Source organism: Variovorax fucosicus (assembly GCF_030316825.1).
Classification (GTDB): Bacteria; Pseudomonadota; Gammaproteobacteria; order Burkholderiales; family Burkholderiaceae_C; genus Variovorax; species Variovorax fucosicus.
Genome location: NZ_JASZYU010000001.1, coordinates 1,353,723 through 1,408,926, shown reverse-complemented (window position 1 = coordinate 1,408,926; position 55,204 = coordinate 1,353,723). Strand labels below are relative to the sequence as shown.

The 55,204-nt window shown below is 67.9% G+C and carries 56 protein-coding genes (2 of these 56 only partly in view); 30 read left to right on the top strand and 26 right to left on the bottom strand.

Annotated elements, in window-relative coordinates:
- From QTI05_RS06535 to QTI05_RS06500, 8 genes are all read right to left on the bottom strand, one after another.
- A protein-coding gene (locus tag QTI05_RS06535; RefSeq protein WP_286541289.1) for a tripartite tricarboxylate transporter substrate-binding protein crosses the window boundary here: on the bottom strand, positions 1–852 show its 5' portion. The gene continues 126 nt to the left of window position 1, outside the view; the window shows 852 of its 978 coding nt (coding positions 1–852); the start codon lies at positions 850–852; its stop codon lies beyond the left edge, outside the window.
- A 133-nt stretch (positions 853–985) separates the two neighbouring features.
- Positions 986–2,230 (bottom strand): phenylacetate--CoA ligase family protein, encoded by a 1,245-nt coding sequence (locus QTI05_RS06530; RefSeq protein WP_286623513.1) that lies wholly within the window; start codon positions 2,228–2,230, stop codon positions 986–988.
- A gap of 24 nt (positions 2,231–2,254) precedes the next feature.
- Positions 2,255–3,067 (bottom strand): ABC transporter ATP-binding protein, encoded by an 813-nt coding sequence (locus tag QTI05_RS06525; RefSeq protein ID WP_286541291.1) that lies wholly within the window; start codon positions 3,065–3,067, stop codon positions 2,255–2,257.
- A 139-nt stretch (positions 3,068–3,206) separates the two neighbouring features.
- Positions 3,207–4,532, bottom strand: a complete 1,326-nt coding sequence (locus QTI05_RS06520; protein ID WP_286541293.1) for an ABC transporter substrate-binding protein — start codon at positions 4,530–4,532, stop codon at positions 3,207–3,209.
- Positions 4,533–4,568: 36 nt separating this feature from the next.
- Complete coding sequence (locus tag QTI05_RS06515; protein ID WP_286541295.1) at positions 4,569–5,645, bottom strand: branched-chain amino acid ABC transporter permease; 1,077 nt, start codon at positions 5,643–5,645, stop codon at positions 4,569–4,571.
- Between the two features lie 2 nt (positions 5,646–5,647).
- Positions 5,648–6,577: a branched-chain amino acid ABC transporter permease gene (locus QTI05_RS06510; protein ID WP_286541296.1), complete on the bottom strand. Its 930-nt coding sequence runs from the start codon at positions 6,575–6,577 to the stop codon at positions 5,648–5,650.
- Positions 6,577–7,362: an ABC transporter ATP-binding protein gene (locus QTI05_RS06505; protein WP_286623512.1), complete on the bottom strand. Its 786-nt coding sequence runs from the start codon at positions 7,360–7,362 to the stop codon at positions 6,577–6,579. Before QTI05_RS06505 ends, QTI05_RS06510 begins: the two co-directional genes overlap by 1 nt.
- 61 nt (positions 7,363–7,423) lie before the next feature.
- A complete protein-coding gene (locus QTI05_RS06500; protein WP_286623510.1) occupies positions 7,424–9,481 on the bottom strand; it encodes an AMP-binding protein in 2,058 nt (685 codons plus the stop codon).
- Here QTI05_RS06500 and QTI05_RS06495 point away from each other — a divergent pair.
- From QTI05_RS06495 to QTI05_RS06420, 16 genes are all read left to right on the top strand, one after another.
- The gene (locus tag QTI05_RS06495) at positions 9,474–10,208 is read left to right on the top strand and encodes a Crp/Fnr family transcriptional regulator (RefSeq protein WP_286541300.1); all 735 of its coding nucleotides are present in this window, start codon (positions 9,474–9,476) and stop codon (positions 10,206–10,208) included. The genes QTI05_RS06500 and QTI05_RS06495 overlap by 8 nt on opposite strands.
- A gap of 26 nt (positions 10,209–10,234) precedes the next feature.
- On the top strand, positions 10,235–11,380 hold the full coding sequence (locus QTI05_RS06490; RefSeq protein WP_286541301.1) for a PDDEXK nuclease domain-containing protein: 1,146 nt from the start codon (positions 10,235–10,237) through the stop codon (positions 11,378–11,380).
- Between the two features lie 113 nt (positions 11,381–11,493).
- Positions 11,494–12,102, top strand: a complete 609-nt coding sequence (locus QTI05_RS06485) for a hypothetical protein (protein ID WP_286623509.1) — start codon at positions 11,494–11,496, stop codon at positions 12,100–12,102.
- A gap of 7 nt (positions 12,103–12,109) precedes the next feature.
- Positions 12,110–12,517, top strand: coding sequence for a hypothetical protein (locus tag QTI05_RS06480; RefSeq protein ID WP_286623508.1), 408 nt, complete (start codon positions 12,110–12,112; stop codon positions 12,515–12,517).
- A 26-nt stretch (positions 12,518–12,543) separates the two neighbouring features.
- On the top strand, positions 12,544–12,801 hold the full coding sequence (locus tag QTI05_RS06475) for a hypothetical protein (protein ID WP_286623507.1): 258 nt from the start codon (positions 12,544–12,546) through the stop codon (positions 12,799–12,801).
- Positions 12,802–12,837: 36 nt separating this feature from the next.
- Positions 12,838–13,740 (top strand): SDR family oxidoreductase, encoded by a 903-nt coding sequence (locus QTI05_RS06470; RefSeq protein WP_286623506.1) that lies wholly within the window; start codon positions 12,838–12,840, stop codon positions 13,738–13,740.
- A gap of 92 nt (positions 13,741–13,832) precedes the next feature.
- Complete coding sequence (locus QTI05_RS06465) at positions 13,833–14,000, top strand: hypothetical protein (RefSeq protein WP_286623505.1); 168 nt, start codon at positions 13,833–13,835, stop codon at positions 13,998–14,000.
- A 216-nt stretch (positions 14,001–14,216) separates the two neighbouring features.
- Complete coding sequence (gene kdpF / locus QTI05_RS06460; protein WP_286541315.1) at positions 14,217–14,315, top strand: K(+)-transporting ATPase subunit F; 99 nt, start codon at positions 14,217–14,219, stop codon at positions 14,313–14,315.
- Between the two features lie 3 nt (positions 14,316–14,318).
- Positions 14,319–16,121: a potassium-transporting ATPase subunit KdpA gene (gene kdpA / locus QTI05_RS06455; protein ID WP_286623504.1), complete on the top strand. Its 1,803-nt coding sequence runs from the start codon at positions 14,319–14,321 to the stop codon at positions 16,119–16,121.
- A gap of 5 nt (positions 16,122–16,126) precedes the next feature.
- Positions 16,127–18,199, top strand: a complete 2,073-nt coding sequence (gene kdpB, locus QTI05_RS06450) for a potassium-transporting ATPase subunit KdpB (protein WP_286623503.1) — start codon at positions 16,127–16,129, stop codon at positions 18,197–18,199.
- Between the two features lie 10 nt (positions 18,200–18,209).
- Complete coding sequence (kdpC, locus tag QTI05_RS06445; RefSeq protein WP_286623501.1) at positions 18,210–18,785, top strand: potassium-transporting ATPase subunit KdpC; 576 nt, start codon at positions 18,210–18,212, stop codon at positions 18,783–18,785.
- Between the two features lie 62 nt (positions 18,786–18,847).
- Positions 18,848–21,586: a DUF4118 domain-containing protein gene (locus QTI05_RS06440; protein ID WP_286623499.1), complete on the top strand. Its 2,739-nt coding sequence runs from the start codon at positions 18,848–18,850 to the stop codon at positions 21,584–21,586.
- Positions 21,587–21,593: 7 nt separating this feature from the next.
- Positions 21,594–22,289: a two-component system response regulator KdpE gene (gene kdpE / locus QTI05_RS06435; RefSeq protein ID WP_286541325.1), complete on the top strand. Its 696-nt coding sequence runs from the start codon at positions 21,594–21,596 to the stop codon at positions 22,287–22,289.
- A 59-nt stretch (positions 22,290–22,348) separates the two neighbouring features.
- Positions 22,349–23,488, top strand: coding sequence for an MGDG synthase family glycosyltransferase (locus QTI05_RS06430; RefSeq protein WP_286623497.1), 1,140 nt, complete (start codon positions 22,349–22,351; stop codon positions 23,486–23,488).
- Positions 23,485–23,988: a hypothetical protein gene (locus QTI05_RS06425; protein WP_286623495.1), complete on the top strand. Its 504-nt coding sequence runs from the start codon at positions 23,485–23,487 to the stop codon at positions 23,986–23,988. The genes QTI05_RS06430 and QTI05_RS06425 overlap by 4 nt, the downstream gene beginning before the upstream one ends.
- On the top strand, positions 23,985–24,554 hold the full coding sequence (locus QTI05_RS06420; RefSeq protein WP_286623493.1) for a tyrosine-protein phosphatase: 570 nt from the start codon (positions 23,985–23,987) through the stop codon (positions 24,552–24,554). Before QTI05_RS06425 ends, QTI05_RS06420 begins: the two co-directional genes overlap by 4 nt.
- On the opposite strand, the gene QTI05_RS06415 is transcribed toward QTI05_RS06420, so the two are convergent.
- Positions 24,551–25,399: a helix-turn-helix domain-containing protein gene (locus QTI05_RS06415; protein WP_286623492.1), complete on the bottom strand. Its 849-nt coding sequence runs from the start codon at positions 25,397–25,399 to the stop codon at positions 24,551–24,553. The genes QTI05_RS06420 and QTI05_RS06415 overlap by 4 nt on opposite strands.
- An 84-nt stretch (positions 25,400–25,483) precedes the next feature.
- On the opposite strand from QTI05_RS06415, the gene QTI05_RS06410 reads away from it, so the two are divergent.
- On the top strand, positions 25,484–25,867 hold the full coding sequence (locus tag QTI05_RS06410; protein WP_286541331.1) for a nuclear transport factor 2 family protein: 384 nt from the start codon (positions 25,484–25,486) through the stop codon (positions 25,865–25,867).
- A 34-nt stretch (positions 25,868–25,901) separates the two neighbouring features.
- Here QTI05_RS06410 and QTI05_RS06405 read toward each other — a convergent pair whose 3' ends face one another.
- Positions 25,902–26,435, bottom strand: a complete 534-nt coding sequence (locus QTI05_RS06405; protein WP_286541332.1) for a DUF1003 domain-containing protein — start codon at positions 26,433–26,435, stop codon at positions 25,902–25,904.
- 227 nt (positions 26,436–26,662) lie between these two features.
- Here QTI05_RS06405 and QTI05_RS06400 point away from each other — a divergent pair, with 227 nt between their 5' ends.
- Both QTI05_RS06400 and QTI05_RS06395 read left to right on the top strand, forming a co-directional pair.
- The gene (locus tag QTI05_RS06400) at positions 26,663–27,166 is read left to right on the top strand and encodes a ferritin-like domain-containing protein (RefSeq protein WP_286623490.1); all 504 of its coding nucleotides are present in this window, start codon (positions 26,663–26,665) and stop codon (positions 27,164–27,166) included.
- A 65-nt stretch (positions 27,167–27,231) separates the two neighbouring features.
- Positions 27,232–28,053 (top strand): pseudouridine synthase, encoded by an 822-nt coding sequence (locus QTI05_RS06395; protein WP_286623489.1) that lies wholly within the window; start codon positions 27,232–27,234, stop codon positions 28,051–28,053.
- A 14-nt stretch (positions 28,054–28,067) separates the two neighbouring features.
- Here the strand turns inward: QTI05_RS06395 and QTI05_RS06390 are convergent, their stop codons facing one another.
- Positions 28,068–28,538 (bottom strand): DUF3761 domain-containing protein, encoded by a 471-nt coding sequence (locus tag QTI05_RS06390; RefSeq protein ID WP_286541335.1) that lies wholly within the window; start codon positions 28,536–28,538, stop codon positions 28,068–28,070.
- A 157-nt stretch (positions 28,539–28,695) separates the two neighbouring features.
- Here QTI05_RS06390 and QTI05_RS06385 point away from each other — a divergent pair, with 157 nt between their 5' ends.
- The 4 genes from QTI05_RS06385 to QTI05_RS06370 all read left to right on the top strand — a co-directional run bounded on the left by QTI05_RS06385 (position 28,696) and on the right by QTI05_RS06370 (position 32,247).
- Complete coding sequence (locus QTI05_RS06385; RefSeq protein WP_286623488.1) at positions 28,696–29,358, top strand: response regulator; 663 nt, start codon at positions 28,696–28,698, stop codon at positions 29,356–29,358.
- The gene (locus tag QTI05_RS06380) at positions 29,355–30,734 is read left to right on the top strand and encodes a sensor histidine kinase (protein ID WP_286623486.1); all 1,380 of its coding nucleotides are present in this window, start codon (positions 29,355–29,357) and stop codon (positions 30,732–30,734) included. The genes QTI05_RS06385 and QTI05_RS06380 overlap by 4 nt, the downstream gene beginning before the upstream one ends.
- Positions 30,735–30,807: 73 nt before the next feature.
- The gene (locus QTI05_RS06375) at positions 30,808–31,149 is read left to right on the top strand and encodes a hypothetical protein (RefSeq protein WP_286623484.1); all 342 of its coding nucleotides are present in this window, start codon (positions 30,808–30,810) and stop codon (positions 31,147–31,149) included.
- Between the two features lie 54 nt (positions 31,150–31,203).
- Entirely contained in the window at positions 31,204–32,247 is a 1,044-nt protein-coding gene (locus tag QTI05_RS06370) for an ABC transporter substrate-binding protein (RefSeq protein ID WP_286623482.1), read from the top strand.
- A gap of 14 nt (positions 32,248–32,261) precedes the next feature.
- On the opposite strand, the gene QTI05_RS06365 is transcribed toward QTI05_RS06370, so the two are convergent.
- The 6 genes from QTI05_RS06365 to QTI05_RS06340 are packed head-to-tail and all read right to left on the bottom strand — an operon-like array spanning position 32,262 to position 37,610.
- Complete coding sequence (locus QTI05_RS06365) at positions 32,262–34,346, bottom strand: SdrD B-like domain-containing protein (protein WP_286623480.1); 2,085 nt, start codon at positions 34,344–34,346, stop codon at positions 32,262–32,264.
- Positions 34,343–35,158, bottom strand: a complete 816-nt coding sequence (locus QTI05_RS06360) for a hypothetical protein (RefSeq protein ID WP_286623478.1) — start codon at positions 35,156–35,158, stop codon at positions 34,343–34,345. Before QTI05_RS06360 ends, QTI05_RS06365 begins: the two co-directional genes overlap by 4 nt.
- Positions 35,155–35,613, bottom strand: a complete 459-nt coding sequence (locus tag QTI05_RS06355; protein WP_286623476.1) for a hypothetical protein — start codon at positions 35,611–35,613, stop codon at positions 35,155–35,157. The genes QTI05_RS06360 and QTI05_RS06355 overlap by 4 nt, the downstream gene beginning before the upstream one ends.
- Complete coding sequence (locus tag QTI05_RS06350) at positions 35,610–36,254, bottom strand: hypothetical protein (RefSeq protein WP_286623475.1); 645 nt, start codon at positions 36,252–36,254, stop codon at positions 35,610–35,612. The genes QTI05_RS06355 and QTI05_RS06350 overlap by 4 nt, the downstream gene beginning before the upstream one ends.
- A gap of 40 nt (positions 36,255–36,294) precedes the next feature.
- A complete protein-coding gene (locus QTI05_RS06345; protein ID WP_286623474.1) occupies positions 36,295–36,933 on the bottom strand; it encodes a hypothetical protein in 639 nt (212 codons plus the stop codon).
- 29 nt (positions 36,934–36,962) lie between these two features.
- Positions 36,963–37,610, bottom strand: a complete 648-nt coding sequence (locus QTI05_RS06340; RefSeq protein ID WP_286623473.1) for a hypothetical protein — start codon at positions 37,608–37,610, stop codon at positions 36,963–36,965.
- A 300-nt stretch (positions 37,611–37,910) separates the two neighbouring features.
- On the opposite strand from QTI05_RS06340, the gene htpG reads away from it, so the two are divergent.
- Positions 37,911–39,881: a molecular chaperone HtpG gene (gene htpG, locus QTI05_RS06335; RefSeq protein ID WP_286623471.1), complete on the top strand. Its 1,971-nt coding sequence runs from the start codon at positions 37,911–37,913 to the stop codon at positions 39,879–39,881.
- A gap of 7 nt (positions 39,882–39,888) precedes the next feature.
- Here htpG and QTI05_RS06330 read toward each other — a convergent pair whose 3' ends face one another.
- From QTI05_RS06330 to QTI05_RS06300, 7 genes are all read right to left on the bottom strand, one after another.
- A complete protein-coding gene (locus QTI05_RS06330; protein ID WP_286623470.1) occupies positions 39,889–40,947 on the bottom strand; it encodes a serine/threonine protein kinase in 1,059 nt (352 codons plus the stop codon).
- Positions 40,948–40,981: 34 nt separating this feature from the next.
- Positions 40,982–42,076: a DUF2855 family protein gene (locus QTI05_RS06325; protein ID WP_286623468.1), complete on the bottom strand. Its 1,095-nt coding sequence runs from the start codon at positions 42,074–42,076 to the stop codon at positions 40,982–40,984.
- A gap of 102 nt (positions 42,077–42,178) precedes the next feature.
- Positions 42,179–42,604, bottom strand: a complete 426-nt coding sequence (locus QTI05_RS06320; protein WP_286541355.1) for an organic hydroperoxide resistance protein — start codon at positions 42,602–42,604, stop codon at positions 42,179–42,181.
- A gap of 66 nt (positions 42,605–42,670) precedes the next feature.
- Positions 42,671–43,123 (bottom strand): MarR family winged helix-turn-helix transcriptional regulator, encoded by a 453-nt coding sequence (locus tag QTI05_RS06315; RefSeq protein WP_286623466.1) that lies wholly within the window; start codon positions 43,121–43,123, stop codon positions 42,671–42,673.
- Between the two features lie 157 nt (positions 43,124–43,280).
- The gene (locus QTI05_RS06310) at positions 43,281–44,396 is read right to left on the bottom strand and encodes an ABC transporter substrate-binding protein (protein WP_286623464.1); all 1,116 of its coding nucleotides are present in this window, start codon (positions 44,394–44,396) and stop codon (positions 43,281–43,283) included.
- A gap of 31 nt (positions 44,397–44,427) precedes the next feature.
- Complete coding sequence (locus QTI05_RS06305) at positions 44,428–45,516, bottom strand: ABC transporter permease (RefSeq protein WP_286623462.1); 1,089 nt, start codon at positions 45,514–45,516, stop codon at positions 44,428–44,430.
- The gene (locus QTI05_RS06300; protein ID WP_286623461.1) at positions 45,513–47,027 is read right to left on the bottom strand and encodes a sugar ABC transporter ATP-binding protein; all 1,515 of its coding nucleotides are present in this window, start codon (positions 47,025–47,027) and stop codon (positions 45,513–45,515) included. Before QTI05_RS06300 ends, QTI05_RS06305 begins: the two co-directional genes overlap by 4 nt.
- Positions 47,028–47,316: 289 nt before the next feature.
- On the opposite strand from QTI05_RS06300, the gene QTI05_RS06295 reads away from it, so the two are divergent.
- Together QTI05_RS06295 and QTI05_RS06290 are read left to right on the top strand one after the other, a co-directional pair.
- Complete coding sequence (locus QTI05_RS06295) at positions 47,317–48,327, top strand: LacI family DNA-binding transcriptional regulator (RefSeq protein WP_286541362.1); 1,011 nt, start codon at positions 47,317–47,319, stop codon at positions 48,325–48,327.
- 109 nt (positions 48,328–48,436) lie between these two features.
- Positions 48,437–49,330, top strand: a complete 894-nt coding sequence (locus QTI05_RS06290) for an NAD(P)-dependent oxidoreductase (RefSeq protein WP_286623460.1) — start codon at positions 48,437–48,439, stop codon at positions 49,328–49,330.
- A 27-nt stretch (positions 49,331–49,357) separates the two neighbouring features.
- Here QTI05_RS06290 and QTI05_RS06285 read toward each other — a convergent pair whose 3' ends face one another.
- Positions 49,358–50,173 (bottom strand): crotonase/enoyl-CoA hydratase family protein, encoded by an 816-nt coding sequence (locus tag QTI05_RS06285; protein WP_286541366.1) that lies wholly within the window; start codon positions 50,171–50,173, stop codon positions 49,358–49,360.
- A gap of 2 nt (positions 50,174–50,175) precedes the next feature.
- Positions 50,176–51,024: a 3-hydroxybutyryl-CoA dehydrogenase gene (locus tag QTI05_RS06280; RefSeq protein WP_286623457.1), complete on the bottom strand. Its 849-nt coding sequence runs from the start codon at positions 51,022–51,024 to the stop codon at positions 50,176–50,178.
- A gap of 60 nt (positions 51,025–51,084) precedes the next feature.
- On the opposite strand from QTI05_RS06280, the gene purT reads away from it, so the two are divergent.
- The 4 genes from purT to QTI05_RS06260 all read left to right on the top strand — a co-directional run.
- Complete coding sequence (gene purT / locus QTI05_RS06275; protein ID WP_286623456.1) at positions 51,085–52,302, top strand: formate-dependent phosphoribosylglycinamide formyltransferase; 1,218 nt, start codon at positions 51,085–51,087, stop codon at positions 52,300–52,302.
- A gap of 87 nt (positions 52,303–52,389) precedes the next feature.
- Positions 52,390–54,192 (top strand): acyclic terpene utilization AtuA family protein, encoded by a 1,803-nt coding sequence (locus QTI05_RS06270; RefSeq protein WP_286623453.1) that lies wholly within the window; start codon positions 52,390–52,392, stop codon positions 54,190–54,192.
- Positions 54,193–54,302: 110 nt separating this feature from the next.
- A complete protein-coding gene (locus tag QTI05_RS06265; protein WP_286541373.1) occupies positions 54,303–55,121 on the top strand; it encodes a helix-turn-helix domain-containing protein in 819 nt (272 codons plus the stop codon).
- A gap of 16 nt (positions 55,122–55,137) precedes the next feature.
- Positions 55,138–55,204 carry the 5' portion of a branched-chain amino acid ABC transporter permease gene (locus QTI05_RS06260; RefSeq protein ID WP_286541374.1) on the top strand. Its footprint extends 809 nt past the window's final position, so the window shows 67 of its 876 coding nt (coding positions 1–67); the start codon lies at positions 55,138–55,140; its stop codon lies off the right edge, out of view.

The following is a 55,204-nucleotide window of genomic DNA, read 5'->3' as shown; positions in this document are numbered from 1 at the left end:
TTCCTTCTTGATGAAGTCCGGATCCTTCAGCGCGACCTTCAGCGCATCGTTGATCTTCTTCAGGATCGGCGCCGGCGTGCCCTTGGGCGCGTAAAGGCCGTGCCAGATCGTGACCTGGAAGTTCTTCATGCCCGACTCGTCGAGCGTCGGGATGTCCTTCAGTGCCGGCGTGCTCAGGCGCTTGAGCGTGGTCACGGCGTAGGGCTTGACCTTCTTGGCTTCGATCTGGCTCGTGGTGTTGGTGGTCTGGTCGCACAGCAGGTCGATCTGGCCGCCCAGCAGGTCGGCCATGGCCGGCGCGGTGCCCTTGTAGGGCACGGTGGTCATTTCAACCTTGAGTTCGCTTTGGAACAGCAGGCCGCACAGGTGCGATGCAGAGCCGACGCCGGCGTTGCCGAGGTTCACCTTGCCGCCGCTCTTGCTGATCCAGTCGCGCAGTTCCTTGAAGTTCTTTGCTTCCAGCTGCGGCTTGCCGACCAGCGTCATCGGCACGTCATTGATCAGGCCGAGGTACTCGAAATCGGTTTCGTAGTTGTAGGGCAGCTTGCGGTAGAGCACCGGTGTGGTGGCCATGCCGACGTGCGTCAGCAGCAGCGTGTAGCCATCGTTCTTGGCGCGTGCCACCTTGGCATTGCCGATCGTGCTGCCCGCGCCGGCCGTGTTGTCGACCACGATGCTGACGCCGTCGAGCGGCTTGCGCAGCGCTTCGGCCAGGTCGCGCGCCACGCGGTCGGTCGGGCCGCCTGCCGCGAATGGCACCACGATCGTGATGGGCTTTCCGCCAGGAAAGTCCTGGGCGTGAACCCCGAAGGCGGCAGCGGCAATGGCGGCGAGAGCAAACAGTTTCTTCATGAAAACTCCGGAGATCAAAGGCCGCGATCTTATCGGCTGACGGTGGCCTGACTGCTCCCGAAAAGCCCTAACGCACGAAGCCAATGTCCTCACTGCCTTGTCGGCATCGGCCGACGGGCCCGAAGAAGACCCGCTACCGGTAGCTGCGCGCGTCCTCGATCACCTTGCCGTCGTTTGGCAGGCTCCCCGTGGGCACGCACTCGACCTCGCTGCGCAGCTTGGTCACTTCGCGCACGGCCTCGGCAATGCGCTCGGCGAGGCCTCCAGTGGCCGGCGCCTCGACCTTGAGCGTCATGCGGTCTTGCGCCATCTCGCCTTCGACCACGAGTCGTGCGCGCGCGATCTCGGGAAATCGCTTTGCGACTTCGGCCACCTGGCCCGGGTGCACGAACATGCCGCGCACCTTGGTGGTCTGGTCGGCGCGCCCAAGCCAGCCCTTGATGCGGGTGTTGGTGCGGCCGCTGGGGCAGGGGCCCGGCAGCACGGCCGACAGGTCGCCGGTGCCGAAGCGCACCAGCGGGTAGTCGCGGTTGAAGGTGGTGACGACCACCTCGCCGACCTCGCCGTCGGGCACCGGGTCGCCGGTACCGGGGCGCACGATTTCGAGCAGCACGCCCTCGTCGAGCACCAGGCCTTCGTGTGCGCTGGTTTCGTAGGCGATCAGCCCCAGGTCGGCGGTGGCGTAGCACTGCATGCCGCGCACGCCGCGCTCGGCCAGCCAGTCGCGCAGGCTCGGCGGAAAGGCTTCGCCCGACAGCAGCGCCTTGGTCACGCTCGGCAACGGCAGGTTCATCGCCGCGGCTTTTTCGATCAGGATCTTCAGGAAGCTAGGGGTGCCGACATAGCCGTCGGGCCGGAGCTCGGCCATGGCCTCGAGTTGCTGCTCGGTCTGCCCAGTGCCGCCGGGAAACACGCTGCAGCCCAGTGCATGTGCGCCGCTCTCCAGGATCGCACCGGCGGGGGTCATGTGGTAGCTGAAGCTGTTGTGAACCAACTCGCCGCTGCGAAAGCCGGCCGCGTACAGCGCGCGCGCCGTGCGCCAGTAGTCGGGTGCCGCGCCTTCGGGCTCGTAGATGGTGCCGGGGCTTGCGAACACGCGCCGCATGGCCGGCCCGCGCGCAATGGCGCTGAAGCCGCCGAAGGCATCAGTGGTGCGCAGTTCCTTCTGGCGTGCGAGCAGGTCGGTCTTGCGCGTGACCGGCAGCGCCGCCAGGGCTTCGCGGTTCACAACAAGTTGGGCGTCGAAGCCCTTCAGGATGGCGGCGAACGCCGGTGCTGCTGATTGGGCATGCGCGACCTGGCGCGGCAGCGCGGCGAGCAGGTCGGCCTCGCGCTGCGCCGGGTCGCGCACTTCGAGTTGATCGTAAAAATCGGTCATGGCTTCAGTTCCAGAGGTGTGCCATCACGCCAGCCACCTCTTGCGCCGCTTGTAGCTCTTCACATCGCGGAAGCTCTTGCGCTCCGCGCCGCCAACGCCGAGGTAGAACTCCTTGACGTCTTCGTTGTTGGCCAGGTCGCCGGCCTTGCCGTCCATCACGATGCGGCCGCTTTCCAGGATGTAGCCGTAGTCGGCGTAGCGCAGTGCCATGTTGGTGTTCTGCTCGGCCAGCAGGAAGGTCACCTTCTCCTTGGTGTTGAGGTCTTTCACGATCTCGAACACCTCTTCGACGATCTGCGGCGCCAGGCCCATCGAGGGCTCGTCGAGCAGCACCATGGTCGGGTTGGCCATCAGCGCGCGGCCGATCGCGCACATCTGCTGCTCGCCGCCCGAGGTGTAGGCCGCCTGCGAAGTGCGGCGGGTTTTCAGGCGCGGAAAGTAGGCATACACCTTGTCGAGCGTCTGCTGCACCGCGGCCTTGCCGTCCTTGCGCGTGTAGGCGCCCGTCATGAGGTTCTCTTCGATGGTCAGGTGGGCAAAGCAGTGGCGGCCTTCCATCACCTGGATCAGGCCGCGCTGCACCAGCGCCGAGGGCGTGAGCGCCTCGATGCGCTCGCCGCGCAGCTCGATCGTGCCCTTGGTCACCGCGCCACGCTCGCCTGCCAGCAGGTTGCTCACGGCACGCAGTGTGGTCGTCTTGCCCGCGCCGTTGCCGCCCAGCAGCGCCACGATGCCGCCCTCGGGCACCACGAGCGAGACGCCCTTGAGCACGAGGATCACGTGGTTGTAGATGACCTCGATGCCGTTGACGTTGAGAACGATGTTCGGTGAACTCATATTGCTTCCAATGACTGGCGAAGCCGCCCGGCTGCCCCTTCGCGGAACACCGCGGAACCGGCTTTGCCGGGCCGCTGGTGTTGCCCCCTCGAAGGGGGTTGGCGGAGCGACACGAAGTGCGCGAAGCCTGGGGGTGGGCCTAGCTCTGGCAATCCGCGGGGGTACGCGGTGTGAGCTTCTTCTCGGCCGCGTACTTGGCAGCGGTCGACTTCACGAGCGGCTTGATGATCTGCTCGTCGGCCTGCAGCCAGTCAGACGTGAACTTCCATGCCTTGCCGTCCCAGGTGTGGATGCGCGCCCAGGCCGCACCCATGTGGTCCGAGCACGAGGTGCTGATCGGGCGCATCACGCCCGCAAAGCCCAGGCCGTCGAGCTTGGCTTGCGTGAGGTTGAGGTTCTCCAGCCCCCAGCGCACCTGCTCGCCCGTCATGACCTTGCCCTTGCCGAAGCGATCCTGCGCGGCGCGGATGCCTTCCACGCCGAGCATCGCGCTCATGGCGCCGCGCATGTAGAGCACCTGCCCGACTTCGTCCTTCGGGCCGGTGCCCTGGTTCTTGTCGTGCAGCATCGCGACCACGTCCTTCACGAGCTTGGACTGCGGCTCTGCACCGTGCTGCATGGTCACGGCGTTGTAGCCCTTGGCGCCGTCGCCCACATCCTTCACGTCGGGTTCGGCGCCGGCCCACCACACGCCGTACATCTTCTCGCGGGCGAAGCCGGTGGCCTGCGCTTCCTTGATGGCGGTGGAGTTCATCACGCCCCAGCCCCACAGCAGCACGAAGTCGGGACGGGCCTGGCGCACCTGCAGCCAGGTGGCCTTCTGCTCGACGCCGGGCGCTGTCACCGGCAGCAGCTGCAGCTCGAAGCCGTGCAGCTTGGCGCGCTCCTGGAGCAGCGGGATCGGCTCCTTGCCGTACGGGCTGTCGTGATAGATCAGGGCGATCTTCTTGCCCTTGAGCTTGTCGAGCCCGCCTTCCTTCTTGGCGATCGCCTGGATGATCGCGTCGGCCGCGACCCAGTAGGTGCCGGCGATCGGGAAGTTCCACTTGAACACCGAGCCGTCGGCGCTCTCGCTGCGGCCGTAGCCCACGGTCACCACGGGGATCTTGTCGACCGGCGCCTTCTCGGTGATGGCGAAGGTGGCGCCGGTGGACAGCGGCTGCACCAGCGTGGCGCCGCCGTTCTTGCCCTTCAGGCGCTCGTAGCACTCCACGCTGCGCGCCGTGTCGTAGCCGGTCTCGCATTCCTCGAAGGTGAGCTTCACGCCGTTGATGCCGCCGCGCGCATTCACCAGCTTGAGATAGTCGACATAGCCGTTGGCCCAGGGCGTGCCGTTCGGCGCGTAGGCGCCGGTGCGATACGACAGCACGGGAATGAACTGCTCGGTGGGCTGCGCGAACGCGGGGGCCGCTCCCGCCAGCGCGGACGCGGTGGCCACGGCAAGTGCGAGTGATTTCAGTTTCATGGTTGTCTCCTGGGGTTGGATGGGAAAGTCACGCGATCAATGAGGGAAGGGCCAGAGGCGCAGCTTCTGCTTGCCGGTGGACCAGAGCTTGGCCAGCCCGTGCGGCTCGACGATCAGGAACCACACGATGAGGCCACCGAAGATCATCAGCTCGGCATGCGCGATGCCGACGGTCGAGATCTGTGCGCCGAACCAGCCGGCGATGACCGGCAGCGCCTGGTTCAGCACGATCGGCAGCACGGTGATGAAGGCCGCGCCGAAGAAGGCGCCCATGATCGAGCCGAGCCCGCCGATGATCACCATGAAGAGCAGCCGGAACGACTGGTCGACCGAGAACGCCGCCGGTTCCCAGGCGCCGAGGTAGACAAAGGCCCAGAGCGCACCGGCCACGCCGATGATGAACGAGCTGACCGCGAAGGCGCTGAGCTTGGCGTACATCGGGCGGATGCCGATCACTGCGGCGGCCACGTCCATGTCGCGGATCGCCATCCACTCGCGGCCGATGGCGCCGCGCACCAGGTTCTTGGTCAGCACGGCGACCACCAGGAGCACCACCAGGCAGAACAGGTACTTGCTCGCGGCACTTTCGATCGGCCAGCCGAAGACCTGCAGGTTCGACACCGACACCGAGCCCGAGGGCGTGTCGAGCGTGAACCACTTGATGCGCAGGAACATCCAGTCGCTGAAGAACTGGGCGGCCAGCGTCGCGACCGCGAGGTAGAGGCCCTTGACGCGCAGGCTGGGCAGGCCGAACAGGATGCCGAACAGCGTGGCGCACAGGCCGCCCAGGATCAGCGCGGGAATCAGCGGCAGCCCCGGGAAGCGCACGAAGAAGTTGTAGGCCCCGTAGGCGCCCACCGCCATGAAGGCGCCCGAGCCCAGCGAGATCTGCCCGCAGTAGCCCACCAGCACGTTCACGCCGAGCGCGGCCAGCGAAATGATCACGAAGGGAATCAGGATCGCGCGCATCAGGTAGTCGCTGGCCAGGAGGGGCACGACGGCGAACGCGAAGACCAGCATCAGGCCGATCGCCACGCGATCCTGCAGGATCGGGAAAACCTGCTGGTCGGCGCGGTAGCTGGTCTTGAACTGGCCGTTTTCTCTGTAGAACATGGTCAGACCCGATCAATGATTTTTTCGCCGAACAATCCTTGTGGACGGAACAACAGGAAGACAAGCGCCAGCACGTAGGCGAACCAGATCTCGATGCCGCCGCCCACGTACGGGCCCAGGTACACCTCCGACAGCTTCTCGCCGACGCCGATGATCAGCCCGCCGATGATCGCGCCCGGCACCGAGGTGAGCCCGCCGAGGATCACCACCGGCAGCGCACGCAGCGCCACCGTGGTGAGCGAGAACTGCACGCCCAGCTTGCTGCCCCAGATCATTCCGGCCACGAGCGCCACCACGCCGGCCACGCACCAGACGATGACCCAGATGCGCGCGAGCGGAATGCCGATCGACTGCGCGGCCTGGTGGTCGTCGGCCACCGCGCGCAGTGCGCGGCCGGTGCCGGTCTTCTGGAAGAACAGCGAGAGCAGCGCCACCAGCGCGGCGGCGATCGCGGCGGCGTACAGGTCTTCCTTGTTGATCAGGATGCCGCCTTCGAACATCTTGTCGAGCAGGAAGATCGGATCCTTCGGCATGCCGATGTCGATCTTGTAGATGTTGCTGCCGAACAGGGTCTGGCCCAGGCCGTCGAGGAAGTAGGCGATGCCTAGCGTGGCCATCAGCAGCGTTGCGCCTTCCTGGTTGACCAGGTGGCGCAGCACCAGCCGCTCCACCAGCCATGCCACCATGAACATCACGAGGCCCGCGACGACGAAGGCCGCGCCGTTGGCGAACCAGCGGTTGTCGATGCCCGTCCACATCGGGATCCACTCGGCGAAGCGCGCCATCGCGAGCGCGGCGAACAGCACCATCGCGCCCTGCGCGAAATTGAAGACACCCGAGGCCTTGAAGATCAGCACGAAGCCGAGCGCCACCAGCGAATACAGCATGCCCACCATGAGGCCGCCGAAAAGGGTTTCGAGAAAGAAGGCCATCAGTGTTCGACCCCCAGGTAGGCGCGGATCACGTTCTCGTTGCTGCGCACTTCGTCGGGCGTGCCGTCGCCGATCTTCTTGCCGTAGTCGAGCACCACCACGCGATCCGAGATGTCCATCACCACGCCCATGTCGTGTTCGATCAGCACGATGGTGCTGCCGAATTCGTCGTTCACATCGAGGATGAAGCGGCTCATGTCCTGCTTCTCTTCCACGTTCATGCCGGCCATCGGCTCGTCGAGCAGCAGCACCTGCGGCTCCATCGCGAGCGCGCGGCCGAGGTCGACGCGCTTCTGCAGGCCGTAGGGGAGCTGGCCGACCGGCGTCTTGCGATGCGCCTGAATCTCGAGGAAATCGATGATCTGTTCGACGAACTCGCGGTGCTTCGTTTCCTCGCGCTCGGCCGCGCCCCAGCGGATCGCCTGCTGGAATAGGTTCGACTTCATGCGCAGGTTGCGGCCCGTCATGATGTTGTCGAGCACGCTCATGCCCTTGAACAGCGCCAGGTTCTGGAAGGTGCGCGCCACGCCCATCTCGGCCACCTGGCGCGAGTTCATGTGCTTGAAGGTCTGGCCGCGGAAGGCGATGCTGCCCTGCTGCGGCTGGTACACGCCGTTGATGCAGTTGAGCATCGAGCTCTTGCCCGCGCCGTTCGGGCCGATGATGGCGCGCACCTCGTGTTCGCGCACGTCGAAGCTGATGTCGGTCAGCGCCTTGACGCCACCGAAGCCGAGGCTGATGTTCTGCACATCGAGGATGACGTCGCCGATTTTCCGGGTGCTCATCGGAAGACCTCCGTGCTGACGCACTGCGGTGCGAGCTTGCTTGGGGCGGCCCGGCGCGCGCTCATGCTGCGGCCTTCACGGGCGGGAAGCGCTTGGCTTCCACGATGGTGAGCGTGGCACTCACGGTGCCGGTGCGCCCGTCTTCGAACTTGACCTGCGTTTCGATGAACTGCTCCTTCTTGCCGCCATACAGCGCGTCGAGCAGCACCGCGTATTTCTCGGCGATGAAACCGCGCCGCACCTTGCGCGTTCGCGTGAGCTCGTCGTCGTCGGGGTCGAGCTCCTTGTGCAGCACCAGGAAGCGCGCGATCTGCGTGTCGGCCATGCCGTCTTCGGCCGCAAGGTCGGCGTTCACCTTCGCGATGCATTCGCCGACCAGTGCCAGCACCTCGGGCTTGCCGGCCAGGTCAACGTAGCCGCCATAGGCCAGCCCGCGCCGCTCGGCCCAGTTGCCGACCGCCTCGAAGTCGATGTTGATCGCGGCGCAGACCTCGTCGCGGCCGTTGCCGAAGCACACCGCCTCCTTGATCTGCGGAAAGAACTTGAGCTTGTTCTCGATGTAGTTGGGCGCGAAGATCGCGCCGCCGTTCATGCGGCCCACGTCCTTCGCACGGTCGATGATGCGCAGGTGGCCTTCGCTGTCGAGCACGCCGGCATCGCCGGTGTGGAAATAGCCTTCGGCATCGAGCACCTCGGCCGTCGCGTCGGGCCGCTTGTAGTACTCCTTGAGCACCGACACGCCGCGCACCAGCACTTCGCCGTCGTGCGCGATCTTCAGTTCGATGCCCGGTGCCGCGGTGCCGACCGTCTGCAGCTTGACCTTGCCGTCCTGCTGCAGGCAGACGTACGCGCAGGTCTCGGTCTGGCCGTAGAACTGCTTGAGATTGACGCCGATCGAGCGGTAGAAACGGAACAGGTCGGGCCCGATCGCCGCGCCTGCCGTGTAGGCCACCCGGATGCGGCTCATGCCCAGCACGTTGCGCAGCGGGCCATACACCAGCGCGTTGCCGATCGCGTACATGAAGCGATCGCCGCCGCCCACCGGCGCGCCATTGAGGATGTCGGCGCCCACGCGTTGCGCCAGCGCCATGAACTTGCCATAGAACCAGCGCTTGGGGGCGGCCGCGTCTTCCATGCGGATCGAGACGGCCGTCAGCAGGCCTTCGAAGGTGCGCGGCGGGCCGAAGTAGTAGCTTGGCCCGATCTCGCGCATGTCGTTCATCACGGTCTCGGCCGACTCGGGGCAGTTGAGCGTGAAGCCGCCCACCAGCCACTGCGCCACCGAGAACAGGTGGTCGCCGACCCAGGCCATCGGCAGGTAGCTCATGATGTTGTCGCCCGGGCCGAGCTTGTCGGTCACCACGCCACCGTGACCGGCCGCGATGAAGCTCGCATGCGTCTGGCAGACGCCCTTGGGCCGGCCGGTGGTGCCGGAGGTGTAGAGGATCACGCCCACGTCGGTCGGCGCACCGCTCGCCACCGCGGCATCGAAGTAGCCCTTGTTGGCGAGGTCGAAGGCGCGGCCGAGCACGCGCAATTGTTCGTAGCCGAGCAGGCCCGGCTGCTCGTAGTGGCGCAGGCCCTTCGGGTCGTCGTAGATGATGTGGCGCAGGTTGGGCTGCTTGCCTTGCTGCAGCTCGCGGCACTCCAGCAGCTTGTCGACCTGTTCCTGGTCTTCGGCAAACACGAACTCGATCGCCGCGTCTTCCAGCATGAACACCATCTCGCCCGCCACCGCGTCCTGGTAGAGCGGCACCGGCACGCCGCGCAGGCTTTGCGCGGCCACCACGGCCATGTAGAGATGCGGCCGGTTGGCACCGACGATCGCGAGGTTGTCGAAGGGCCTGAACCCCAGGCTCGCAAGGCCGCAGGCGATCTCGCGCACTTCGGTGGCCACGTCGGCCCACGTCCAGGCCTGCCAGATGCCGAGGTCTTTTTCGCGCACGGCGGGCGCCGCGGGCTGCCGCGCCGCGTGGGCGGCCAGCAGGCGAGGGAAGGTGTCGGCGGGCAGAGGAGGAAGGTTCACAGTGGGGCGGATCGTAGGCCGCACTTTGACGCCGAGTTGTCGTTCCAACGACAATCCTAGGGACACTACTCCCCGGAGTTTCCCGATGAACATCGGCAGTTCCAGCAGCGGCAATTCGATCCGCGACCGCGTGCGTCCGGCCGATGCCGGCGAGCTCGACAACATCCCGTGGCTGCGCGCGCTCGCGGGCCCGGAGCGGCGCCGCGCCGAGGCCGCGCTGGTGGTGGGCGAGGCCGAACCCGGCGACCTGGTCTGCCGCATCGGCCGCGCGCCGACCTACTGGTTCGGCGTGATCGAGGGCCTGCTCAAGATGAGCAACGACAACGCCGATGGCACCTCGATGACCTACAGCGGCCTGCCGCCCGGCGGCTGGTTCGGCGAAGGCACCGCGCTCAAGCGGGAGCCGTACCGCTACAACATCCAGGCGCTGCGCCGCAGCCTCGTGGCGGGGTTGCCGGTCGACGACTTCCACTGGCTGCTGGACCACTCCATCGGTTTCAACCGCTTCGTGATGAACCAGCTCAACGAGCGGCTGGCCCAGTTCATCGCCGCGCGCGAGGCCGACCGGCTCAACAACCCCGACGTGCGCGTGGCGCGCAACCTGGCCGCGTTGTTCAATCCCGTGCTGTTTCCGGGCGTGGGCGAACTGCTGCGCATCACCCAGCAGGAACTGGCCTACCTGATCGGCCTGTCGCGCCAGCGCGTGAACCAGGCGCTGCGCACGCTGGAAGCGCAGGGCGCGCTGCGGGTGGAATACGGTGGGCTGCGCGTGCTCGACATGGCGGCGCTGCGCGGCGGTGGGGGTGCGGGCCCTCGATAATCGCGCAGCCCTCAAAGAGAACCAGATTGACAACCTCGCGCGAGAAAAAACCTGTTGCCGCCGCGCCGCCGCTCTATGGCCGGGTGCGCGAGATATTGGACGCGGCGCGTGCCGGCGTGGCGCGCACGGTCAACACGACACAGGTTGCTGCCAACTGGCTGGTCGGCCGCGAGATCGTTGAAGAAGAGCAGCGTGGGCAGCGGCGGGCCGGATATGGCGCCAGGTTGCTGGCCGAGCTGTCGGCGCGGCTGAACGCCGAGTTCGGGCGCGGTTACTCCGTGGACAACCTTGAAGCCTTCCGGCAGTTCTACCTCGACTATCCACAGCTGATTTCCGAGACGGTGTCTCGGAAATCTTCGGCGGCGGCGCTGGCCTTGCCCCTGGAGGCGATTTCCGGGACGCCGTCTCGGAAATCGGTGGGCGATGAAGCGTGGCAGCCCGGTGTGCTGCATCCATCGCTGTCATGGAGCCACTATCGCCAGCTCCTGCGTGTGGGGCGTGCCGAGGCGCGGGCCTTCTATGAGATCGAGGCGATCCGCAATGCGTGGTCGGTGCGCGAACTGTCGCGCCAGGCAGCGAGCCTGCTGTACGACCGCCTGGCCAAGAGCAAAGACAAAAAGGGATTGATGCGGCTGGCAACGCATGGGCATGAAGTGATGCAACCGCTCGACGCTTTGAAAGACCCGCTGGTGATCGAGTTTCTGGGGCTGCCCGAGTCCCCGAGGCTGGTGGAGTCGAAGCTGGAGCAGGCGCTCATAGACAACCTGCAAACCTTTTTGCTGGAGCTGGGCAAGGGCTTTGCATTTGTGTCGCGCCAGGAGCGCATCACGGTCGACGGCGATCACTTCTACATCGATCTGGTTTTCTATCACACGGTGCTGAAGTGCTACGTGCTGATCGACCTCAAGGTCGGCAAGCTGACCCATGGCGACTTGGGCCAGATCCAGTTCTATGTGAACTACTACGACCGCGAGCGGCGCACCGAGGGCGACAACCCGACACTTGGCGTGATCCTGTGCCCGGACAAGAACGACGCGGTGGTGAAGTACACCCTGGGCGAGCAGCAGGAGCGCAACATCTTCACCAGCCGCTACCAACTGCATCTGCCGACGGAGCAGGAGCTGGAGCGCGAGCTTCGCCGTGAGCTGAGGCAGCTTTCCTCAGGCGCATGAGCCTGCGGCGCCAGGCCAACGGGCTGGAGTGACCGTCTGACGGGCTCCGTAAGCTATCAAAACAATAGCAGATCGCATGGGGGCCGCCGCACGGGATCACTACACTCCTGCCCATGGAAATCTTTGTTCTGGCGATCCTGATCGCCTTCGGCGCGTACGCTCTCAAATCGAGAGACCAGAAGCGGCGCATTGCGTTGCTGGCCAGCCATCTCGGCAACCACCAGATCGAGAAGCTCATGGAAAAGCTCACCGACGGCTACCTGCGCTGCCTGGGCGAAGACGATGCGGAGCGCCGGGCCCAGATCTGGAGCCTGCTCGACAGCAGCGAGCAGGACTTGTCGGCGCAGTTCAACCGTTTCGCCGCCGGTTTCTCGCGCGTCGACGAATCGCAGGCGCGCGTCAGCAAGTTGCCACTGGCCTTGCCGTTCGCCGACCAGCTGCTGCCCGCATCGATGTTCTTCGACGTGCGCCAGGCCTTTGCGATCCATGCCCAGGGCATCGCCGATGCGGCCGCCAACCGCCTGCAGCAAACGCCCAAGGCCAAGGCGTTCACGATGTCGGCCGAGCTGTTCTTGATGCAACACACCTGCCACTGGTACTGCAAGTCGAAAACCGTGGCCTCCGCGCGCATGATGGCGCGGCACCGAACCTCTTACCAGCTGGCGCTCGACTCCGTCGCGCCCGGCACGCGCGACGCCTACCGCGCACTGATCGGGAGCTGAATCCACCATGTCCACGACACCCTACGCCCAGGCCGATGCCGCAGCCGATGCCCTGCTCGCCGCCAACGCGCAGAACGAGGCCATGGCGGAGCAGCTCGATGCGCTCAACGAACTGCTCGCCAAGCCGCTCAACGAAATCCTGGCCGAGCGCGACAAGTTCAAGGAAGCCGCCGCCGCCTGGGATGCCTTCGGCGCCATGTGGATGCTGTCGCAGCGCGCCATGAAGCGCGTGGCGCTCGACCTTGCGGCCGGCCAGGGCGTGAGCGAAGAAGAGGTCGTCGCGCGCGCGCTGGCGCTTGCCAACGAGGTGCTGAACGGCGACGGCGTCGACCTTGGCGGCACCATCGCCGAAGCGCAGATGGCGCACATCGACCGGCACCGTGCGGTGCTGCGCAAGCAGTTCCGCCAACCCTAGCCCCTCACCTTTTCCGGAACCCCACCATGGCCACCGCCAAATCGATCGACACGGGTGAGTACAAGCTCTTTCCGTCGCCGCGCAACGTGCACCGCGTGGTGTTCGAGCACCAGGTCTTCGTGCCGCACCCCTACATGCTGATCGACCTCGAGAGCTACTACTTCAAGGGCCGCTACAGCCTGTTCGCCGCCTGCCGCCTCGCCGACAACAAGATGGGCCAGCTCGTCACGCTCGAGCTCGATGCCGACGAGGCGAAGTTCAAGGCGAAGTTCGTTGCTGACTGATTCGTCCACTCACCACCGAAGAAGGAGACACGCACCATGTTCCAACCCACCCTCATGACCGGCCAGCGCATCCTGGTCACCGGCGGCGGCACCGGCCTCGGCAAGTCGATGGCCGAGCGTTTTCTGGGCCTCGGCGCCGACGTCGCGATCTGCGGCCGGCGCCAGTCGGTGGTCGAAGACACGGCGGCCGAATGGCGCAAGCAGTTTCCGGGGCGCCGCGTCGATGCGTTCGGCGTCGACATCCGCAACGCGCAGGCGGTCGACGAAATGGTGGAGTCGCTGTTCGCCGGCGGCGGCCTCACCGGCCTGGTCAACAACGCGGCCGGCAACTTCGTCTCGCCGACCGAGGCGCTGTCGCCGCGCGCCTTCGACGCGGTGGCCAACATCGTGTTCCACGGCAGCTTCTACGTGACGCAGGCGGTCGGCAAGCGCTGGATCGCGCAGGCCAAGGCCGGCGAGTGGAAGCCCGGCAGCCCGTACCGCAGCGTGATGAGCATCATCGTGACCTGGGTCGACAACGGCGGCCCCTACGTGGTGCCCTCGGCCATGAGCAAGGCCGGCATCGAGGTCATGACCAAGTCGCTGGCCGTGGAGTGGGCGCGCTACGGCATCCGCCTCAACGCGGTCGGCCCCGGCGAGATTCCGACCGAAGGCATGAGCAAGCGCCTGAATCCCGGCGAGGAGCCCGGCGAGCGCAGCAAGAAGAGCAATCCGATGGCACGCACCGGCGAGATGAGCGAGTTGCAGAACCTCGCCGCATTCCTCATGGCGCCCGGCCAGTGCGACTGGCTCACCGGCCAGGCCATCATGATGGACGGCGGCCAGGCGCTCGCCACCGGCGGCAACTTCTACGAACTGCGGCAGTGGAGCGACGCCGACTGGATGGCCGCCCGCGAGCGCATCGAGGCGCAGAACGCAAAAGACAAGCTCCAGCGCTGAATTCTCAACACGGACGCTACCGAAGTGAGTACTATCGTGCTATTACAACTCTTCGGTTGTGGAGCGAAGCTTTGCGTAAACCGTCGGACACCATGGGCAGTTCATTCGCGCAATGGGCTCACCTGACAGACACTCTCGCCAAGCTGTTCCTTCAGCTCCACAGCGGGGATGAATCCGTGCGTGCCGAAGTTCTGAAGCTGTCCAGAAAGCTGCAAGAGCTCAACCGCGAGATGCAGCAGGCCAGCTTTCCGCGCGCCTGAGCCAACCCCGCTCGCCGTTTTTACGGCTTCTTTACACCCCGCCCCCGAGTCCATTCCCCGTTTTTACGCACGCCTGCCGAGACTGAGTGCCATGTCTCGCAACAGGAGTGACTGAATGGATTTGGTATGGATCGCCGCCCTCGCGGCGCTGTGGGTGGCACTGGTCGTCATGGTGGCAGGGCTGCACAGGCTGCAGGCCGCCAAAGGGGAGCGGCCGTGATCAGCCTCGAAGTGCTCTATGGCTTTGGCGCTTTCATTGCGATCGCGCTGTTCGCCTATCTGGTCTACGCGCTGATCCGCGCGGAGGAGTTCTGAGTCATGAACGCCTCTGCCTGGACTCTGCTGCTGCTCTTTCTGGTCGTGCTCGGCCTGCTGGCCTGGCCAATCGGCCGCTTCCTTGCGGCATTGTGTGACGGCCGCCTGCCGCATTGGATGCAGCGCGTGGAAGCGCCGCTGTACCGCCTGGCCGGCGTGTCGGCCGGCGAATCGATGCACTGGCGCAGCTATGCGCTGGCGCTGCTGGCCTTCAATGCACTGGGCGGGCTGGTCGTCTACGGGCTGCAACGCCTGCAGGCCGTGCTGCCGCTCAACCCGGCCGGCATGGCCGCGGTCTCGCCCGATTCTTCGTTCAATACCGCGGTGGCCTTCGTCACCAACACCAACTGGCAGGGCTACGCCGGCGAGTCGACCATGAGCTATCTCACACAGATGCTCGGGCTCACGGTGCAGAACTTCCTGTCGGCCGCCACCGGCATCGCGGTCGCCTTCGCGCTGGCACGCGGCTTCGCGGCGCGGCGCACCGATGGCCGGGGCTTTGTCGGCAATTTCTGGGTCGACACCACGCGCATCACCGTGTGGCTGCTGCTGCCGCTCTCGTTTGTCGTGGCCGTGTTCTTCGCCGGCCAGGGCGTGATCCAGAACTTCGACAGCTACAAGACGGTGACCACGGTCGAGGCGCAGGCCTACCAACAGCCGAAGAACGGCCCCGACGGGCAGCCCCTGAAAGACCCAGCCGGCAATCCCGTGATGGAAGACGCCAACACCACCACCCAGACGCTGGCGATGGGCCCGGTCGCTTCGCAGGAGGCCATCAAGATGGTCGGCACCAACGGCGGCGGTTTCTTCAACGCCAACTCGGCGCACCCGTACGAGAACCCGACGGCGCTCGCCAACTTCGTGCAGATGCTGGCGATCTTCCTGATTCCGGCCGCCCTGTGCTTCGCCTTCGGCCGCGTGGTCGGGGACCTGCGGCAGGGCTGGGCGGTGCTGGCCGCGATGACGGTGATGTTCGTCATTGCCGTCGTCGTGCTGCTGCCGGCGGAGCAGGCCGGCAACCCGCTGCTCGGCGCGCTGGGCGTCGACCAGGCCACAAGCGCGCTGCAGGCCGGCGGCAACATGGAGGGCAAGGAAGTCCGCTTCGGCATCAATGCCTCCGCGTTGTTCGCCGCCGTGACCACGGCCGCCTCGTGCGGCGCGGTGAACGCGATGCACGACTCGCTCACGCCGATCGGGGGCCTGGTGCCGCTGGTGCTGATGCAGCTCGGCGAGGTGGTGTTCGGCGGCGTCGGCAGCGGCCTGTACGGCATGCTGATCTTCGCGATCCTCGCGGTGTTCATTGCCGGCCTGATGATCGGCCGCACGCCCGAGTACCTCGGCAAGAAGATCGAGGTGCACGAGATGAAGCTGACCTCGGTCGCGATCCTGGTCACGCCGATCCTGGTGCTGGCGGGCACCGCACTCGCGGTCAGCATGGTGGATGGCAAAGCCGGCATCGCCAACCCCGGCGCGCACGGCTTCTCCGAGATCCTCTACGCGCTGACCTCGGCCGGCAACAACAACGGCAGTGCGTTCGCAGGGCTTTCGGCCAACACGCCGTTCTACAACGCGCTGCTCGGCCTCGTGATGTGGCTCGGCCGCTTCGGCGTGATCGTGCCGGTGCTGGCCATCGCGGGTGCGCTCGCCGCCAAGAAGCGCCTGCCCGAGACCGCCGGCACCATGCCGACGCACGGGCCGCTGTTCGTCTCCCTGCTGATCGGCACCGTGTTGCTGGTCGGCCTGCTCAACTACGTGCCGGCGCTCGCGCTGGGGCCGGTGGTCGAGCACTTGATGTTGTGGAAGTGATCGTCATGAAAGCCAAAACCGCTTCCCTGTCGCTGCTCGACGCGGCGTTGATCAAACCCGCGCTGTGGAGCGCCTTTGCCAAGCTGAGCCCGCGCGTGCAATGGCGCAACCCGGTGATGTTCGTCGTCTACATCGGCAGCATCCTCACGACGCTGCTGTGGCTGCACGCCATCGGCTTCAAGGGCGACACCGGAATGCGGGCCGGCTTCGTGCTGGCCATTGCCGTGTGGCTCTGGTTCACCGTGCTGTTCGCCAACTTCGCCGAGGCGCTGGCCGAAGGCCGCAGCAAGGCGCAGGCGGCGTCGCTGCGCGGCCTGCGCAAGGACACCTGGGCCAAGAAGCTCAACGGCCCGCACCGCGATGCAGGCTTCCTGCCGGAGCAGGCGCCGAACCTGCGCAAGGGCGACGTGGTGCTGGTCGAAACCGGCGACGTGATCCCGCTCGACGGCGAAGTGATCGAAGGCGTGGCCTCGGTCGACGAGAGCGCGATCACCGGCGAATCGGCGCCCGTGGTGCGCGAATCGGGCGGCGACTTTTCCGCCGTGACCGGCGGCACGCGCGTGCTGTCCGACTGGCTGGTGGTGCGCATCTCGGTCAACCCGGGCGAATCCTTCCTCGACCGCATGATCGGCATGGTCGAGGCCGCCAAGCGCCACAAGACGCCGAACGAGATTGCGCTCACCATCCTGCTGGTGGCGTTGACGCTGGTGTTCCTGATGGTCACGGTCACGCTGCTGCCGTACTCGGTGTTCAGCGTGGGCGCGGCCGGTGCCGGCACGGTGGTGTCGCTCACCGCGCTGGTGGCGTTGCTGGTGTGCCTGATTCCCACCACCATCGGCGGCCTGCTGTCGGCGGTCGGCGTGGCCGGCATGAGCCGCATGATGCAGGCCAACGTGATCGCGACCTCGGGCCGCGCAGTGGAAGCCGCTGGCGACGTCGACGTGCTGCTGCTCGACAAGACCGGCACCATCACGCACGGCAATCGCCAGGCGTCGGCCTTTCTGCCCGGGCCCGGCATCACGCCCGAGCGGCTGGCGCGCGCCGCGGTGCTGGCCTCGCTGGCCGATGAAACGCCCGAAGGCCGCAGCATCGTCGAGCTGGCACGCCGCCAGGGCGTGACCGATGCGGGCGTGGACGACACGCGCTTCGTGCCCTTCACCGCGCAGACGCGCATGAGCGGAGCCGATCTGCCCGAAGCCATCATGCTGCGCAAGGGCGCGGTCGACGCGGTGCGCAGGCACGTCGAAGCGCTGGGTGGCTCGATCGCGCCCGAGGTGCTGCGCGCGTCCGACGAAGTGTCGCGCCGCGGCAGCACGCCGCTGGCCGTTTCCGAAGGCAACCGCGTGCTCGGCATCGTCGAGCTCAAGGACATCGTCAAGACCGGCATCAAGGAGCGTTTCGCCGAGCTGCGCCGCATGGGCATCAAGACCGTGATGATCACGGGCGACAACAAGCTCACGGCCGCGGCCATCGCAGCCGAGGCCGGCGTCGACGACTTTCTCGCCGAAGCGACGCCCGAAGACAAGCTCGCGCTGATCCGCCAGTACCAGGCCGAGGGGCGCCTGGTCGCGATGACCGGCGACGGCACCAACGACGCGCCGGCGCTCGCGCAGGCCGACGTCGCCGTGGCCATGGGCAGCGGCACGCAGGCCGCGAAGGAGGCCGGCAACATGGTCGACCTCGACTCGAACCCGACCAAGCTGCTCGAAGTGGTCGAGACCGGCAAGGCGTTGCTGATGACGCGCGGCTCGCTCACCACCTTCAGCATCGCGAACGACGTGGCGAAGTACTTCGCGATCATCCCGGCGATCTTCGTGTCGACCTATCCGCAGCTGGGTGCGCTCAACGTGATGCGGCTGGCGAGCCCGTCGTCGGCCATCCTGTCGGCGGTGATCTTCAATGCACTGGTGATCGTGTTCCTGATTCCGCTGGCGCTCAAGGGCGTGCGCTATCGCCCGGTCGGCGCCGCCGCACTGCTGCGCCGCAATCTCGCGATCTATGGCCTCGGCGGCCTGATCGTTCCCTTCATCGGCATCAAGGCAATCGACTGGCTGCTCGCCGTCGTGGGCCTGGTCTGAGGACACATCCATGACAACCCCACTTCTGCGTCCGGCCCTCGTGCTGTTCACAGCGCTCACGCTCGTCACCGGCGTGCTCTACCCGCTCGCCGTCACCGGCGTCGCGCAAGCTCTGTTCCCCGCGCAGGCTGCGGGCAGCCTGGTGTTGCGCGATGGCAAGCCGGTCGGCTCCGCGCTGATCGGCCAGGCCTTCAGCGACCCGAAGCACTTCTGGGGCCGCCCGTCGGCCACGGCACCGATGGCCTACAACGCATCCGCCTCGGGCGGCGCGAACCAGGGGCCGCTGAACCCGGCGCTGGCCGACGCGGTCAAGGCCCGCATCGAGGCGCTGCGCGTGGCCGACCCCGGCAACACGGCACCCGTGCCGGTGGATCTGGTCACCGCATCGGCGAGTGGGCTCGATCCGCACATCAGCCCGGCGGCGGCGCACTACCAGGCGGTGCGGGTCGCACGCGTGCGCGGCCTGCCGGTCGAGCAGGTCGAGCAACTCATCGCCAGCAACACCGAGGGCGCGCTGTGGGGGCTGCTCGGCGAGCCGCGCATCAACGTGCTGGCGCTGAACCTCGCGCTCGACCCGGCGAAGTAGCACGCGATGATTGTCGACGGCGCAAGGAACGGCCCATGCGCTAACCTGACGGGCCGCCTCCCATGAACGAAGTCGTCCGCCCCGACCCCGACGCGCTGCTCGCGCAGATGCGCAGCGACGAGGCGCGTGCCCAGCGCGGCAAGCTGCGCATCTATTTCGGCGCGAGCGCCGGCGTCGGCAAGACCTGGGCCATGCTGAGTGCGGCGCAGCGCGAGCATGCGGCGGGGCGCGACGTGCTGATCGGCGTGGTCGAGACGCATGGCCGCAGCGAGACCGCGGCATTGCTGGTCGGGCTCGATCGCCTCCCGTTGCGCCAGTTGCCGTACCGCGACCGCGCGCTGCCCGAGTTCGACCTGGATGCCGCGCTCGAACGCAAACCAGCGGTGCTGCTGGTCGACGAGCTGGCGCACACCAACGCGCCGGGTTCCCGCCATGCCAAGCGCTGGCAGGACGTGCAGGAGCTGTTGGCCGCAGGCATCGAGGTCTGGTCGGCCCTCAACGTTCAGCACCTCGAGAGCCTGAACGGCACCGTGGGCGCCATCACCGGCGTGCGGGTGCACGAGACCGTGCCCGACACCGTGCTCGACGAGGCCGACGAGGTGGTGCTGGTCGACGTCACGCCCGACGAACTCACGGCCCGGCTCGCGGCCGGCAAGGTGTACCTGCCCCAGCAGGCGGAGCGCGCTGCCCAGAATTTCTTTCGCAAAGGCAACCTGCTCGCGCTGCGCGAGATCGCCTTGCGCCGCACCGCCGAGCATGTCGAAGACGACATGCGTGGCTGGCGCGTCGAGCAGTCGGGCGCCACCGCGCTGCAGGCCTGGAACACGTCGGGCGCCATCCTCGCCTGCGTCGGCCCGAGCGAGGGCGCGGCCCAAACGGTGCGTGCCGCGGCGCGGCTCGCCGGGCAGCTCAACGTCCGCTGGCATGCCGCGTACGTGGAGACGCCGCCGCTGCAGCGCCTCGCCGCCGCGCAGCGCGACCGCATTCTGGCGGTGCTCAAGCTGGCCGAAGAACTGGGTGCCGCCACGGCCGTGCTGACCGGCGCCGACATCGCGCAGCAACTCGCCGCGCAGGCGCAGCGCCTCAATTGCGCCACGCTGGTGATCGGTCGGCCCGCGCCGGACGCCGGCTGGCGCGGCTGGTGGCCGCAGGCATCGCTGGCGCGCGCCCTGGCGCAGCAGGCGCCGGCGCTCGACATCGTCGAGGTCGGCCGTGCGGAAAGCTCGCGTCGCCTGTCCAGCGCGCCGCTCGGCCGGGGGCGCGGCGCCGAGGCGACCGACGACGCCGATGCCGACCGCCCGCACGCGCGCTGGCCGGGCTACGCCTGGGCCGCCGCCAGCAGCGTGGCCGTGACCCTGCTCGCGACGCCGCTGGCTGGCGTGCTCGAACTGGCCAACATCGTGATGCTGTTCCTGCTCGGCGTGGTCGGTGTCGCCATCCGCTTCGGGCGCGGGCCGGCCGCGTTCGCAGCGGCGCTCAACGTGGCCGCGTTCGACTTCTTCTTCGTGCAGCCGCGGTTCTCGTTTGCCGTGAGCGACGTCCAGTACCTCGTGACCTTCGCGGTGATGCTCGGCGTCGGCCTGCTCGTGGGCCAGCTCACCGCGGGTCTTCGCTTCGCGGTGGGTGTCTCGACCAGCCGGGAGCGGCGCGCGCAATCGCTGTTCGAGCTCACGCGCGAGCTCTCGGCCGCACTCGAAAGCACGCGCGTGGTCGAACTCGGCGCGGCCGCCGTGCAGGGGCATTTCGGTGGCCGGGCGCTGGTGCTCGTCACCAATGCGGCCGACCAGCTGGTGGCGCCCGCAGCGCCGCCGCCCGGGTTCGATGCGAGCGTGGCCGACTGGGCGTTCCGCCAGGGCCAGCCGGCCGGCCTCGCCACTGCCACGCTGGCCGCGCAGCCCTGGCACTACGTGCCGCTGCAGGCGCCGATGCGCGTGCGCGGCGTGCTCGCGCTCGAGCCCGCGCAACCGCGCTGGCTGCTGATCCCGGAGCAGGCGCAGCAACTCGAAACGCTGGCGAGGCAGATCGCGATCGCGCTGGAACGGGTGCACTACGTCGAGGTCGCGCAGCAGGCCGTGGTCGAGATGGAGTCGGAGCGGCTGCGCAACGCATTGCTTGGCGCCATTTCGCACGACGTGCGCACGCCGCTCACGGCGCTGATCGCACTGGCCGAGTCGCTGCAGACCCTGCCGGCCGAACAGCACGGCGCGGCGGCGCAGGCGATCGTGGCGCAGGCGAGGGCGCTCAACGCGCTGGTCAACAACCTGCTCGACATGGCGCGGCTCGAAAGCGGCATCGGCGACGGTGCGGTCAATCTGCGGCGTGACTGGCAGTCGGTGGAGGAGGTGGCGGGTTCGGCCATCCGCGCCGCGCAGCCTGCGCTGGGCGGCCGGTCGGTGCAGACGGCACTCGCGCCCGACCTGCCGCTGGTCGAATTCGATGCGGTGCTGATCGAGCGCGTGCTGGTCAACCTGCTGGAGAACGCGGCCAAGTACGGCGCGCAACCGATCGTGCTGGGCGCGACGGTCACGCCGGCGGCACTGGTGCTTACCGTGCGCGACCACGGCGCCGGCCTGCCTGCCGCGCTGCAGGGCCATGAGCAAACGCTGTTCGACAAGTTCACGCGCGGCCAGGCCGAGTCGGCCACGCCCGGTGTCGGCCTCGGCCTGGCGATCTGCAAGGCGGTCGTGAGCGCGCACGGGGGCGAGATCACGGCGGCCAACGCGCGTGGCGGCGGTGCAGAATTCACCGTGACCCTGCCGCGGCGCGCACCGCCCCGTCCTCCGGAACTGCCCGACGCTTGAGCCGCCCATGCCCCAACCCACCGCCATCGTGATCGAGGACGAGCCGCAGATCCGCCGCTTCGTGCGCGGCGCGCTGGAGGCCGAGGGCTGGCAGGTGCACGAAGCCGGGAACCTGCGCGACGGGCTGGCTGCGGCCGGCACGCGCCAGCCCGACCTGCTGGTGCTCGACCTCGGCCTGCCCGACGGCGACGGGGTGACGCTGATCCGCGATGTGCGCGGCTGGTCCGCGGTGCCGATCATCGTGCTGTCGGCCCGCACCGACGAGGCCGACAAGATCGCCGCGCTCGATGCCGGCGCCGACGACTACCTCACCAAACCCTTCGGCACCGGCGAGCTGCTCGCGCGCGTGCGGGCCAACCTGCGTCGCCCGCGCGCGGCCGGGGGCAACGGCGACGAGCCCGAGGCGGTGTTCCGTTTCGGCGAGATCGAACTCGACCGTGCCGCGCGCATCGTGCGCCGCGCCGGTGCCGAGGTGCACCTGACGCCGACCGAATACCGCCTGCTCGCCGTGCTGGTGGCGAACGCCGGCCGCGTGCTCACGCAGCGCCAGCTGCTGCGCGAGGTGTGGGGCCCGTCGCATTCGGAGCAGAGCCACTACCTGCGCATCTACATGGGCCACCTGCGGCAGAAGCTCGAGGCCGATCCGGCGCAGCCGAAGCATCTGCTGACCGAAACGGCGGTGGGCTACCGGCTGGTCGTCTAGGCAAGAAGAAATCCGGGAAAAGAAGCGTCAAACGCGCTGGCGATAATCCGGGCCACAACATGACCCGACTCCTGATCCTCAGCGTGAGCGCCGGCAACGGCCACGTGCGCGCCGCCCAAGCCCTGGCCGCGACGGCCGAAGCATTGAACCCGCCCTGCAGCGCAGTGCACATCGACGCCATGGCCCATGTGGCCGGCGGCTTCCGCAAGGTGTACACGGACTGGTACATCCAGCTCGTGAACCGCGCCCCCGAGGTCTGGTCGTACCTGCACCAGAAGGCCGACAGCACGCCGCACAGCGCCACCTCGCAGCGGCTGCGGCGCGGCATCGAGCGCGTGAGTGCTGGCGCGTTGCTGCGCGAGATCCATCGCGCCAAGCCGAGGGCGATCGTCTGCACCCACTTTCTGCCGGCCGAGTTGCTGATGCGCGAGGGCAATCGCGGCCGGCTCGACTGCCCGGTGTGGCTGCAGGTGACCGACTACGACCTGCACAACATGTGGATCGTGCCCGGCATGGCCGGCTACCTCGCCGCCACCGAAGAAGTGGCTTTCCGCATGCGCGCGCGCGGGCTCCCGGCCGACCGCATCCACGTGACCGGCATCCCGGTGATGCCGGTGTTCTCCCGGCCCGATGCGCCCGAACTGGCGCGCGACGCCTGCGTGTCGCGGCTCGGCCTCGACCCGGCGCGCAAGGTGATCTTGATGGCTTCCGGTGGCGCCGGTGTGGGCGACCTGCCGAGCATGGTCGAGCGCGTGCTGGCGCTCGGCGGGCCGGGCAGCGACTTCCAGGTGATCGCGGTGGCCGGCCGCAATGCGACGGCGCATGAAGCACTGAAGGCGATCGCGCAGCGCCTTCCCGGCCGGCTGGTCGCATTGGGCTTCACCAACGAGATGGAAAAGCTCATGGCCGCGGCCGACCTCGTGGTGACCAAACCGGGTGGCTTGACGATTTCGGAGTGCCTCGCACTCGGCAAGCCGATGCTGCTGGTGTCGCCGATCCCGGGGCAGGAAGAGCACAACGCGGGTTTCCTCATGGAAGAGGGCGCGGCCTGGCTGGCCTACGACAGCATCGGCCTCGAGTACAAGGTTGCGCGCCTCATGGCCGCACCCGAACAGCTCGCGCGCATGGCGCAGAAGAGCCGGAGCCTCGGCAAGCCCGACGCGGCGTGCCGCGTGCTCGACTGCGTGCTCGGCGCATGAACGGCGAACAGCACGAGCGGCGCATCGGCCGCACCATCGGCTACCTCGTGTGGGTCGTCGTCATGGCGTATTTCTTCGCCAACGCCGAGGTTCAGATCGAAGGCGGCGCCGGCTGGGCCACCAGCCTGCCGACCTGGCGCATCGAGAAGCACTGGCTGCTCGACATCTTCTGGGGCGGCCGCGCGATGACCGGCTACCACGCCTGGGTGTTCACCTTCATGGCGCTGGTGTTCTTTGCGCCGCTGGCTTTCAACGGCCGCTGGAGGTGGCGAGAAGCGGGGCTCGCGCTGGTCGGCCTCGTGGTGTTCTGGATCGTCGAAGACTTCCTGTGGTTCATCATCAACCCGGCCTGGGGCTGGGCCCAGTTCAGGCCGGATCTGGTGACCTGGCACAAGCACTGGCTGTTCGGTGCGCCGGTCGACTACTGGATCGGTCTCGGCGCGGCTGCGCTCATCTTGTGGGTGCGGCACCGCCCGCGCCGAAAGGCGCCCGGCGCATGAAGCGCGAAAGCCGAAGGAAGAAGCACGCGCCGCTCGATCGGCCGGCCGATGCGCGCCCCGATGAATGGGCCGACCCGCTGGCCGGCCATGGCCACCGCGTCGAGAACCTGCACCGCATCACACCCACGCTGTACCGCAGTGCGCAGCCGCGGCATGACGACGTGGCCGCGCTCAAGGCGCTCGGCATCCAGACGGTGCTGAGCTTCCGGTCGTACAACAGCGACGAGCGCGCGTTCCGCGGCCACCCCGAGATCGCGCTCGAGCGCGTGCGCATCGACACCTGGTCGATCAATGACGACGAGGTGCTGCGCGCGCTGATTGCGATCCGTAAGGCCGAGCGCAACGGCCCGGTGCTGATCCATTGCTGGCACGGCGCCGACCGCACCGGCGTGGTGGCCGCGGCCTATCGGATGGTGCTGCAGGGCTGGCGCAAGGAGGATGCGCTGCGCGAGATGTTTCGCGGCGGCTACGGCTACCACACGCTGTGGCGCAACATCCCGCGCTACCTGGAGCGGCTGGACGTGGAGAAGATGCGCGCAGCGCTGGTGCAGGCGGGGGTTGCCTAGTCCTTCGTCTCCTGCCTCTTCGTCTCCTGGCCCTTGCGCCGCGCGGCCCGCGCTGCCGCAGCGTCCCGCACCGCGTGCTCCGTGAAGCTGTTGGCGGGGTGCATCACTTCGAGCGCGATCTCTTCCAGCGTCACATCGACCGGGCTGCCGAACACCGTGATGGCCGTGATGAACGAGAGGCGACCGATGCGGGTGTCGATGTCGAGCGTCATCGCCGGCCCGCCCGTCGATTCGTCGATCGGGCCGATGCCGCCTGGCCAGGCCAGCGTTTCGCGCAGCAGCGCGCCGAGGTGGGGATCGGCAGTCAGCTCGAACTGGCGGCGCATCTGCACGATGAAGTGGGAGCGCCACGATGGCAGGTTGTGCACGCGCGACGCCATGCCCTGGGGGTGCAGCATGAGCCGCACGACGTTGGTGGGCGGCACCAGCAGGGCAGCATCGACGCCTTCGTACAGCTCCGGCACGCCGTCGTTGCGACACACGACGTCCCAGTGCCGGTCGATCACATAGGCTGGAAACGGCGCGTGCCGCGCCAGCGTGATGTCGATGATCGAGCGCACCGGGTCGAACGACGGGTCGTCGAAGCGCCGCTGCTCGAACACCGGCGCAAAGCCCGCCGCCCTGAGCAGCATGTTGCGCTCGCGCAATGGAATCTCGAGTTCGTCGGCCAGCCGCAGGATCAGCTCGCGCCCGGGTTGCGCGCGCCCGGTTTCCACAAAACTCAGGTGCCGCGCCGACACCTCGGCCTGCAGGGCCAGCGCCATCTGGCTCAGGTGCCGGCGCTCGCGCCAGCTGCGCAGGCGGTCACCTGGCGACGGGGGTTGCGGCGCGACGCGGGTGTCCATCGCGTCAGCATAGTGCAGTCGGTGCGCCGTCGCCTTACCTGCGGGTAATCGACGCGGCCGGGCGCAGCGTGCACAGTCCGGTCCATGCCCACACCCGAAACCCTTGAGCTTTTTATTGCCCGCGTCGAAGCCAATGCGCACGACGAAGCCGTCGAGGCGTTCTATGCGCCGAACGTCTCGATGCAGGAAAACCAGTCCGAGCCGCGCATCGGGCGCGATTCCGCGGTGGCGCGCGAGCGCGCGATCCTGGCCCGGGCCGTGTCGATCCGGTCTCAGTGCGTGCGGCCGGTGCTGGTGAATGGCGACCATGTCGCGATCCGCTGGATCTTCGAGTTCGAATGGCCCGACGGCACCGTCACGCACATGGAGGAGATCGCCTGGCAGCGCTGGGAAGGCGAGCGGCTGGCACAGGAGACCTTCTTCTACGATCCGGCGCAGCGCGTGCCGAAGCCCAAGACGGGCGCGTAGCGGGCGCAGCGGTCTGTGCGCGTCGCGCGTCTTCTCAGTGGCCGTGCGCGGTTTCCGCCGCCACGATCTGGTGCAGCACCGAGCCGGGGTCGGTGCGCTCGGTGAGCGCGCGCACCTCGCGCTGCCCCTCGTCCTCGATGCCCATCTGGCTGGCCATGCGCGTCACGAGCCGCAGCATCGCGGTCATCTCGCGTTCGGTGAGCAGGTTGATCTGCAAGTCCAGATGATGGCGGCGTTCGTCCTGCTCCAGCGACATGTTCTGGCTGATGAGGATCAGGATCGACAGAAAAATCGCTTCGAGCGACACCAAGAACAGCAGGAAGGTGAACGGGTAGGGGTCGAGCTTCCAGACCAACTGGTTCACCAGGATCCAGCCCACGAACACCACGGCGTTGGCCGCGAGGAAGCTCAGCGTGCCGCAGAAGGCCGCGATGCGCGAGACCGCGCGGTACAGCGCCGGCTTCGCGTTCTGCTGATCGTCTTCCAGGCAAAGAATCGTCTCGATGTTGTGGCGCGTCAGCGCCTCGATCGTCGGGGCCGAGGCGGGGTGAGTGTCGTGCTTCGTCATCTTGGGGGCTCCTTGGGCTGTTGCGGTCCTGCGCGCGCACAGCGCCCCGCATGCTGCGGCGCAATGCGGGCACGCGTTGTCGGACAGCGATGCGAAGCCGCATAGGTGCCCGCCGCCTGCGGCATCGCCCTACATGGGCCGTCACGTCGGGCCGACGCAACGCGCGAGTCGTCGGCCGATCATGAAGCTTCATCCCTCCCCAACTTTCAACTTCCAGGAGATCATGCATGTCCAGTGACAACTACAACCCCATTGAGTCCGACAGTGCGACAAAGCTCGGCGACGAGGAAACTCTCGGCGTGCTGAACGACCTGCTCGAAAATGCACGCGATGGCGAGTACGGGTTCCGCGCCTGCGCCCAGCAGGTGGAAAACGCGCAATTGAAGCAGGTGTTCAACGACCGCGCGATCGAATGCCGCCGCACAGCCGAAGAGCTGGTGCAATGGATCACACGCCGTGGCGGGGCGCCAGCCGACGGCGGCAGTGCCACCGGGGCGCTGCATCGCGGCTGGGTCAACCTGAAAGGCGCCGTTGGCGCCAACAGCGACGTATCGATTCTCGAGGAATGCGAACGCGGCGAAGACGCCGCGCTGGCCCGCTATCGCAAGGCGCTGAAGAGCGATGCCCTGCCCGCCGACGTGCGCAGCCTGATCGAGCAGCAGATGCTGGGCGCGCAGCGCAATCACGACCAGATCAAGGCCCTGCGCGATCAGGCCAAAGCGGTGTCCTGAAGCGGGGTCGACCACCGGCTGCTGCGCGGTGTTCGTGCGGTTCGGGATAGCATGACGCCCCGAACATGACCGATCCCGCTTCTTCCTCCTCATCCTCCGTTTCCGGCGCGGTGCGCCTCAACAAGCGCATGGCCGAGCTCGGCCTGTGCTCGCGCCGCGAGGCCGACCTCTGGATCGAGCAGGGCTGGGTCAAGGTCAACGGGCAGGTCGCGCCGATGGGTGTCAAGGTGACACCGGCGGATCGCGTGGAGGTCGACAAGAAGGCGCACGGCCACCAGGCCACGCAGGTCACGATCATCCTGCACAAGCCCATGGGTTACGTGAGCGGCCAGGCCGAAGACGGGCACGAACCCGCGGTGATGCTGATCAACCCGCGCACGCATTGGCGTGAAGACACCAGCACACACCGTTTTTCGCCGCCGCAACTGCGCGGGTTGGCGCCGGCCGGGCGGCTCGACATCGACTCGGTCGGCCTGCTCGTGCTGACGCAGGACGGCCGGGTCGCGCGCCAGCTGATCGGCGAAGACTCGGGCATGGAAAAGGAATACCTGGTGCGCGTGACCTGGTCGCCGCCTGGCAGCGGGCCCGGCGACATGGGCGACATCAGCACCGACGTGCAGCGTGTCTTTCCGCCGGCGCAGCTGGCGCGGCTGCGCCACGGCCTCAGCCTCGACGGCCAGCCGCTCAAGCCGGCCCGGGTCGACTGGCAGAACCCCGAGCAGCTGCGCTTCGTGCTGACCGAAGGCAAGAAGCGCCAGATCCGGCGCATGTGCGAGCAGGTCGGGCTCAAGGTGGTCGGCCTCAAGCGCATCCGCATCGGCCGGGTGGTCTTGGGCAACCTGCCGGCTGGCCAGTGGCGCTATCTGGGCGCCCACGAGAAGTTCTAGGCTAGGGTGCGCTGCTAAGCCGCGCAGGCCTTGTTGTGGGACGCGTGCATGCCCTTCGCCTTGGCATCGGCCTCGCTCAGGTATTCGCCCTTTTTGGTCTTGCCGTAGTAGCGGTCGCCCATGCAGTGGTAGACCTTGGTCTCGTCGTTGGCCCACACCTTGCCGGCACCGCCACCAGGTGCGGCCGCCATGGTTGACGGATCGTTCTTCTCATTCTTCTTGGCAGGCGTGCTGCTGGCGGTTGACGCTGCTGGCGCCGCGGGTGCCGCGGCCGTTGCTGGTTGGGCATCGGCCTTGCCGTACCAGGTCTTGATGCCCTTGTGACCGCGGCAGGCGCCGGACTTGGTGTCGGGTGCCGCGTAGCTGCCGTCCTTGCACTGAACCGTGCTGCCCGCGGGTGCATCGGCCGGCAGCGTCTGGGCCTGGGCGGCCAGCATGCCGATCAAGCCGGCAGCAGCCAGCAGGGTCTGGAAGGAAAGCTTCATTCAATGAACTCCGGAAAAAGGGGTGTAGCGGGCGCCGCGCGATCGTGGCCCCCGAAAGCCAGCACAGGCTGACCTGGCATGGCGCCGGTGGGTGAACGCCGCAGGCTCACGCGCGGCTAAGAAAACCGGCGTAGCCTCGCGCAGCCGAGGAGTCACTTTGCGCGCATTGCTGGTGGAAGACGACGAGATGATCGGGCGCAGCCTGCAGCAGGCGCTCGAGGGAGCGGGCTGGTCGGTCGACTGGGTGCGCGACGGCATGCTGGCGCAGAGTGCGCTGAGCGATGGGGGCTATGCCTGCGCGCTGCTCGACCTCGGCCTGCCGGGGCAGGACGGCAACGAGGTGCTGCGCCGCGCACGCGAATGCGGCGACGCGACCCCGGTGCTTGTGCTCACGGCGCGCGACGGGCTCGAAGAGCGCATCCACAGCCTCGACCTCGGCGCCGACGACTACCTGCTCAAGCCCTTTGCGTTTCGTGAACTGCTGGCGCGCATGCGGGCCGTGGTGCGGCGGCGCGCCGGTGCGGCCCATTCGCTGATCGGCACTGGCGCACTGCAGCTCGACCTGACCACGCGCGAAGTGCTGCAGAACGGCACGCGCGATGCGCTTACGGCGCGCGAGTTCGCCTTGCTGCATGCACTGCTGGAGCGCCCGGGCGCGATCCTCTCGCGCGAGCAGCTCGAGAACCGCATCTACGGCTGGGGCGAAGAGGTCACGAGCAACGCGGTCGATGTGCTGATCCACGGCATGCGCCGCAAGATCGGGCCCGACGCGATCCGCAACGTGCGGGGGCTTGGCTGGCGCGTCGTCGTTGCGCCGTGAAGGGCGGTGGCCGCTATTCGCTGCGCAGGCGGTTGCTGCTGGGGCTGGTCACGCTGCACGTGCTGGCCGCAGGGCTCACGGCTTGGTTGTCGTATGGCGCCTATGGACGGCTGGTTCACACCTTCATGGATGACCAGATGCGACTGGTGGCCGAGTCGTATGCGGCCAACCGCAAGCCTGCGCAACTGCAGACGCTGGGGCCGGACGATGTGGCCACGCGTGGCGCCTTCGTCGTGCAGGTCTGGAGCGGCGACGGTGGCACGCTGCTTTCCAGCGCCTTTGCGCCGGCGGTCGTGCCGCTGCAGCCGGCGGCCGGCTTTGCGGATGTGCGCAGCGGCGCGGGCGACGCCGAAACCTGGCGCGTCTACACCGCTGCGTTGCCCGACGACCGGCATGCCGCGCGGCTGCGCGTGCAGGTGATCCAGAGCGAGGCGTTCCGTCGCCATCGCATCGCGCGGCGCGCGCTGCTCGAGGGGCTGCCGGTGGCGCTGCTGCTGCCGGCCACGCTGCTGGTGTTGTGGTTGATCGTGTCGGCCGCTTCGCGCGCCCTGCGCGGGGCGGCGCGCGAGGTGGCCGCGCGGGACGAACGCAGCTTGTCCGAGCTGACGCTGGCGCGGGTGCCCGACGAGATCGACCCGCTGGTGGCCGCCTTCAACAGCCTGCTGGCGCGGCTGCGCGATGCCTTCGCCAACCAGCGCCGCTTCGTGCAGGATGCAGCGCACGAGCTGCGCACGCCCATGACCGCAATCGGCCTGCAGGTCGAGAACCTGCGCGCGCATGTACCGGCCGGCGCCGCGGACGAACGCTTTGCGCAGCTCGAAGCGGGCGTGCTGCGCGCCCAGCACCTGATCGAGCAGCTGCTGAGCCTGTCGCGGCAGGAGGCACCCGGAGACGACGCGGTGCGCGAGCCGGTCGATGTGACGGCGCTGCTGCGCGAGAGCCTGGGCCAGCGCATGGTGCTGGCCGACCAGCGCCGCGTCGATGTCGGCTTCGAGGGCGCCATCGCGCCGGTGCTCACGGCGTCGGCCGGTGACCTGCGCTGCGTGTTCGACAACCTGATCGACAACGCACTGCGCCATGTGCCCGAAGGCGGCACGGTCGATGTGCACGTGCATGCGGTCGATGGCCGTGCGGTGGTCGATGTGGTCGACAACGGCCCCGGCATCGCGCCCGAATGGCGCAGCCGCGTGTTCGACCGCTTCTTTCGCGTGCCGGGCGCGTCGCCGGGTGGCAGCGGCCTTGGCCTGGCGATCGCGCAAGCCGCGGCAGCGCGACAGGGCGTGCGCATCGAGCTGCGCGACCGGCAGCAGGACGGCGAGCGCAGCGGCAGCCTGAGCGGCCTGGTCGCCCGTGTGCACCTGCTCATTCCGGCCTAAGTCTTTGCTCATGCCGGGCTCAGACCCATTGCCTAGAGTTGTTGCACCTCAATCACTGTCCAGGAGACCTGCCATGAACGCATCCCTCAAATTCCTTGCTGCCAGCGGTTTCGTCATGCTCGCCGCCGCCGTCGGCCCGCTCACTGCCATGGCCGACACCACCGACGGTTCCGACTACCACCCGCTGCAGATGAACTCGCCGGAAAGCGCAGAGGTGCAGGCCGGTGCCGTGGCGGCCGCGCACGCAACCGGCACAGAGGCGATCGGCCAGTCAACCGGTGCACCGGCGATGGCTTCGCAAGTGTCGTCCGACGACGTCTACCAGGGCGCCGTGGCCGCCTCGCATGCCAGCGGCACCGAAGCCATCGGGCAGTCGACGGCGCTGCCCATGCCCACTGGCGGCACCGGCGAATGATGCTGCACGGGCTATCCTGCGGCCTGGATCCACCAGGCCGTCAGGAGAACCCCCGTGCACACCTTTTCCATCAAGACCATCGCTGCCTGCGCCGCACTGGCGGGCGCCGGCGCGCTTTTTCCCCTGAGCGTCCAGGCTCAGCAGGGCACCATCAATGCACTGTGCAGCACCGACGCCGGCTGGTGCGAAATGGCCGCGGCGACGTTCACGCGCGAGACCGGCATCAAGGTGAACCAGGCGCACAAGGGCACCGGCGAAATCGGCGCGCAGCTTCGCGCCGAAGCGGCGAACCCCAAGACCGACATCTGGTGGGGCGGCACCGGCGATCCGTTCCTACAGGCGGCCGAGCAGGGCCTGCTCGATGCCTACCGGCCGGCCTACATCAACGACCTGCACGATTGGGCGGTGCGCCAGTACGCCATGAGCGGCAACCAGGTCGGCGGCTTCTACACCAGCACCATCGGCTTCGGTTTCAACACCGACGTGCTCAAGAAGAAGAAGCTGGCCGAGCCCAAGTGCTGGGCCGATCTGGTCAAGCCCGAGTACAAGGGCGAGATCGAGATTTCGCACCCTGCGACCAGCGGAACGGCCTACACCATCATCGCGGGCCTGGTGCAGCAGATGGGCGAAGACGCGGCGTTCGACTACCTGAAAAAGCTGCACCGGAACACCAACACCTACACCCGCAGCGGCCAGGCCCAGGCACCCAACGTGGCGAAGGGTGAAGTCGGCATCGGCGTGAGTTTCCTGTTCGGCTTCGAGAAGTGGCGCTACGAGAAATTTCCGGTCAAGACTGCATCGCCTTGCGAAGGCACCGGTTACGAGATTGGCGGCATTGCCCTCGTGAAGGGCGCGCGCAACAAGGCCAATGCCGTGAAGTTCTATGACTGGCTCATGAGCCCGGCCGGTCAGGCCATCGGCGCCAAGGCCGGCAGCTTCCAGACGCCCGCCAACAAGACCTTCAAGCCCGATTCGCGCATCCCGTCCTCCGACGGCGTCAAGCTCATCAAGTACGACTTCGAGAAGTACGGCAAGGCGGCCGAGCGCCGGCGGCTGATCGAGCGCTGGACCCGGGAGGTGGAGTCGCAGCCGCGCTGAACGGCGCCGCGTCTTCAGCGGTCGCGTCGAACCGCGAAGTCGGCGGTCGCGGTGCCCCGCACGTACACCTGCACCGGCACGCCCTCGCGTGCTGCGGGTGTCCACGGCAGCGGCAGGTTGTCCGGCACCACCTCGATCTGGTAGCTGCCGGCGGCCACCGACGGAAAGCTGTAGTAGCCCTGCGCATCGGTGCGCGCCACGTAGCGGCGGTTCAGCATCACCGTGACATTGGGCACGCCGCCCTCGCTGGCCTCGCGCTTGCCGTTGTTGTCCTGGTCGAAGTACACATGGCCTTCGAGGCGGCCGGAACCGGCACCGGCGCCGCCGCCGATCGGCGCGCTGGCGCTGCCCGCACGCGCTTCCCAGCGCAGCGCGATCTGCATCGTGCGGCTCGACGGCAGCGTGAGGATCGGTGCCTGCGTGGCGGTGGTGAGGGCCGACACCACGGCCGGGTTGAGCGATTCCTGCCCGCGCGCCGCCGTGTACTGCGCGATGAACGACCAGCCGCCGCCGAGCGGCCAGCTCACGCGCGCATTCGCGTTCAGGAACTTGCTGCTGTTGTCGCCGATGCCGTTGCTGCCGCGCAGGCTCAGGTCGACACGCCCCCCGGCGAGGAAGGGCATGCTGCCCAGCACGCCCCAGATCACCGAGCGCGAAGTGACGCTGGACTGCATCGACTGCTCGAATGCCAGCGTGGTCGAGAGCGATTGCGATTCGCCCACGGCCCAGGCATGGTCGACGCCCAGGCGCACCACCCGCTGGTCGCGGCCGTTCGCCACATCGGCGCGCCACTGGCTCTGGCCCCATTGCGGCGAGATGTGCTCCCAGGTGAGCTGCAGCGATTGCGCGGCCGCCGTGCCGGTGCGTGCGGCCACGGTACCGGACAGCGCATCGCGCGAGTCGAAGCGGTAGCGCCCGAACAGGTTGCCGAACAGCGAGCGCCCCTGCAAGCCGCTCACGCTCTCGCTGACCTCGACATTGCCGCCGAGCTGCCATTGCCGTGTCGACACGTCCGCGCGCCAGCTCGCGCCGCGCAGGTCGCCCGCGATCGGGTTGCTGCCCCAACGCAATGACGGGTCGAAATAGAACACGCTTGCGCCCTGCTGCGCCCAGTTGCTGCGCCAGCTCGAATCGACCCAGAAGCCGTTGGCCGAATCGGTCGGCGCGAGCGAGCCGGCATAGGAAGGCTTGCCCGCGCTGTGCGCGTAGTTGGCCTGCACGCGCAGCCCGCCGGGCCGCTCCTGCACCGGGCCGATGCCCGGGCCGAGCGAGTCGGCCCACGGCGCCACGCCCTGCCAGGACACCGCGCCCCAGAACGACTGGGAGTCCTGCGCGTAGCCGGACAGGCCGTTCTGGTTGACGTTGCGGGTCTCGACCCACTGGAAGGCCGCGTCGGTGCGGCCGATGCCGAGCTGTGTTTCGGGGCCCGTGATCTGCTGCTGCGCGCCGAAGGTCGCAACGCTGCCGCGCCCCAGCGTGAAGCCTTGCGACGTGAGCCCATCGAAGTAGCCGAGACGGCCGGCCGAGGCATTCAGCACGGTGCTGCCGCCGCGCTCGAAACTGGTGGAAAAGCCTTCGATCGGCAGCGAGGGCAGGTAGACGCGCCCGATGCCGCGCGACATCGGCGTGGCGGCGGTGTTGATGTCGCCGATGCTGCTGTTGGCGAACCAGCCGTTGTTGAACGGCATGGCGCGCTGGTCGATGCGGCCCGTGTTGCCGTTGCGGTAGGACAGGCTGTAGAGATTGCCGGTCTGGCCCGACAGGTCGTAGGCGGTGACGGGGTTGCGATAACGGTTGATGTTCAGGTTGGCCGAAAACGCGCCGTAGTTCGGCGTGTCGAGGTGGCCTTCGAGCTTGAGCGTTTCGTTGCGTGTGTCCGTGAGGCCGCCGCTTTGCCGCAGCGATTGCAGCTCGACGCTGCCGCCGCGCGGCCAGCCGGTGTCAGGCGCCTGGTCGTCCGGCTCGTCGAGCGTGGCCTGCGGCCCGCTCTCGAGCAGCCGGTCTTCATAGGCCGCCGGTGCCGGCTCCGCGGCGTGGCTGCTCAGCGCAGTGCCCGCGCCGAGCATGCCGAGCGCGCACCCGATCAGCCGGCATTTCATGGGGCGAAGCGCTGGTCGACGGTGATCGAGCCGGATTCACCCCATTCAAGCTTGCCGCGCACGGTGACCGGAAAGCGCACCTGCACCTGCGCGTCGATGTTGCCCGGGCGCGTGGCGCTGAGCGCGATGTCGCGCGTCTCGCCGGGCAGGATCGGCGAGGTGGCGGCGGTGAACTCGAGCGCCGTGCCGCTGGCATCGGTGCCGCTCAGAAAACCGCTGAGCCGGCCGTGCGCGGTGCCGTCGTTGCGCACCTTGAGGGTCGGCACCGGCTGGCCGTTGACCGGTTGCACCACGCTGCCGACCACGCTGAGCACGGGCTTCACGTCGCCGATCGCCACGTAGACGATCACGCCGACGCGGGCCGAAAGCGCGATCGGCACGCCGGGCCCCGCGGCCTGCTCCTTGCCTTCGATCAGAACCGCGAAGCGGCACTCCGTCGGCGTCGCATCGGCCGGCGGCGTGACCTCGAAGCGGTAGCGATAGGGCCGGCCTGGCGGCACCAGGAGCTCCTTGCGCTCGATCGCAACCCAGGGGCGGCAACTGCCGGGCGCGAGTGCGTCGATGAAGTCGACCGAGCCATCGGGCTTGAAGGTCCAGTCGGCTGTGCGGACGGTGTAGCTGCCCGGACGAACGTCGACCTGCGAGAGTTCGATCACGCTGCGGATCGGCGTGCCGGGCTTGCCCGCCAGCTCGAAGCGCGGCGGCGACACCGCCAACGCGAACTGCGCGAAGGCCACGGGGCACAGCGCACCCAGACTGAGCGCCAGCAGCGCGCGGCGGCACCAGGCGGTCGAAAACACAGGGGGGGTCAAGGCGATACCTCGATCTCGAAATAGAACTGGAGCGATTGCGCGCGCGTCAGCAGGCGGCCGTCGGCCACCAGGTTGAGCTGGATCGTCTCGGTCAAGATGGCGTCGCGCACCAGGCCGTCGTACACCAGTGTGCGGCCGCCGCTGCGTAGCGCGCCGGGCAGCAGGCGGCCCTGGGTGCGCCAGGTGGCCTGGAGTTGTTCGCCCTCGGTCGGCGCCAATAGCATGTAGATGCGGGCCGGGCGGTTGAGCCAGCTCGCCAGGTTCAGGCGCAGCGCCACGTTGAGCTGGCCTTCGACCGTGTTGTCACCGCCGCGTGACGGCACCAGCTGGCGCCATTTCATGGGGGTGACAGGCTGGCTCACCACCGTGCCGGTGTCGTCGACGCGGTAGGTGGCGGCCTGCACCGTGCTCCAAAACAAGGCGGCAAGCAGCGCCAGCGCAAGGAGCCGCTTCATGGCGCGACCAATTGGTAGGTGGCGCGGCCTGTGAAGGTCCCGGCCGGCGCCAGCTGCGCATTGGCATAGCTGAAGGTGAGGCAACTCTCGAACCAGTTGTTGAGTGCGACCGACAGCAGCGTCTGCGTCGAGCCGCCGGCGAAGGTTCCGCTCGGAATCGTGGCGGAGGCGTCCTGGGCGCCGCCCGACACCCACGAGATTGTGCTGAACGGGATCGTGTCGCTGCTGGCGTTGACCAGATTGAGAGGCGTCGTGACACTCAAGGTGGCGCTCGCGCCTGTCAAGCTCGGCAAGCGATAAAAGCCGCCCACGTACACCTGCCCGGTGCCCGGGGTGCAGAACGCGAAGTTGTCGTATGGGCTGTTGGAGACCGTGCTGTTGGTCGACATGGTTTGCGCGCCGCTGCCGATCGCGCTCGCGCCGACCGTCGCGGTCACCGTGTTGATCGTCGTGTTGTCGCCCGGCGTTCCGCCGCCCTGGTAGGTGCCGGTGAAGGTGCCGGTGCCAACCTGCAGGTAGAGGGCACGCGTGCCCACCCCGATGCCCACCAGGTAAGCCTGTGCGGCGCTGCAGCCGAACAGGCCGGACAGCGCCAGCGCGCACGCTGAAGCGGGACGGATGGGCAGGAGCGTCAGGAGCATGGGAGGTATCACCGGGTGCGATTGTCCGTTGCGCGGGCGATCATGGCATGGAGGCCGTGTAGGTGACCCGGCCATTGTTGACACCCACGCCGCCATACGTGCCCGCCGCCACCGCTTCGGTGTTGGCATAGCTGTAGGTCCACTGGCCCTCCTGCTGCACCATCTTGTTGCTGGCGGTCAGCAGCACCGCAGTGCCGGCGCCGCCTGTGGCATTGAAGGCTGGATGGGGGATTGCGCTGTTGTTGAAGCCGCTGGTCGTGCTGGCCAGTGGCGCGCTCGCCACATTGATGCGATTCCAGCCGATCTGTTGCGCCGCCACGCCGTTGTTGAGCGGGCCGGTGGTGTTGGAGTTGAGTGTGATGTTGCCGCCGTTGCCCATCACCCGCACCGTCACCGCGCCGGCACCGATGTCGCCACCGGTGGCGGCGACCGCCACGCCGTTACCGACCGCCGCCGCCGGCACCGTGATGTCGATCAGATTGACCGTACCGACGCTCGTGAAGCTGGTGCCGGTGCCGACCCGCAGGTACAGCACGCGCGGAATCGTGACGATGAAGTCCAGTCGCGCGGTCGCCGTCAGCGACGCGCCGTTCCCACTGGCGAAATCCGATTCGGCATGGGCCGACACCAGCGCGGTCGCCAGCGCGGCCAGCAGTGTCAGCCGCGCTTCGATCCGCATGGCGTTCAGGCGTCAGGTGGTGCGGATGCTCAGGGCATCGTGGCGGTGTAGGTCACACGGCCGGCGTTGGTGTTCACGCCGCCGTAGGTGCCGGCTGCGAGGATGTCCTGGTTCAGGTAGGTAAAGGTCCACTTGCCTTCTTCGCGCACTACGCCGTTGGTGGCGTTCAGCGTGGTGGCGGTGCCGTTGCCGGTGTTCGAGGCGGGGAAGGCGGGGTGGGCGATGCCGGTGTTGTTGAAGCCGGTCGTGGTGCCGGCCGTCAGCGGGGCAGCAGCCACCGCGATGCGGTTCCAGCCGACCGTCGAGCCCGCGCCATTGTTCATGGCGCCGGTGGTGGCCGAGTTGAGCGAGATCGTGCTGGCGCCGTTGCCCATGACACGCACGGTGACAGCGCCGTTGGTCAGGTTGCCGCTGGCGGCCGTGGCCGCCACGACCGTGCCGTCGCCGACGTTGGCGGCCGGCACTGCGAAGTCGATCAGATCGACGCCGGCGTTGGCGACGAAGTTAGTGCCGGTGCCGACCTGCAGAAACAGCACGCGCGGCACGACGATGCGGAAGTCGAGCTTCGCAGATGCCGTTGCAGCGGCGGCGGCCGGCGCAACCATGGCGCTCTCGGCCAGTGCGGCCATCGGGGACACGAGCGCTGCGAGAGCGGAAACCAGGAGGAGCCTTTTCATGATGAATCTATATTTAAAGGGGTTGTAAATTGGACAAAGGTCGTAGCCAAAATCCGTCGGCGAAGTGGAATGTAAGAGCAAGACTACAAATCGAGACAGTTTTGTGAACTTACGACTCACATCTGTTAAATAAGCACGCTCTTTGTCGCGCCGGAGCGTCAGATCGGCCCGAAATCGTTACCGGGCCCACAAGCCCGACAATCACGAGCCCGCGGCAGCCGTTGAAAATGCGGCGGCCGCAACCACCTGACTTCCGGGCCGGCAGCCGTGCCGGCCCACGACCCTGAAAACATCCCTCCCATGACCAGCGCCAGCACCAAACTCCCATTCCAGGCCGAAGTGGCCCAACTGCTTCACCTCGTCACCCACGCGCTCTACTCCAACAAGGAGATCTTTCTGCGCGAGCTGATCTCGAACGCGTCTGACGCGTGCGACAAGCTGCGCTTCGAGGCGCTCGACCATCCCGCGCTGTACGAAGACCAGCCCGATCTGAACGTGCGGCTGAGCTTCGACGCCGCCGCCAGGACGCTGACGATCACTGACAACGGCATCGGCCTGTCGCGCGACGAGGCAATCGACAACCTCGGCACCATCGCCAAGAGCGGCACCAAGGACTTCATGGCCAGGCTCAGCGGCGACCAGAAAGCCGACGCCCAGCTCATCGGCCAGTTCGGCGTGGGCTTCTATTCGGGCTTCATCGTGGCCGACAAGATCACGGTGGAATCGCGCCGCGCCGGCTTGCCTGCGGAGGAGGGTGTGCGCTGGACGAGCGGCGGCGCCGGCGACTTCGAGGTCGACGTGATCACCCGCCCGGCGCGCGGCACCAGCGTCACGCTGCATCTGCGCAACGACGAAAAGGACAGTGCCGGGGAATACCTCAACGCCTGGAAGCTCAAGTCGGTCGTCGGCAAGTACTCCGACCACATCTCGCTGCCGATCCTCATGGAGAAAGAGGAGTGGAAAGAGGGCGAGAACGACCAGCCCGGCGAAATGGTGAAAACCGGCGAATGGGAAACGGTCAACAAGGCCAACGCGCTCTGGAGCCGCAGCAAGAAGGACATCACGCCCGAGCAGTACAGCGAGTTCTACAAGGCCATCAGCCACGATTTCGAGGCGCCACTGGCCTGGAGCCACAACCGCGTCGAAGGCTCGACCGAATACACGCAGCTGCTCTACATCCCGGCCAAGGCGCCGTTCGACCTGTGGAACCGCGAGAAGAGCGCGGGCGTCAAGCTCTACGTCAAGCGCGTCTTCATCATGGACGACGCCGAGGCGCTGATGCCGGGCTACCTGCGCTTCGTCAAGGGCGTGATCGACTCGGCCGACCTGCCGCTCAACGTGAGCCGCGAACTGCTGCAGGAAAGCCGCGACGTGAAGGCGATCCGCGAAGGCAGTACCAAGCGCGTGCTCGGCATGCTGGAAGACCTGGCGAAGAAGGCCACGCCGGCGCCCGTCGAAGAGGGGGTGACCGACGTGACCGACAAGAAGGACGACGCGGCAGCCGAGGACGAAACCGGCAAGTACGCGAAGTTCTATGCCGAGTTCGGCGCGGTGCTGAAGGAAGGCCTGGGCGAAGACCACGCCAACCGCGAGCGCATCGCGAAGCTGCTGCGCTTCGCCTCGACCACCAGCGACAGCGTGAGCGTCGGCTTCGCCGACTACAAGGCGCGCATGAAGGAAGGCCAGGACGCGATCTACTACATCACGGCCGACACCATGGCCGCGGCGAAGAACAGCCCGCAGCTCGAGGTCTTCAAGAAGAAGGGCATCGAGGTGCTGCTCATGACCGACCGCGTCGACGAGTGGGCGCTCAACTACCTCAATGAGTTCGATGGCACGCCGCTGCAAAGCGTGGCCAAGGGCGCGGTCGACCTCGGCAAGCTGCAGGACGAGGCCGAGAAGAAGGCCGCCGAGGAAGCCGCCGAATCCTTCAAGCCGCTGCTGGAGAAGCTCAAGGAAGCGCTCAAGGACAAGGCCCAGGACGTGCGCGTCACCACCCGCCTGGTCGATTCACCCGCCTGCCTCGTGGTGCAGGACGGCGGCATGAGCACGCAGCTCGCACGCATGCTCAAGCAGGCCGGCCAGCCCGCACCCGACCTGAAGCCGGTGCTCGAAGTGAATGCCGAGCATGCGCTGGTCAGGAAGCTCGAAGGCTCGGCGCACTTCGACGACCTGGCCAACATCCTGTTCGACCAGGCGCTGCTGGCCGAAGGCGGCATGCCGGCCGACCCGGCCGCCTACGTGCGGCGCGTCAACGCCTTGCTGGTTTGAGCGGATTTCAACAGTACAGCGGTGCTTCTTCCATTGCCTCGCACTGGTCTTGCAGCATCTGCACCTGCCCGTTCCAGTAGTCGCTCGAGCCGAACCACGGAAAGTTGATCGGGAAGATCGGGTCCTGCCAGCGCCGCGCGAGCCAGGCGCTGTAGTGGATCAGGCGCAGCGTGCGCAACGGTTCGATCAGCGCCAGCTCGCGCCGGTCGAACTCGCGGAACTGTTCGTAGCCTTCGAGCAGGCCGCTGAGCTGTCCGGTGCGCTGGGCGCGCTCGCCCGACAGCAGCATCCACAGATCCTGCACCGCGAAACCGGTGCGGGCGTCGTCCAGGTCGACAAAGTGCGGGCCGCCATCGGGGCGGTCGGTGGGTGTCCAGAGGATGTTGCCGGGGTGGCAGTCGCCGTGCAGGCGCAGGCTCCTGAATTCGGTGCCGAAGGCGCCCTTGGCATCCGTGGCGAGGGCTGTGGCTGCGATCAGCTCGAGCGCCTGGTTGCAGTGCTTCTCCCACAGGCCCTGCACGTCGAGCGGAATCTTGTCGTGGCCCAGCAGCCAGTCGCGCGACGCGATGCCGAAGCTCTGCAGGTCGAGTGCCGGCCGCGTCGCGAACGGCTGCTTGCCGCCCACGGTGTGGATGCGCGCTAGAAAGCGGCCGATCCATTCGAGCACCTCGAAGTCGTCCAGCTCGGGCGGGCGGCCACCGCGGTACGGGCTCACGCTGAACGCAAAGCCGGCGTGTTCGTGCAGCGTCGCGCCTTTCAGTTCGAGCGGCGCCACGGCCGGCACTTCGGCCGCGGTGAGCTCGGCCGAGAAGGCGTGTTCCTCGAGGATCTGTGCCTCGCTCCAGCGGCCCGGCCGGTAGAACTTGGCGACCACGATGCTGCGGTCTTCCAGGTGGATCTGGTAGACCCGGTTTTCGTAGGAGCTCAGTGCCTGCAAGCGGCCGTCGCCGTGCAGGTCGAGCGTGGCCAGGGCGTCGAGCACCACGTCGGGCGTGAGCGATTGGTATGGGTGGGTGGACGACGGCGCAGGAGAGGCGGGCGTGGCGCCGGGTTGGTCTGGTTGCATCCGGGCCATTGTCGCGCCCGGCCGCATTCGGCCGCTACGGCTTGATCAGCGACAGCATGTGTCCCACGCGCGGGTGGCCGTGGCCGCCCAGCACTTCGAGGTAGGCCACCTGCACGGCCTCCGGCCCGCGGTGGAGGTCGGCCACCAGCCAGGGCGCCGCCGGGTCGGTGACCTGCGCGATGAAGGTCGTCCAGGCTTTCAGCATGCGCTCGCCAAGGCCGGCTGAGCCCCACTCCTCGGTGCGCTTCTTGATTTGCGCCGGCGCAAAGAACAGCGTGGCGCGCGGGCCCGGCAAGTCCTTGGCCCCGCCCAGCTGTTCAACGTGGGTGCCGCCGATCGAGCTGCTGTAGCGCAGGTTGACGAAACGGGTGTGGACGGCGAGCCGCAGCGCCGCATTGCCCGCGAAGTCGACATACACGCTCGCCGCGTCGCTCGGAACCAGCTCCAGCTCGTCGTAGCTGATCACCCGGCTGTAGCAGCCCAGGCTTTCGCAGAACAGCTTGTTGCCTGCCGACGTGAGGCCGACCACCTCGAGGCCGGGCCGCTGCGCCAGCTGGAAGGCCGTGCCGTAGGCCGTCTTGCTCGAAGCGCTCGACACCAGGATGGTGTCGGCCTCGAAGAAGTCGTTGTCGGCCAGAAAGTCGTCGATCAGCCACGACGTGATGAACAGCGGCCGCAGCAGCGCCTGGATGTCTTCGGTGTCGGCGGTGTAGAACGGATCTTTGTTGCAGCGCGTGTAGCGGTTGTAGACCGCGTGCAGCTCGGCACGGTGCGGCGCCGCGTCGAAGAAGCCGTCGGGCCGGAGCCGATCCGGCTGCAGCACCACCTGGTCCGCCATCGGGAAGTAGCCATACAGCCGCTCGCCTACCGCCACGCCGGGATGCAGCGATTGCGCCACGGTGCCGAAGCCCCACACCGGAATCACGCCGAAACCTTCTTCGGCGCTCGGAAAGAACCCCCAGTAGTTCATCGCGGCGCCGAAGGCGGCGTAGGTGATGTTGTTGGAGGTCAGCGCGAAGGACTCGACGCGAACCCGTACCTGGCCCTCGGCGAGAGGTGCGTCTTCGGTGGTGTGCAGGCGCGTGGTGCCGAGCGCGTCCTTGCGGATGAGGAGGGTGGTGGTGCTCATGCGCCCACCTTAGCGCAGCCGCGCGACAAGCGCATGCAAAAAAGCCCGCGGGCGTCGCATCGGCGACGGCCGCGGGCTTCGGGCGCAGGGCCCGGCGCCGGATCAGACGATTTCGAGATCGACGTCGATGTTGCCGCGCGTGGCGTTCGAGTAGGGGCACACCTTGTGTGCGGTTTCGACCAGCAGCTTCTTCTGTGCGTCATCCAGGCCCGGCAGCGTGATCGCCAGCTTGACCGAGATGCCGTAGGCCGCGCCGCCGTTCGTCGGGCCGAGGGAAACCTTGGAGTCGATGGCCACGTCGTCCGGCACCTTCACGCTGATCTTCGGGCCCACGGCCTTCATCGCGCCGATGAAGCAGGCGGCATAGCCGACCGCGAACAGCTGCTCGGGGTTGGTGCCCGGCTTGCCCGAACCGGGCGAGCTCAGTTGCACGTCGATTGCGCCGTCGCTGGACTTGCCCGCGCCGTCGCGGCCACCGGTGGTGTGGGCTTCGGCGGTGTAGAGCACTTTGTCGAGTTTTGTCGTCATGGTGATTTCCTTTGGTTGGAGTGGTGGTGAGAGAGAAAGAGAAACAGGAAAAGAAACAGGAAAAAATCAGGCGGCCGCCTTCACGCGGTCGCGCAGCGTCTGCAACTGGCGCGTGAGCCCCATCAGTTCCGAAATGGAGCACTGACTCGCTGCCAGCAGGCAACCCGGGACGCTCGCGGCCTGGGCCTTGAGCTTGCGCCCCGCCGGCGTGAGCGTGACGTGCACGCGCCGCTCGTCTGCCACGTCGCGCAGCCGGGACACGAGCCCGTTGGTCTCGAGCCGCTTGAGCAGCGGCGTGAGCGTGCCAGAGTCAAGTGACAACTGCGTGCCAAGCTCCGACACCATCAACCCGTCGCGCTCCCAGAGCGCGAGCATGACGAGGTATTGCGGATAGGTGAGGTTGAGCTTTTCGAGCAGCGGCTTGTACAGACGCGTCATCGCGAGCGACGCCGAATACACCGCGAAGCACAACTGGTTGTCGAGCTTCAGCAGGTCGTCGGAGGTGGGTGCGGTGCGCATGGCTGAATTGTAGCTGGCAATTAAATTGTGTGCAACTTAATTGAGAAGTAGAAAGAAACCCTCGTTCTCCGATCTCCACCGCCCCCCCGCCCGCAGGCTGTCGGCAGCCCGCGCCCAGCCGGTCCTGCCGGCCGGGCGACGATGCCTCACGAGCGCCTCACTTGCCCCACAGCGTCTTGTACTGCGTGCGGTAACCGTTGTCGGGGTCGAACACGTTCTTCGGCCCGCCGTCCTTGCCCACGTTGCCCACGGTCACGAGGTGCACCTTGGGCACATAGCCCGACCACTTCTCCTTGCTGAAGGCGCGATTGAGCTCGTCGACGATCTGCCAGCCCTGCATGTTCAGGGGCTCCGGCACGGTGCCGGCCTGGAAGCGCTGCGTGCGGATGCGCTGGTAAGCCGCTTCCGAGCCGTCGCCGGCCGACACGGCCTTGGGTGAGCCGTCGCCCTTCTTGCCCGCCGCCGTGAGCGAGGGGCCCATGAAGTCGAAGTACAGGTCGTTGATGGCCAGCGAATGGGTCCACTTGTCGCCGAAGCGCTGCAGCAGCGAGGTGGTGAGCTGCGGCATGCGGGTGGAGCTTTCGGAGATCGGGCTGTCCTCGAAGCTCAGCACGGTGCAGCCGCCGCACTTCTTGATCACCGCCTCCATCGCGCGTGCCTTGTAGAGCGCAATGGCGTATTGCGAATCGGTGAAGATCACCACGCCCGCCTTGCCGCCCGAATCGGCCACCACCCACGAGGCGGCGACATCGGCCACGTCGTCGGTCACGGTGGTCACGTTGGCGTAGAGGCCGGCCTTGTCGTTCGGGCCGGGCTGTTCGCCCGAGTGCCAGCCGACCAGCGGAATGCCCGACTTGGCCGCGCCCGAAAAGGCTGCCTTCTGCTCGGTCGTGTCGAAGCCGCCGACCACGATGCCCGCGGGCTTGACGGCCAGCGCCTGGTTGAGCGCGGCGGTGCGCCCGCTGACCGTGCCCTGTCCGTCGATCACGCGCACGGTCCAGCCGATGGCGCGGCCCGCTTCCTCCACGCCCTTGCTGACGCCGACGATGCCGCCGTTCTTCATGTCGCCCGCGACGAAGACGATGGTCTTGCCGGCGCTGGCCTTGGGGCCGGTGGTGGGACCGTCCCACTTCTCCTTGGTCATGGTGGCGACGTCGACTTTCTTTTTCGCGGCATCGAGAAAATCGTCGGCCATCGCCTTGGTCGTCAGCGTGGCTGCGGCGCACAGGGCCAGCACGGCGGCCGCCGTGCGCGCGAGAACACTCTTCTTCATGCTTGTCTCCAGTGGTTGCAGGGGGCCGTCTTCATTTCGACGGGGTTGAGGGAACCGGTGCCGCATGGTCGAGCTGCCGCTCGGCAATGCGCCGCTTGATCGAACGGTTGCGCCGCTGCTGCGCCCAGCCGGCGATGCCGATGGACACCAGCAGCGTCAGCCCGTTGAACAGCGGCTCCACATAGAAGGCGCCGCCGAACTGCTGGATGCCCGAAATGCCGATGGCGAGAATCGCAACGCCCACCAGCGTGCCCCAGACATTCACGCGGCCGGGGCGGATGGTGGTGGAGCCGAGAAAGGCGCCGACCAGCGCCGGCAGCAGGAATTCGAGCCCCACGCTGGCCTGCCCGATCTGCAGCCGCGAGGCCAGCAGCACGCCCGCAAAGCCCGACAGCAGCCCCGAGGCGACAAACGCACCCATCACATGCCGGCGTACCGAAATGCCATTGAGCTGCGCCGCCTTCGGATTCGCGCCGATCACGTAGAGCGCGCGGCCCAGCGGCGTGAACTCGGTGACCACCCACAGCGTGACGCTCACCGCGAGCACATAGAAGGCGCCGATGGGCAGGCCCAGCAGGCTGCCGGCCGCAATGCCGACAAAGCCGTCGGGCAATTCGCCCACCACCTGCCGCCCGCCGCTGTGCCACATGGCCACCGCGTAGATCACCGTGCCGGTGCCCAGCGTGGCGATGAAGGAGTCGATCTGCGCCAGCTCGACCAGCAGGCCGTTGAGCACGCCGAACAGTGCCGCGCATGCCAGCACCACCAGCACGGCCGCCGGCCAGGGCAGACCCAGCTGCGTCTGCAGGCTGATCGCGAGGATGTGCCACAGCACGATGCCATAGCCCACCGTGAGGTCGATCTTGCCGGTGATCATCGGGATGGTGGCAGCCAGCGCGAGCAGCGCGATCACCGATTTGTCGGCCAGGATCGCGCGCAGGTTGAACAGCGTGGGAAAGGTGTCGGGCAGCAGCACCGAGAACAGCAGCGCCAGTGCCACCGTCAACACCACGAGGCCATAGACCGGCATCGCGCGGCCGATGCGCTGCAGCAGGGACACGGCCTCGCCGTCGAGCGACTTGTCGGGCTCCAGCGCCGTGGACTTGATCGAACTGCTCATGCGCGAACCTCCTCGCGCGTTGCCGCGCCTGCTGCCAATGCCAGAAGTCTTTCCACCGCGATCGCGTCGCCCGTGAGTTCGGCCGTGATCAGCCCGTCGCGAAAGACCAGCACGCGGGTGCAGACGGTGGCGATCTCCTCGAAATCGGTGGACACGACGATCAGCGCGGTGCCGGCCTCCGCACGCTCGCGCAGCACCCCGTAGATTTGCCGCTTGGCGCCGACATCCACGCCCGCGGTCGGCTCCTCGAGCACCACCAGCGGCTTGTCGAGGTGGAACCAGCGCGCCAGCACCACCTTCTGCTGGTTGCCGCCCGAGAGCTGCTGCACCTCGGCCGAGGGCGCGGGGGGGTTGATGTCGAAGCGCCGGATCAGCGCGAGCGCATGGTCGTTCTCGCGGCGCGGGCGGTCGAACGCCAGGCCGCGGTCGCCATGCAGCGCGGCATTGGGAAACAGGTTTTCGAGCACGGTCATCGACGCGGCCAGGTTTTCTTCGAGGCGTTCGCCGGCGACATAGGCCACGCCGGCGCGGATGGCATCGGCCGGGCTGGTGAAGTCGCAGGCATTGCCGAGCAGCCGCATGCGGCCGGCCGACAGCGGCTCACGGCCAAAGATGGCGCGGCTGATGGCTTCGTGGCCCGCGCCGCGCAGGCCGACCAGCCCCAGCACCTCGCCGCGATGCACGGCGAGGTTCAAGGGGCCGGCATTGCCGCTGGCGGCGCCGTCCAGCTGCAGCACGGGCTCGCTGCGCGCGGGCGCCGGCGCCTTGTCCACCGACGCCGACAGGGCCTTGCCGACGATCAGCCCGACCAGTTCGTGTTCACTGCTTTGCGCCGTGGTCTTGACCGCCACCAGCTTGCCGTCGCGCATGACGGCCGCGCGGTCGGAAATGGCCATCACCTCGTCGAGCCGGTGCGACACGTACAGCATCGCCATGCCGTCGCGGCGCAGTTCGCGCAGCACGCCGAACATGCGGTCCACGTCGCTCATCGGCAGGCTGGCCGAGGGCTCGTCGAGCACCAGCAGCCGCGCTTTCACTTCGAGCGCGCGGCCGATGGCCAGCAGCGACTTCTCGGCGCGCGTGAGCGAAAAAACGCGCCGACCGGGGTCGATGTCGCAGCCCACTCGCGCCATCACGCGGCGCGCGATGGCGCTGGCGGCGGACCAGTCGATGAGGCCGAAGCGGCGTGGGTAGCCGGTACCGAGGCCGACGTTCTCGGCCACCGTCATCCATTCGACCAGACCGAGATCCTGGTGGATGAAGGCGACCGGCTGCTCGCGCCGATCGCCGCGCCGCCAGTCGGACTGCGGGCGGCCGTCGAACAGGATCTCGCCCTGATCCGCCGGATAGATGCCCGCGAGCAGCTTGATCAGGGTCGACTTGCCGGCGCCGTTCTCGCCGAGCAGCGCGAGGATCTCGCCGGCATGCACGTCGAGCGTTACGTTGTCCACGGCCTGTGTGCCGCCGAAGCGCTTGCTGACCGACTGGAACTGCAGCAACGGCGCGTTCATGGCCGGGCCGCGGCGCCGGAGCGTGGGTCGAGAACTTCGAGGGTCATCGGGGGCGATCGAGTGGCCCGCAGTGTGGCACCAATGAAGATACCGGTATCTAGGTCTTTCCCGGACGGGCCATCGCCCGCTTCGCGGACTAAACTTGCCGGATTCCGGCGTCGACCGGACTTCAGGGTGAGTGGTGGATGTGGTATCGATATCACGTATCCGGCGTTTCGCGTCCTGCCTGCAATAGAGTTCAGACTTGGCTTCGAAAAAAGCTCCTGCTTCCCCCCTGCGACCCGTGACGATGGCCGACGTCGCCGCGCGCGTGGGCGTTTCCAAGATGACCGTATCGCGGGCGCTCAACCGCAGCGTTGAAAGCGAACGCGTGACCTCCGAGGCGTTGCGCCAGCGCATCCTGCAGGCCTGCGAGGACATGGGCTACGTGATCGACCAGACCGCGCGCACCTTCTCCAGCAAGCGCTCCGGCTTCGTCGCGGCACTGCTGCCGTCGCTGAACAACTCGAACTTCTCCGAAACCACCCAAGGCCTCACCGAGGTCGTCGAGGCGCGCGGGCTGCAACTGCTGCTGGGCTACACCGACTACCGCGTGGAAACCGAGGAGCGGTTGATCCGGGCGATGCTCACGCGCCGTCCCGAGGGCGTGATCCTTACCGGCGGCAGCCACACCACGGCGGCGCGCAGCATGCTGCGCGCCGCCGGTATTCCGGTGGTGGAGACCTGGGATCTGCCTGCCAAGCCGATCGAGCATGTGGTCGGCTTCTCGAATGCCGAGGCGGCCGCGGTCATGGTGCGGCACCTGCACGCCAAGGGCTACCGGCGCATCGCCTTCATCGGCGGCACTTCCAACCGCGATACGCGGGGCGCCGACCGGCGGCGCGGCTACGCGCAGGCGATCCGCGAACTGGGCTTGCCCGACGGCCGGGTCATCAGCTTCGGGCAGCCGCCGATCTCCATGGCCCAGGGCGGCGAAGCCGTGGTTCAGCTGATCCGGCAATGGCCCGACGTGGACGCGGTGGTCTGCGTATCGGATCTGTCGGCCTTCGGCGCGCTCATGGAATGCCAGCGGCGCGGATGGGATGTGCCAGGGCGCATCGCGATCGCCGGCTTCGGCGACTTCGAGGTTGCGCGGGCCGCGCATCCACGCATCACCACCGTGGCGGTGAACTGCACGGGCATCGGCCGCGCAGCCGGCGAGTTGCTGTTGAGCGCGATCGACGGCCTGCGCGACGGGCATCGGCCGCCGGCCGAGACGGTGCTGATTCCGTTCCACATCGAGCAGCGCGAGAGTTCCTAGATGGATTCTCTGCTTGACGGGTCAAAGAGATACCGGTAACTTTAGAGCCCTGTCACACATCGAGGCGCCCCCGTCCCTCATCGCGGCCGACCACAAAGAGAGTTTCGCCATGGCATTTCCGAGTCAGCGCGTGGCCGTCGTCGGCGTGGGCATCATGGGCTCCGCCATCGCGCGCCGGCTGCTCGACTGCGGCCACAGCGTGAGTGTGTTCGACCTCGATCCGGCCAAGGTCGCGGCGCTGGAGGTGCAGGGCGCGCAGGCCGCGGGCACTGCCGCCGCAGCGGCCGCGGCAAGCGACTTCGTCATCACCAGCCTCAATGCCGCAGCCGTGGTGGAGCGCGCGATCTTCGGCGAGGCGGGCATCGCGGCTGCCCCGGCCGATGCACGGCGGCTGCTGATCGACATGTCGTCGATCGACCCGCCTGCCACGCGCCGGCTGGCCCGGTCGCTGCGCGAGCGCACCGGCATGGGATTCGTGGACGCGCCGCTCTCCGGGGGCGCACCGAAGGCGCTGCTGGGGCAGCTCACCGTCATGGCGGGCGGCAGCGCGGACGACGTGGCGCGTGCGCGCGCCGTGATGGACAGCCTCTGCGCCAACTACACGCACATGGGCGAAAGCGGCGCCGGCCAGACCACCAAGCTGGTCAACCAGTTACTTTGCGCGATCAGCTTCCAGGCCATGGCCGAGGCGGTGCGCCTCGCGGAGGCCGGCGGCGTGGACGCGGCCCGTCTGCCCGCCGCGCTGGCGGGCGGGCGCGCCGACAGCCAGATCCTGCGCGAGTTCGGCCCCAAGATGGCCGCACGCGACATGACGCCCACCGGCCGCATCGACAACATGCTGAAGGATCTCGATGCGGTGCAGGCCTTCGTGCAGGCCGAGCGGCTGCAGTTGCCGCTGGCAGGCATGGTCACCGAACTCCATCGAAGCTTCGTTGCCGCGGGGCTGGGCGGCGACGACACCGTCGCGATGATGCGGCAGTTCGACGGCGCCGGCCGCGGCTGAGCCGCCCGGCCCGCTCCCGCCGCAGCGTCAGCGCCCGCTGAAGCGCGAAGGCCGTCGCTCCACGAACGAGCGCACGCCTTCGGCCGCATCCTCGCTGTTCGACAAGCGCTTCTGCGTCTCGATGAACTCGGCCACGGCCGCGAGCGGGCCCTGTTCGACCGCCTTGATCACGTTCAGCCGCGTGGCGACCACGGCCAGCGGCGCCTGGGCCGCGATGCGCTGTGCGATCTTGAGCGCCGCATCCAGCTCCTGGCCGGCCGGCACCACCTTCTGAACGAAGTTGCAGCGCAAGGCCTCGGCACTGTCGAACTCGTCGGCCGTCAGCAGGTGCAGCATCGCGTTGCCGACGCCCGCGCGCTCGGCCATGCGCAGCGTGGCGCCGCCGGTGGCCATGATCCCGCGCTGCACTTCCATCTGCGAAAAGCGGCAGTTGTCGGCCGCCACCACGATGTCGGCGCCGAGCATCAGCTCGATGCCGACCGTGAAGCAGATGCCCTTGACCGCCACCACCATCGGCTTGGTGCGCCGGCGGTAGCCGGGCAGGCCGAAGTCGTGCGGCTCCACCAGCCCTTCGGGCGTTGCCTTCTCGCCGCGCCGCATGTACTCGGCCACGGCCGGCAGGTCGAGGCCCGCGGTGAAATGGTCGCCGAACGCGTGCAGCACGCCGACGCGCAGCGCAGGGTCATCGTCGAGCCGCGTGTAGGCCTCGGCGAGCTGCCTGAACATCGGCGGCGTCCAGCCGTTGCGCTTGGCCGGGCGATTGATGCCAATAAGCAGCACATGGTCGAGCACCTGGGTGTCGATGCAGCCTTCGGCGGGCGGGTCAGTGGCGATGGCAGTCATGGTCAGTAAGCGTACACGCCGCGCTTGGTCTTGCGGCCGAGTTGGCCCGCAGCGACCATTTCCTTCAACAGCGGGCATGGCCGGTACTTGGAATCGCCGAACTGCTCCAGGTAGACCTCCATCACGGCCAGGCACACATCGAGGCCGATCATGTCGGCCAGCGCCAGCGGGCCGATCGGCTGGTTGCAGCCGAGCTTCATGCCGTCGTCGATGTCCTCGGCCGTGGCGAGCCCTTCGGCCAGCACGAAGAACGCTTCGTTGATCATCGGCACCAGGATGCGGTTGACCACGAAGCCGGGCGCGTTCTTCACCGTGATCGGCGACTTGCCGAGCTTGACGGCCAGTTCCTTCACCGCATCGTGGGTGGCGTCGCTCGTGAGGTAGCCGCGGATGATCTCCACCAGCGCCATCATCGGCACCGGGTTGAAAAAATGCATGCCGATGAAACGGTCGGCGCGCGAGGTGGCGGCGGCCAGCTGCGTGATCGAGATCGACGAGGTGTTCGACGCGATGATCACCTCGGGCGCCAGCAGCTCGTCGACCTGCTTCAGGATCTTGAGCTTGAGCGCGTGGTTCTCGGTGGCGGCTTCGATCACCAGCTGCGCACCCTTGAGTTCGGCGTAATCGGTCGAGCCCTTGATGAGCGCCAGCGCCGCGGTCTTCTGCGCTTCGGTCAGCTTTTCCTTCTTGATCAGCCGGTCGAGGCTGCCGGACACCGTGGCCACGCCCTTGTCGACCGCGGTCTGCGCGATGTCGACCATGATGACGTTGACGCCCGCCACCGCACACGCCTGCGCGATGCCGTTGCCCATGGTGCCGGCGCCGATGATGCCGACGGTCTGAATAGCCATTTGGGGAAGCTCCTGGAAAATCCGACATTGTGGGTCAAGCCGTGAATTAAAGTCGTCGCCATGACGACGCTTGGAACCCCTCTTTCCCCCTCTGCAACCCGCGTGATGCTGCTCGGCTCCGGTGAACTCGGCAAGGAGGTGCTGATCGCCCTGCAGCGCCTCGGCGTCGAGACCATCGCGGTCGACCGCTACGAGAACGCGCCAGGCCAGCAGGTGGCACATCACGCGCGCACCATCACCATGAGCGATCCGGCTGCGCTCAAGGCCCTGATCGAGGCCGAGAAGCCGATGCTCGTGGTGCCCGAGATCGAGGCCATTGCCACGCCGATGCTGCAGCAGCTCGAAGACGCCGGCTTGGTGCGCGTGATCCCGACCGCGCGCGCGGCGCGCCTGACGATGGACCGCGAAGGCATTCGCCGCCTGGCCGCCGAAACGCTGGGCTTGCCGACCAGCCCCTACAAGTTCTGCGACTCGCTGGCCGAGCTGCAGGCCGCGATCGACGGCGAGAACGGACAAGGCATCGGCTACCCCTGCGTGATCAAGCCCGTGATGAGCAGCTCCGGCAAAGGCCAGAGCAAGATCGACGGCCCGGCCGACGTGCAGAAGGCGTGGGACTACGCCATGGCCGGCGGCCGCGTGAGCCATGGCCGGGTGATCGTCGAGGGCTTCATCGACTTCGACTACGAGATCACGCTGCTGACGGTGCGCGCCGTCGCTGCCGACGGCACCGTACAGACGGCCTTCTGCGAGCCGATCGGCCACCTGCAGGTGAGTGGTGACTACGTCGAGAGCTGGCAGCCGCACCCGATGGCGCCGGCCGCGCTGCAGAAGGCGCAGCAGATCGCGCAGGCCGTGACGGCCGACCTCGGCGGCCAGGGCCTGTTCGGCGTCGAGCTGTTCGTCAAGGGCGATGCGGTCTGGTTCAGCGAGGTCAGCCCGCGCCCGCACGACACCGGCATGGTGACGATGGCGACGCAGTGGCAGAACGAGTTCGAGCTGCACGCGCGGGCGATCCTCGGCCTGCCGGTCGACACCACCCTCAAGAGCGCAGGCGCCAGTGCGGTGATCTACGGCGGCGTCGATGCCACCGGCATCGTGTTCGACGGCGTGGCGGAGGCGATGCGCGTGCCGGGCGCCGACGTGCGGCTGTTCGGCAAGCCCGAAAGCTTCGTCAAGCGCCGCATGGGCGTGGCGCTGGTGCATGCCCCGGATGTCGACACCGCGCGCAGCCGGGCGCGCGAGGCCGCGGCCTGCGTCAAGCCGCGCACCGCCAACTGAATTGCTCCCTCCCCTGCCGGGGGAGGGTGCAAATCCCCAGCCAGTTTCCGCAAGCCGCGCCGCGCCGGGCCGCATAGGCTCCGCGCCATGCCCGCCGCCGTCCCGTCCACGCCACGCTCCGTCGTCCGCATCGGCGGCGCCTCGGGCTTCTGGGGCGATAGCAGCGTCGGCGCGCGCCAGCTCGTCGATTCCGGGCAGATCGACTACCTGGTGTTCGACTATCTGGCCGAAACCACCATGGCCGTGCTGGCCGCGGCGCGCCTGCGCAAGCCCGAGATGGGCTATGCCACCGATTTCGTCGACGTGGCGATGCGCGACGTGCTGGCAGATTGCATCGTGCGTGGCATCAAGGTGGTGAGCAACGCGGGCGGCATCCATCCCGAAGCCTGCGCCGCGGCGCTGCGTGCGCTCGCTGCCGAGCTTGGCGTCCCGGCACGCATCGCCGTGGTGTTGGGCGACGACGTGAGCGCGCAACTGCCGGCGCTGTGCGCGGCGGGCACGACGGACATGTTCACCGGCGAGCCGCTGCCCGCGAAGCTGCTCAGCGCCAGCGCCTACCTCGGCGCGCAGGGCGTGCGGCAGGCGCTCGCGGCCGGCGCGGACGTGGTCGTCACCGGCCGCTGCGTCGACAGCGCCGTCACGCTCGGCCCGCTGATGCACGAATTCGGCTGGGCCGACGACGACTGGGATCGGCTGGCCGGCGGCAGCCTGGCCGGCCACATCATCGAATGCGGCTGCCAGGCAACCGGCGGGCTGCACACCGATTGGCAGGCGATTCCCGACTGGGCGCACATCGGCTACCCGATCGTCGAATGCGCGGCCGACGGCAGCTTCAGCGTCACCAAGCCGGCCGGCACCGGTGGGCGCATGCTGCGCGCGGCCGTGGCCGAGCAGATGCTCTATGAGATCGGCGACCCGGCCGCCTACCTGCTGCCCGACGTGGCCTGCGACTTCCGCGACGTGGTGATCACGCAGCAGGACGAAGACCGCGTGCAGGTGAACGGCGCCCGGGGCCGCCCGCCGACCGACAGCTACAAGGTCTCCGCCACCGCGCAGGACGGCTGGCGCTGCGTCGGCAGCCTGGTCATCGTCGGGCTCGACGCAGCCGCCAAGGCGCAGCGCACCGGCGAGGCGATCCTCGAGCGCACGCGCGAGCTGTTCGCGGCGCGCGGCTGGGCCGACTACAGCGCCACGCACGTCGAGCTGCTCGGCGTCGAGTCGTTGTACGGCCCGCGCGCCCGCACCGGCGCCGCGCGCGAGGTGATGCTGCGGCTGGTGGTCGACCATGCCTCCAGGCCGGCGCTGGAACTGTTCGCGCGCGAGGTCGCGCCGGCCGGCACCTCGTGGGCGCCGGGCACCACGGGGCCTGGCGCGGGGCGGCCGTCGGTGTCGCCACTGATCAAGCCGTCGGCCTTCCTGCTCGCGAAATCGGAGGTTCCGGTGTCCGTGGTGACCGAGGGCGAGGCCCGGCCGGCGCCCTGGCCCGCGGCCTTTGCGTCGATCGCTGCCGCGCCCACGAAAGCGCCGCCGGAAGTCGATCTGCGCATCGCCACGCACGAGGTTCCCCTGATCTCACTCGCCTGGGCCCGCAGCGGCGACAAGGGCGACCTCTCCAACATCGGCCTGGTCGCGCGCCGGCCCGAGTGGCTGCCCTGGATCTGGGCCGCCGTGACGCCGGAGGCGGTGAAGACCTGGTTCGCGCATCTCGTGCTGGGCGAGGTCGAGCGCTTTCATCTGCCCGGCATCCACGGCCTGAACCTTTTGCTGCACGGCGCGCTGGCCGGCGGCGGGCCGCGCTCGCCGCGCATGGATCCGCTCGGCAAAGGCATGGGCCAGATGCTGCTGGAGTTGCCGATTCGGGTGCCTGCGGATATCGCGAACGCGGACTAGGGAAAGTCCCCGCGCAAATGACCCGCCTCTTGTCGACCTGCACCGCTACGATGCCCCGAAGACCCGGCTGGCTCCGCCACCCGGCGCCACGTGCAGGAGACAACAAGAACATGCAGGAGACGACGAGGACGTTGCGCACGCCGCGTGGCGAGCGCCTCATGTGGATCACCACGCAGCGCGTGTTCTACGCGGGCCTGCTGGGTGCCGCTGGCGAGCGCACGCTGGGCGGCCACGGCGTCTATGTGGCGCCGGCCGGCGCGCCGCCGAACCGCATCTGCATCTGCATCGGTGGCGGCGCCTGGCAGAGCGGCGACCTGCTGGTGGTGCCGCCGCAGGTGCCGCACCGCGTGCAGAGCGCGAGCCCGCTGATCCTCAATTTGCTGATCGAAGCCGAGTCGGTCGACGCGGCGCGCCTGCCCGCGGTTCTGCAGCACTGCGGCCCGGTCGATGCGCCAGCCTTCGTGCAGCGCGTGCGCGACGGCCATGCGCGCTTGCTGGCAGCGTCGGGCCGCGAATGCTTCAACAGCTTCGACTTCGACACGCTGTTTTTCGGCGCCGCACTGGCGCCGCGCCCCTTCGACGCACGCATCCGCGAAGTCATCGACCGCATCAACGCCGACCCGGCCGGCCCGGCCTCGGCCGAAGCCTGCGCTGCGGCGGTGCACCTGTCGTTCTCGCGCTTCCTCCATTTGTTCAAGCAGGAGACCGGCGTGCCGTTCCGCGCATTCCGCGCGTGGAAGCGCGCGCGCAGCCTGCTGCGCCATGTGCGCGAGCCTTCGACGCTGACCGACATCGCGCTCGACACCGGCTACCCCGATTCCACGCACTTCAGTCATTCGATCCGGCAGGTGTACGGCCTGAAGCCGAGCGACATCCTGGCCGGTTCGCGCCGGCTGGCGCTGCACGACGCCGGGCGCGTGGTGCTGTGAACTCCGGAGGCCGTCCTTGCAAGTCCTCCAGCTGCTGATCTCGGGCATTGCGCAAGGCTGCATCTACGGCCTGATCGCGCTCG

Coding starts and splice junctions, on each gene's coding strand:
- QTI05_RS06515 (WP_286541295.1), bottom strand. CDS start 5,645: ATGTTCTACAGAGAAAACGGCCAGTTCAAGACCAGCTACCGCGCCGAC.
- kdpC (WP_286623501.1), top strand. CDS start 18,210: ATGACAACCCCACTTCTGCGTCCGGCCCTCGTGCTGTTCACAGCGCTC.
- kdpA (WP_286623504.1), top strand. CDS start 14,319: ATGAACGCCTCTGCCTGGACTCTGCTGCTGCTCTTTCTGGTCGTGCTC.
- QTI05_RS06530 (WP_286623513.1), bottom strand. CDS start 2,230: ATGACCGATTTTTACGATCAACTCGAAGTGCGCGACCCGGCGCAGCGC.
- QTI05_RS06485 (WP_286623509.1), top strand. CDS start 11,494: ATGGAAATCTTTGTTCTGGCGATCCTGATCGCCTTCGGCGCGTACGCT.
- QTI05_RS06280 (WP_286623457.1), bottom strand. CDS start 51,024: ATGGCTATTCAGACCGTCGGCATCATCGGCGCCGGCACCATGGGCAAC.
- QTI05_RS06500 (WP_286623510.1), bottom strand. CDS start 9,481: ATGTTCATCGGGAAACTCCGGGGAGTAGTGTCCCTAGGATTGTCGTTG.
- QTI05_RS06325 (WP_286623468.1), bottom strand. CDS start 42,076: ATGAGCACCACCACCCTCCTCATCCGCAAGGACGCGCTCGGCACCACG.
- QTI05_RS06305 (WP_286623462.1), bottom strand. CDS start 45,516: ATGAGCAGTTCGATCAAGTCCACGGCGCTGGAGCCCGACAAGTCGCTC.
- QTI05_RS06375 (WP_286623484.1), top strand. CDS start 30,808: ATGAACGCATCCCTCAAATTCCTTGCTGCCAGCGGTTTCGTCATGCTC.
- QTI05_RS06265 (WP_286541373.1), top strand. CDS start 54,303: ATGCAGGAGACGACGAGGACGTTGCGCACGCCGCGTGGCGAGCGCCTC.
- QTI05_RS06350 (WP_286623475.1), bottom strand. CDS start 36,254: ATGCTCCTGACGCTCCTGCCCATCCGTCCCGCTTCAGCGTGCGCGCTG.
- QTI05_RS06355 (WP_286623476.1), bottom strand. CDS start 35,613: ATGAAGCGGCTCCTTGCGCTGGCGCTGCTTGCCGCCTTGTTTTGGAGC.
- QTI05_RS06415 (WP_286623492.1), bottom strand. CDS start 25,399: ATGGACACCCGCGTCGCGCCGCAACCCCCGTCGCCAGGTGACCGCCTG.
- QTI05_RS06440 (WP_286623499.1), top strand. CDS start 18,848: ATGAACGAAGTCGTCCGCCCCGACCCCGACGCGCTGCTCGCGCAGATG.
- QTI05_RS06300 (WP_286623461.1), bottom strand. CDS start 47,027: ATGAACGCGCCGTTGCTGCAGTTCCAGTCGGTCAGCAAGCGCTTCGGC.
- QTI05_RS06465 (WP_286623505.1), top strand. CDS start 13,833: ATGGGCAGTTCATTCGCGCAATGGGCTCACCTGACAGACACTCTCGCC.
- QTI05_RS06320 (WP_286541355.1), bottom strand. CDS start 42,604: ATGACGACAAAACTCGACAAAGTGCTCTACACCGCCGAAGCCCACACC.
- QTI05_RS06295 (WP_286541362.1), top strand. CDS start 47,317: ATGGCCGACGTCGCCGCGCGCGTGGGCGTTTCCAAGATGACCGTATCG.
- QTI05_RS06420 (WP_286623493.1), top strand. CDS start 23,985: ATGAAGCGCGAAAGCCGAAGGAAGAAGCACGCGCCGCTCGATCGGCCG.
- QTI05_RS06520 (WP_286541293.1), bottom strand. CDS start 4,532: ATGAAACTGAAATCACTCGCACTTGCCGTGGCCACCGCGTCCGCGCTG.
- QTI05_RS06285 (WP_286541366.1), bottom strand. CDS start 50,173: ATGACTGCCATCGCCACTGACCCGCCCGCCGAAGGCTGCATCGACACC.
- QTI05_RS06365 (WP_286623480.1), bottom strand. CDS start 34,346: ATGAAATGCCGGCTGATCGGGTGCGCGCTCGGCATGCTCGGCGCGGGC.
- QTI05_RS06525 (WP_286541291.1), bottom strand. CDS start 3,067: ATGAGTTCACCGAACATCGTTCTCAACGTCAACGGCATCGAGGTCATC.
- kdpE (WP_286541325.1), top strand. CDS start 21,594: ATGCCCCAACCCACCGCCATCGTGATCGAGGACGAGCCGCAGATCCGC.
- QTI05_RS06480 (WP_286623508.1), top strand. CDS start 12,110: ATGTCCACGACACCCTACGCCCAGGCCGATGCCGCAGCCGATGCCCTG.
- QTI05_RS06345 (WP_286623474.1), bottom strand. CDS start 36,933: ATGCGGATCGAAGCGCGGCTGACACTGCTGGCCGCGCTGGCGACCGCG.
- QTI05_RS06510 (WP_286541296.1), bottom strand. CDS start 6,577: ATGGCCTTCTTTCTCGAAACCCTTTTCGGCGGCCTCATGGTGGGCATG.
- QTI05_RS06410 (WP_286541331.1), top strand. CDS start 25,484: ATGCCCACACCCGAAACCCTTGAGCTTTTTATTGCCCGCGTCGAAGCC.
- QTI05_RS06310 (WP_286623464.1), bottom strand. CDS start 44,396: ATGAAGAAGAGTGTTCTCGCGCGCACGGCGGCCGCCGTGCTGGCCCTG.
- kdpB (WP_286623503.1), top strand. CDS start 16,127: ATGAAAGCCAAAACCGCTTCCCTGTCGCTGCTCGACGCGGCGTTGATC.
- QTI05_RS06475 (WP_286623507.1), top strand. CDS start 12,544: ATGGCCACCGCCAAATCGATCGACACGGGTGAGTACAAGCTCTTTCCG.
- QTI05_RS06340 (WP_286623473.1), bottom strand. CDS start 37,610: ATGAAAAGGCTCCTCCTGGTTTCCGCTCTCGCAGCGCTCGTGTCCCCG.
- QTI05_RS06290 (WP_286623460.1), top strand. CDS start 48,437: ATGGCATTTCCGAGTCAGCGCGTGGCCGTCGTCGGCGTGGGCATCATG.
- QTI05_RS06430 (WP_286623497.1), top strand. CDS start 22,349: ATGACCCGACTCCTGATCCTCAGCGTGAGCGCCGGCAACGGCCACGTG.
- QTI05_RS06390 (WP_286541335.1), bottom strand. CDS start 28,538: ATGAAGCTTTCCTTCCAGACCCTGCTGGCTGCTGCCGGCTTGATCGGC.
- QTI05_RS06425 (WP_286623495.1), top strand. CDS start 23,485: ATGAACGGCGAACAGCACGAGCGGCGCATCGGCCGCACCATCGGCTAC.
- QTI05_RS06315 (WP_286623466.1), bottom strand. CDS start 43,123: ATGCGCACCGCACCCACCTCCGACGACCTGCTGAAGCTCGACAACCAG.
- htpG (WP_286623471.1), top strand. CDS start 37,911: ATGACCAGCGCCAGCACCAAACTCCCATTCCAGGCCGAAGTGGCCCAA.
- QTI05_RS06395 (WP_286623489.1), top strand. CDS start 27,232: ATGACCGATCCCGCTTCTTCCTCCTCATCCTCCGTTTCCGGCGCGGTG.
- QTI05_RS06470 (WP_286623506.1), top strand. CDS start 12,838: ATGTTCCAACCCACCCTCATGACCGGCCAGCGCATCCTGGTCACCGGC.
- QTI05_RS06495 (WP_286541300.1), top strand. CDS start 9,474: ATGAACATCGGCAGTTCCAGCAGCGGCAATTCGATCCGCGACCGCGTG.
- QTI05_RS06505 (WP_286623512.1), bottom strand. CDS start 7,362: ATGAGCACCCGGAAAATCGGCGACGTCATCCTCGATGTGCAGAACATC.
- QTI05_RS06270 (WP_286623453.1), top strand. CDS start 52,390: ATGCCCGCCGCCGTCCCGTCCACGCCACGCTCCGTCGTCCGCATCGGC.
- QTI05_RS06405 (WP_286541332.1), bottom strand. CDS start 26,435: ATGACGAAGCACGACACTCACCCCGCCTCGGCCCCGACGATCGAGGCG.
- purT (WP_286623456.1), top strand. CDS start 51,085: ATGACGACGCTTGGAACCCCTCTTTCCCCCTCTGCAACCCGCGTGATG.
- QTI05_RS06330 (WP_286623470.1), bottom strand. CDS start 40,947: ATGCAACCAGACCAACCCGGCGCCACGCCCGCCTCTCCTGCGCCGTCG.
- QTI05_RS06400 (WP_286623490.1), top strand. CDS start 26,663: ATGTCCAGTGACAACTACAACCCCATTGAGTCCGACAGTGCGACAAAG.